This window comes from Streptococcus cristatus, assembly GCF_001588905.1.
Taxonomy (GTDB): domain Bacteria; phylum Bacillota; class Bacilli; order Lactobacillales; family Streptococcaceae; genus Streptococcus; species Streptococcus cristatus_N.
In genome coordinates, this window is sequence record NZ_LAWH01000016.1 from 57,672 (window position 1) to 115,342 (window position 57,671).

Sequence of the window (57,671 nt, forward strand, 5' to 3'; positions counted from 1 at the left end):
GTACTCGGGAGACTTTTCGTAAGACTGCTTGGATTGGAAGCCTTTGAACTTCTTGATTTTTCTAGCCAAACGCTTCTTATAAAAGTCGTTATCGATACCTAAATCATTGTTATTGGTCTGCTTGACAGCATCTGCCGTAGCCAGCTGCTCCAACTCTTCATAAGAAAAGTCATCTGGAAGACGGGAAAGCTGAGGCAAAACCTTCGTGTCATAGTTGCCATTATTACCAGCAGCAAATGTACTGAAAAATGCATCCTCCCGCTGATAAATCCGACTCATAGTATTAATATACTGCTGCTCAAAAGAAGTCAGTTGGCTTCCATCGGCCACTTTCCTGACAATATCCCCCATAGCAATGTTGGGATAGAGCTGCAAAAGTCGCTGGGCTGCATACTGGGAGCCTACTCCACCATCCTGCCAGCTAAGAAAACCAGCTAGCTGGTCGCTATTGAAATACTGCTGAAAAGCCGCCGCATCATAGCCTTTTTTGGTAAACCATTGCGGAGAAACGACATAGACGGCCGTCTTATTTTCCAGCTCAGAGGTCATCTGCTGCATCCCAAAATATTGGTTGAGAGAAGCCGCCCCCCGCTGCCCTAGAAAATAAGGTCGGTAATTGCGGTCATACTTCTCGGCCAAAACAGCTGGGTGCATACTGTCAAAGCGCAGCCATTCACTAGATCCAAAGTAGGGCACAAAACGGGTATCTTGATCTGTCAGGGCCGTCATTTTTTTGCTACGGCTTTTGAACGTTTCTGCTGTAAGGGTCACAGCTGCCCGCTTCTCTGCTTCCACATCATGCTTTTTCTCAAGCGGATAGAAGAAAAAGAGCAGGGCGACCATGATCAAGGCGCAGAAGACAGGCCCCAGAATCAGCCAGAGTCGTTTAAGCATTACGAAGCTCCGTTACGCCTTCAACGATTTTATTGGCTGTATTCCAGTCATCACGGCCAAATTCTGACACTGGCACGCGGATGTCAAAACGGTTTTCCAGCTCAACAATCAGCTCTACTGTCCCCATGCTGTCCAAAACGCCAGCATCAAACAAATCCTCGTCCATCATGTCCGAAACATCTTCCATAAATAATTCGTCAATAATTTCAATTACTTCTGCTTTTACATCCATTTTAGTTTCCTCGTTTACATTTTATTTTTTAAACCAAAGGTCATTCAAAAATCCTGAGAAGATCAAGAATGAGAACATGACAACATGGAAGGTGATCACAACCCCCAGCGCTTGGGTCCACTTGTTGTCAGGCAGGGCTGGCAGTCCCTTACTTTTACGCTCTTTATTGATGGTCTTTTTCTTACGGAGCCAAGCGTCATTGACCACCAAGCCCAGACCGTGGAAGAGACCATAGGCGATATAGTACCAGGTCACACCATGCCAGAAGCCCATGACCAACATATTGATTATATAGGCTACACTGGAAGTCGTATTGCGGTTTTTAAAGACCTTGTTGCGCATGAGTACCATGACCAGGCGCATAAAGACAAAGTCACGGAACCAAAAGGACAGGCTCATGTGCCAGCGATTCCAGAATTCCTTCAAATCGCGTGAAACAAAAGGCTTGTCAAAGTTGATAGGGCTCTTGATGCCCATGAGATTGGAAATGGCCACCGCAAACATCGAATAACCGGCAAAGTCAAAGAAGAGATCCAGACCAAAGACATACATGACGCCTAGCGTTCCCAGATTGAAGAAACCACCAGTATAGAGGGCATAGGTCTTGACGTGCCCTAAAATCATGTGGCCAAAGATATGGGCCAGGACAAACTTATAGAGAAAGCCCAGCATGATATACTTGACCGACTGCTCCAGCATATCCAGAAGCTCATCGCGCTCTGGTATTTGGAGATAATTTTCATTGAAACGCTTGAAACGATCAATAGGGCCACTAGAAAAAGTAGGCATAAAGAGCATAAAGCGGAGGAATTCCCAAAGACTGAAATCAGTCAGCACGCCATCCCTCAGCTCAATAATCATACCAACTGAGCGGAAGGTCAGATAGGAAATTCCCAGGAAGCCAAAGAGTGATTGATGGCCACTGATAGCTGGCTCGACCTTGACCCAGAATAGGGGCAGAACCGCCAATGCTGTATGCAAATAAAATATCCACTTGCTGTCCCGCTTTTTGCGGTAGAATTTATAAGAATAAACCCAGACCGTCTGCCAGACGACATAAAAGAGCAGGGCATAAAGCTGCGCTAGACTAGGCCCCGTCAACATCAAGACAATAAAGACCAAGCTGACCAAGGCTTCATAGACCGGGAAGCGTTTCTTAAAGAAAAGTCCGATAAAGATTGGCAAAACAGCCAAGATAAGATAAAGGAAATACTGTGGGTCTCCGTAAGGCTCCAGATGAGGAAGCTGTTTCAAGAAATCCATCATGACTTGTTGACCTCACTAATCAGCCCCTTGATATCAATCTTGCCGTTTGGTGTTAGGGGCAGAGATTCCCGATAGAGGAACTTAGATGGCATCATATAAGACATCATGATATCCTGTAGATCCTCTTTGATAGCCTTGGTAATATCGATTTCGCGGTCAAATTGCTCTGCAACACCGTCTTTCAAAATAACGTAGGCCAATAAGTTTTGAACCTTGTGGTCCTTATTGTAGCGTGGTACTGCTACTGCCGCCTCGATATACTTGGATTTGTTGAGGTTTTGAGATACGTCCTCTAGCTCGATGCGATAGCCGTTAAACTTAATCTGGAAGTCCATACGACCGCCGTAGAGTAGGAGACCTTCATCAGTCATCGTACCCACATCGCCTGTATGATAGGCTGGTAGCCCTTCAAATTCAAAGAAGGCTTCAGCTGTCTTTTCAGGATTGTTGAGGTAGCCCTTGGATACGGCTGGTCCGCAGACAATGATTTCGCCCTGCTGACCATTTGGCAATTTTTGCCCATTTTCATCGATGACAAAGGTTGGTGAATCCGCCTTGGTATAGCCGATTGGCAGACGCTTGAGGGTAGCTAACATCTCATCTGTGATGGCAACTGCAGACAGAGCCACCGTTGCCTCAGTCGGACCATAGGCATTGATAATACGAGCCTCAGGGAAACGCTCCCGCAATTTCTGAGCTGTCTTGACCGTCAGCTCCTCTCCATCAAAGTAAAAATGCGTAATGCCTGGCATCTTTTGGCTATTAAAATCTTCCGAAAGCATGGCCATATCCGCAAAGGACGGTGTAGAAGTCCAGATTGCTACAGGCAGGCTGAGAATCGCTTCAAATAGCTGCTTAAAGTCCTGAGTCAGACTAGACGGCAGGGCATAGAGAGTGCCTCCCAGTGCCAAAGTCGGTGCCCAATACATAACTGATAAGTCGAAAGAATAGGGCGGTTGTGCCAGCATTTGCGGACGGCTCGGTGTCGCAAATTCCTTGTCTGTAATCATCCAGTTGGTAAAGCTGAGCAGGTTATCATGAGAAATTTGCACACCTTTAGGTTTACCAGTCGTACCAGAAGTAAAGATGATGTAGTAATTATCATCGCCCTTGACAGGATGGCTCATCTCATAGGCAGTCTTTTCTGCGTAAGCCGCTCGAACCTCTTCCAGACTGAGAATGGCTGCATCTGTATCAGCCAGCGGAAAATCCGCAATGGCAATAATCAAGCTTGGTTCGGCTACTTCCAAAATAGCAGTCACGCGCTCCAAGGCTGAATGACTATCAATAGGAATATAAGCATGACCAGCTTTGGTCAAGGCCACAAAAGTAGCCAGCATTTCATACTCCTGACCACCGTAGACCACGACTGGTGACTTGGGAGCCAGCCCCAAGCTATCAACCTTGGCTGCCAATGCATCGGAGTCTGCCTTTAGATCCCCGTAGGTATGAACTTGTCCGAGGACATTGTAGACAGGGAAATCTGGCTGCGTCTGAGCAAAGTGCTCAATTGCTTCAATCATATCTGTAATTGCTGTATTTGACATGTGTATAGTACTCTCTTACATTAAAATTCATTGTAGATAAAGCCACCTTGACCTTGACCAAGATAACTAAAGAAATAAAGCAGGGCTACGAAAATCACAAAGTATAGCAATGTCTGCCCTACAAACTTATAAATCGTCTTATATTTCGTCATTTCATTCACTCTTATCTTTTTTTAGATAGACATAGATTATTTTACCATTTTATAGAGAAAGATTTCAATATAAAAGCTATCAATTGTGTAAAGTTCTTGTAAGGAAATAAAGAGAAAAAGAGTTACTTCCCTTATCTTTCAAGGATGAAATCCTTTTCAAATTTTATAAGTAAAATTTCTATATATTACTTGACTTTTAGTTCAAAAGAGATTATCCTATATGTAGAAAGTTTATATATAATATTTTTATATATAGGAGGTAGTACATGTATTTCCCCACATCTTCTACCCTGATAGAATTTCTGATTTTAGCGATTTTAGATAAAGAAGATTCCTATGGCTACGAGATTAGCCAGACCATCAAGCTCATTGCCGATATCAAGGAGTCCACGCTTTATCCTATCCTGAAAAAATTGGAAAAGAGTCAGTATTTAGAGACTTACTCTCAGGAATATCAAGGTCGAAAACGAAAATATTACTCTCTGACCCTAACAGGTCAGAAACAACTGATCAGCCTCAAAAATGAATGGGAGCTTTATACCAGCATGATTAAGGGCATTATCGAAGGGAGTGTTCGCCATGACAAGAACTGAATATCTAGCCCAGCTAGAAAAATATTTAAAAAAATTACCAGCAAAAGACTATCAAGAAGCTATGGACTACTTCACCGAGTACTTTGACGAGGTCGGTCCAGAGGGAGAGGCAGCAGCTATAGCTGAGCTGGGTAGTCCCAAAGAAGCGGCTCACGAGATTATCATCAATCTTCTGGACAAGAAAATAGAAGAAGACCGCCAAGAAGCTGACTCTGTCAAAAATAGCAAGCAGATCGTCCAGATTGCTATTCTGTCCATCTTGGCGGCTCCACTAGCAATTCCTCTGTTAATTTTGGCTTTGACTTTGATTTTTACTTTCTTCCTCCTCATCAGTGTCTTTGCTTTTGTTATAGCCGTCTTTGCTTTTGCTATGTTTGTCATGGGGGCGAGTCTGATTTGGGACAGCCTGACTCTCGGCATGACCACTTCGATTCCTGCTTTTGCCCTTAGTTTGGGGATGAGCCTCTTAGCCTTGGGGATGGCTGGACTCTTTTATCTCAGCATTGGTCCTATCCTTCGCTTTATCAAACTGAGTTTTGTCAAACTCGCCCAAGCCTTGGCCCGGAAAGGAGGCCATCATGTTTAAAGTAAGAAAAACCGTGTTCAGCATTGCGATTGTTGCCTGTCTGCTGGGTCTAGGCCTCATACTGGCAGGGCTAGCAAGTGGTGGTCTGCAGGATCTGGTGAAGAGCTCAACCGCTAGCACCAAAATGACCAAGCAAGAGGAAACCTATGACAATATCCATTCCTTAAATCTAGACCTGAGCAACCGCTCGGTTGTGATTGAAGAATCGCCCGATGATAAGGTTCACTTGACCTATTATCAAGGAGACGGCAAGACAACTGAAAAAATCAGTACCAAGGCTGAAAACGGTAGTCTATACATTAAGGAATCCAGCTTTTTTATCAACATTAACAGCGGCCTACGCTCTTTACTAGGCTTGATAAATGGAGATTTGGAAAGGACTCAACAAATCACTCTAAGCCTACCTAAGGGAAGGAACTTGGAGCAGGTTAAGGCCAGTTTAGCTAACGGCAGCCTATCAATCAATGACCTGACAATCAAAAAATTAAAAGCCAATCTCAGCAATGGTTCAATCGAACTCAGTCATAGCCAGATTGAGACTGGCAGTATCGAAAATGACAATGGTAGCATCGAGCTAGTCCAAACCAGCCTGACCGATACTCAAATCAGTCTCTCCAACGGCAGTATCACTAGTGATAAACTAACCCTCAAGGGCAATATCAACATGTCCAGCGACAATGGCTCCATCGATCTCCATCTCACCGAAGAGACCTTCAAAGCCATCTCACTGGACCTGCAAACAGACCTAGGTGACATTGAAGTGCCCAAGGACATGCAGACGAGCCACGACCAAGAGGACTTTATCGGAGATCGAGTCATCCACACCAATGAACAGGCTCAAGCCAAGCTGACCGCCAGCACCAGCACCGGTAGTATTGAGATTAGTCATTAAAAATAGAACGGAGCCTGATTGGTTCCGTTTTTTATGGTTATTTTCTCTAACCCTACCTTTACTTCCTATATCCTTTATGTTATGATACTCTATAAAAATTATCACAAGGAGGTTTCTATGAAAAAACTCACACCTGGTATGCACATTCGGGTCGTCAGCCCTTCGGCATCAATCGAACATATCGGAGGATTTGAGGCCAATCTAGCTGCCAAGGAGCGCTTGGAAAAGCTAGGATTTACCGTGTCTTTTTCGGAGCATTATCTGGAAAATGATATGTTAGATTCTGCCTCCATCGAAATCCGGGTGGCAGACATTCATGCTGCCTTTTCAGATGAGTCCGTTGATGCTATTCTGGCCACCATTGGCGGTTTCAATTGCAATGAGCTCCTGCCCTATCTGGACTTTGAATTGATTGCTAGAAATCCTAAGATTTTCTGCGGCTACTCAGACACAACAGCCTTGCTCAACGCTATCTATAGTAAGACCGGCATGAAAACCTACATGGGACCGTCCTACTCCAGCTTTAAAATGGATGCCCTGCAGGACTATCAGACCAAGAGCTGGCTCAAGGCCGTCAGCCAGACTTCTTATGAACTGACTCCTAGTGAAAAATGGGGCAGTAATGCTTGGTATCTTCCAGATGCGCCACTGACCTTCCATGAGACAGAGTGGAAAGTCTACAACCATGGAAAAGCCCAAGCCACTGCTATCGGCGGCAATCTCTCTACCTTCTCACTTCTGCGTGGGACACCCTATACCCCGATAGATGAAAACTACGTCCTCTTTGTTGAAGAGGCCGAGGAAGATGATTATGTGGAGTTTGACCGCAATCTAGCTGCCCTCCTTCAGGCCTATCCCAACCCACAGGCCCTTCTCATTGGCCGCTTTCCAAAAGAATGTCAGATGACAGAAGAACTACTCCTTTATATCTTGGACAAACATCCAATTCTCAAGACGATTCCCGTTCTTTATGACTTGGACTTTGCCCATACTCAGCCGCTCTTTACCATTACCATCGGTGCTCAAGTGACGGTGGATACAGAGACGATGTCTATCAAAATTGACGAATAAACATGAAACGACCTCCAAACAAAAGGTCGTTTTTGATATCTAAAAGTCATGAATCATCTCTAAACAGCGCTCCAAATCCACATCCCGCTCCAGATGCTCAACTGTCCAAGGAATAAGGATGTCTGGTTCAATCCCCTTGTCTGTTATCCCCTGTCCCTTATCAAGTGCTAGAGCGCGTGAAGTTGGAAAGTTCAAACTATAGTCACCATAATCTACCTGACAGCAGTTAGAATAATCTAGTATTCCAAGAGTCGGGCGCCCCAGAACCGTCACCTTAGGAAAACATTTCATCATCTGGACAAAATTGTCTCCCGACGAAGCACAGTAGACATCTGCCAAGACAAAAATCTTCTCAGGATGGCTTCCTCCTTTCACATTAGGAAACATTTCCCTGTCCTCGCCTCCAAATTTGACATAGCCTTTGCCTCGATTGGCCTGCAGGTCTTGCATGATTATCTCCAACAAATCCTTCGTCTCCTGATTAATCCCTTCCTGCTGCACGTAGGCTTCAAAATCTTTCAAACGCAGGTCAACATTCCGCTCTGTGTAGAGAATTTCCATCCCTTCATCAGTCCAGCCCAAGTCAGAATAGACTTGCCCCTCAGAAAGAGCATAGTGGAGCAGGGGAAAATACAGCGAGTCCATCCCGCCAGTATTTTGACGGACATCAATCACCAGACAAGCAGCCCTCTTGATAGTATCTTGTGCTTCCTGATAGAGTTTGTTGATGGCTTTCTCGTTCCTAAAGTCATCCAAACGGAGATAAATAACACCCTTTTCTAACTCTTTCCATTCAAATCGACTCTCTACAGGATTCTGGCTAGGCTCAACTGAAAGGATTTGCTCTACTCCTGCTCGCAAAACAGTCACTTGCCTGGCTTTTGAAATCAACTCGCTCCACTCACGGTAGTTTCGCTCAGGCGTTGAACTGGTGAAATACGCTCGGTGCATCCTATAAAACTCTTCTAGATGCTGTCCATCCAGTTTCACAATTTGATCGCCCGCCTGCAAATTCGTATCTGCATTAGCCTGCTCAACATAAAGTCCTTGGATTGTTGAACGTAGAACAAAACCTTTTGGCTTAGCATATTTCTCCCGAAAAGCTACATGGCCGATAACTCCGAAGCTAGCTAGATAAGTCTGAACCTGATAAAGAAAATCTTTTTCACTCATATCGTCTGAAATACATTCGCGAAAAATAGTCGGATCCGCACCGGCAATATCCTTTTTAGTTGCCGAATCTTGGGTCATAATCGAAACAACATCTTCAAAAATAGCCGTTTTTCTCATCGTATGCTCCTCTTCATTACTGAGACCAGTATATCATTTTTGTACATTTTATGCCGATTTAAACAAAAAAATCTAAGCACAATCTCTGCTTAGATTTTTTCTAATCAATGTCCACCGGGACCGCCACCTTGTCCGCCTGGGGCACCACCGCCACCAGGGCCATCTGCTGTGATTTCGGTTCGGGTTTGCCCATTGACCGTGATGGTCCCGCCCGTATAGGTAGCCTTACCATCAAAGTCAAAGGCAGACACTGTGGACGTGATAGCCAAGTTTCCCCCTGTCATGATGATATCGCCGTTGGAGTCAAGGGCGTCTGTATCGCCTTGGCCGACCTCAACCTTGATGTCACCACCAGTAATCTTGATGAAAATCTCAGCCCCAGTCGCCGTACTAGCTGCATTGATCCCATCATCCGTCGCATAAAGGTCAAGTGTACCGCCGTTAATCGTGACATTTGTTCCCTCTAAAGCTTCGACACTGGATTTAACTGTGATAGTGCCACCATCGATCACCGCTGCATTGCTGACATGAAGGCCATCATCGCCAGCATTAATCGTAATGGTACCAGATTGGATATAGAGATTTCCGAGCGAAGTGTCCTCGTCATTATCTGCGTGGATCGCATCCTCCGTCGCAGTAATATCTAGACTAGCCTCCTTGATGTTGATGGCATCATTGGCTGACAAACCATTCTTGTAACCTTTAATCGTATAAGTCCCGCCTGTGATGCGCAGGTCATCATTAGACTCGACTGCGTTACCATATTTTCCTTCGATGGTCAGACTGCCTGAGCCGTTAAAGGTCAAGTCGTCCTTACTGTAAATGGCCGCATCGTAGTCAGTATTGGTGTGATTGGCTGAGTCAGAAATGCTATTCTTGCTGCCTTCAGCTAGGGTAATGAAGGTTTTATCCGCATTTTCTACCACAATCGCTGCATCCGTCCCTGTCATGGTCACACCATCCAAGACGATCTGAACCTTGTCTTGATCGCCAGCCTTGACGACAATCTGCACATTTTCACTGCTGCCAGAGAGGACATAGGTTCCAGCTGCCGTAATGGTCACTGTGGAGCCAGAAACGCTTGCTCCGTCACCGGATGTCTTGGCTGTAGAGCCACTCAAGCTAATCTTGGTCGCTGTCGACTCATCATAAGAAGCATCCTGATCACGATCCGTGAAATAGCTAGATGTATCTGTCTTTGTCGTACTGGTAGCTGTTTGAGTGGTCGCAGCACTAGCACTCGCACTAGTGCTGGACTGGCTGGTCAAGCTGCAAGCTCCCAAGATGACGCTCATTAGCGCTAGGGGCACCATTAGTTTTATTCTCTGAAATATTTTTTTCTTGCCTGTTTTCATGATTGGCCTCTTTCTAGATATTATAATTCATTTTCTTTCGTGATATAGCGGCTGATGGCAATCTCTAGATTTCCATTGCGCGTGCGCAGGGCGTCGATGAGTTCTTTTTCGGTCATTCGACCATTCAGCTGAATGATGTATTTAATCTTGAACAAGCTCCCCATATCAGAGGTTTTGACATTAGCCAGTTCAACATGATTGGCAGCTTTGTTGAAAATATCATCAAAAATACTTTCATAGTCCAGACTTTCTGGTATGACGATGGTCAGCTGGCGCATGGAATGCTTCATCTGTCCGAAATTGACCACTTCAAGCAGCAGCATGACGAGCGACATGATAAGGGTAAAGACGATCGCAAAGACCAGATAGCCCATTCCAATGGCAATCCCGATTGTCATGACTAGGAAAATGGACACCAGCTCCTTGGCCCCTCCCGGTGCGGAACGGAAACGAATCAAGCTGAAGGCCCCCATGACGGCAACCCCTGCTCCCAAACTTCCATTGACCAAGAAAATCACAATTGCAATCAAGGTCGGTAAGAGCGCCAAACTCATCACAAAGGATTTGCTGTAAACTGTCTTAAACTGGTAAACCTTGGCAATGACTAAGCCCAAAAGCAAGGACACTCCGATTGCCAGCATCATCATGACCGGATCTACAGCCGTATCGGTAAAAATATCATAAAATAAATGACTAAGCATGATTTACAACTCCTTTATAGTCTGTCGTTTTCTTATAAGCAACCCCGTATTTGGAAAAGGAGCTTGGGAAGACCTGATGGCGATCTAAAATCTCACTTAGCCAGAGCGGATAGGCTCCCGGCACCTTGACTTCCATAATCACATGCTGATCCGGCAGAAGACTTTCCCCGTAATGACCATGCAAAAGGCTCAAATCATAATTGCGGTAGGTCAAATCGTGGTCAATGGTAATCCGAACATTGGGATCCTCAATCCCTTTCATGGAATAACGATTGTAGTAGATATACATCATGGGCTGTACGCCACCGTAACGCTGACTCAGCCAGTCGATTTCCTCACGAATCTGACAATCCTCAATCTTACTGTGATCGCCCTCCAAGTAAGCCTCTGCAGCCACTAGATCTGTCGAAATGCGACGTTTGTAGACAATCTTGCGCACTTTTTTCTTGATTTCCAAAAAGACTTGACTGTCTTCTTTCGGATGTTCATCGTAAGTCCGCACGCGCAATTTTTCTTTAAAATAGGGCTTTTCTAAAGACTCACGAATCATTTGATAGGTCGGGGTGTCGTAGTAAAGATTGTTAATGGTCGAATAAGCATGCTCATCCTCCACCAGATGGCCTTCAAACTCGGTCAATAAATCGGCCAAAGTTTCTTTGGAAATAATGTATTTGGTTTCAAATCGTTGAAATTTATCTTTAAATGTTTTTTTAGCCATGGATTCTCCCCCTGTCTTTCTTGTAACTAGAGCCATTTTACGGATGAAAACTTAAAGCAAGGCTAAAGAAAACTTAAAGAAAACAAAACATTCATATTTTCATAGCGAATAAAATAGATTTGTGGAGAAAATCTACACAGCAAAATTCTCTACTGTTTCACGTGAAACAAAAAAACTTGGTTCTGTTCACAAGACCAAGTTATTCCTTTCGAAGAGAAAATAGTCTGCGCTCTTCTCTATCTTAAATAATTTCTTTCTTATCAGGGCGATAAGCTATTGTACCTAAAGCCATGAAAATCAGTAAAGTTGTGGTCAAGAAAGCTAGTTGGCCACCGATTTGACCATTCATCGAGATCGTTTCCCGCAGTCCTGACACCGCATAGCTCATTGGCAAGATTGGATTGATCATTTGGAAGATTTTCGCCGTCAGGGGCAGCGGATAAGTACCAGCGCTAGAAGCCAGTTGCAGGAGCAAGAGGATCAAGGAGATAAAGGCACCGACCTTACTATCCCAAGTGACCAGAGTCGTCACAACCGCCATAAAAGCCATGCTGGCTAAAATAGTCAAAGCCAGCGTCATCCATTCGTAGTTGGCCTCAAGACCAATCAAATGAACCGCTCCATAAACCAAGATACCTGCCAAAACAGAAATCAAGCCATTGACTTCCAGACGAGCCTTGAGCCAAGCTTTGCGAGAAGCTGGCACCTGACCAGAAGGGAGCGTGCCGAAAATAACATTGGTCGAAATAGCCGCCACAAAAAGAGCAACAGAAATCATGTAGGGAGCCATACCAACACCATTTTTACCAACTTGATCTTTATCTGTCTTTTTCAGCTCGACAGGGCCAGCCAAGGCAGCCGCATTGTCCTCTGTCACTGAAAGCTCAGACAATTGACCCTTGGCATCTGTCAAGCCTGTATTTAGAGTCTGGGCACCGACTGACAAGTCTCCCAGCCCACTGTTCAAGGTCAGACCACCAGCCGCTAACTGCTGAGAACCATCTGCCATTTTAGTGGCACCTGTAGATAATGTTTGCATACCTGCGACCAAAGTAGACGATTTATCATTTAATTGAGAGAGGCCTGAGCTGATTTGACCGATTCCTGAAGTCACTTGGTCATTATGGCTCGCTAGGTTAGCTGCTCCTTGAGAAAGCTGATCGACACCTGTAGTATAAGCGGCTACTCCCTGAGCTACTTGAGAAAGGCCACCTGTATAAGCCGTAATGCCTTGAGAAAGGGTCTCTGAACCAGTGCTGGCAGAGGATAAAGCTTCATTTACCTGACCTAGGCCTCCGTAGAGACCACTAATCATAGCTGAAGCACCTGGCAGGACTTGGTTGGCTGCTGCCGACAGCTGACTTGCCTGACCACTGGCCGTTTGCAGACCTTGCAGATTCGTTTGGATAGCTTGGACTTCCTGTACAATAGTTGCCGCTGCACTACTGCTAGAATCAGCACCGCCTGCTAGAGCGGCTTTTAGTTCTTCTTGCTCATCGGTAGAAAGTTTTTGGTAAGCAGCTGTTCCTTCTAAAGCAGCTACGGCTGCCGCCCGATCACTTTGCGCACTACTTGCCAAAGACTGGGCATTGGTCGCAATCGTCGTGAGAGAAGCCGCAATTGTTTCCGTTGGCAAGCTCGTTCCCGATGTGGCATTTTGAATGGCCGTATTGAGCTGATCTAGACCCGCCGTCAACTGAGCAACCTTTTCTTGATTAGCAGTAACACTACTATTAACAGATGATTGCAGTTCTGCCAAACCGCTGTTTAGGCGCTCCACACCAGCGACTAATTCCTGTGAATTACCCGTCAGTTGGTTGGTTCCATTCAGTAATGTTTGTGACTGAGTGGTTAATTGGCTGGCACCAGCTGAAAGCTGCCCAACTCCATCTGTATATTCTGTCATCTTACTAGTAAAAGTCGGCAAGCCGGCATTGATCTGAGCCACTCCGTTTGTGTATGCTACCAGACCAGTCGATAGCGCTGTAGCTCCATCTGAGAAAGTGAGGCTGGACTGAGCTAGACTTTCTAAGTTAGTAGACAGCTTTTGGCTACCGTTTGCCAGTTCCTGACTGCCTTCGGCCAATTTAGCTGTGCCATCTGAGGCTGTTCCAAGTCCACCTTTTAGCTTATCCATACTCGCAAAAAGGCTTGTCACATAGCTGTTTGTAATCTTCTGACTGACCGATTGCTTCATCGAAGTCATGGCAGAATCGCTCATTTTGCTGGCGATAAAACTATGACCACTGGATGTTTGGTAGTGGATCGTAACTTGCTTGGGCTGATTGCTCAAGATACTAGCCGCATTGGCTGATAGATCCTTAGGAAGAGTCACCACCATGTAATAGTCGCCCTTTTCCAATCCCTTCTCTGCCTGATCCTTATCCACAAAATGAAAATCCATCGCTGCATTTTTCTTCATATCTTGAACCATATCTGAACCAATGGACAAGTCTTTTCCATATAAGCTCGCCTTCTGGTCCTGATTGACCACCGCTACTGGCAAATCAGAAAGTTTGCCATACGGATCCCACATAGAGCTCAAAAAAATCACATTATACAAGGCTGGAATCAAGGCAACTCCCAGCATGACCACAATAATCTTCGGTTTTTTGAAGATGGCTTTCCATTCTTTGAACATCTCTTCTCCTTTTTTATACACATTGTCTAAAAATTTGATATAATAGATTATACACAATAAAAAAATTAAGGCAAGCAGAAAATTCTATTTTTGTACACCTTGTCTAATTTTGTATAATTCAATGACAAAGGAAAGATTAAAATGACAGAAAGTAATAAACGTAAGAAAACCAAGGCCATCATTGAGAAGGCTATGGTTGACTTATTGCATCAGGAGTCTTTTGACCATATTACAACAGTCGAATTGGCCCGAGCTGCTGGCATCAGTCGCAGTAGCTTTTATACCCACTACAAGGATAAATATGATATGATTGAGCGCTATCAGCAAGGCCTCTTTCATCAATTAGAATACATCTTTGAACACAATCGAGAAGATGTTGCAGTCGCTATCACAGAGGTCTTTCAGTTCTTGACCCAAGAGCCTCTTCTGGCTGCTCTCTTGACGGAAAACGGCACTAGAGAAATCCAAAATTTCCTACGCCATAAGCTCCAATCCTTACTTTCCCAAATCCTACAGGAACGGTTTCGCAGCAAAGCTTTCAATCAAATCGAAAGGGAATACGGCATCGTCTACCTCGTTAATGCCTTCTTTGGCGTCTACCAGATGTGGATCGCCCGAGGTAGTAAGGAAAGCCCGGAACAAATGGCTAATCTCCTTTTAAAGATGCTATAAAACTCAACAACTAATAAAGGCCGGGACAAGATATCCCAGCCTCTTTTGGTTAATCGAATAAAAAAGAAGCCGAAATCGGCTTCTGAATAAATTTCCAATAGAAATTAAAGCATTTTGTTGTAGAATTCAACGACAAGTGCTTCGTTGATTTCTGGGTTGATTTCGTCGCGTTCTGGCAAGCGAGTCAATGAACCTTCCAATTTTTCAGCGTCGAATGATACGAATGCTGGACGTCCAAGAGTTGCTTCAACAGCTTCAAGGATCGCTGGAACTTTCAATGATTTTTCACGAACTGAGATCACTTGACCTGGAGTTACGCGGTATGATGGGATATCAACGCGTTTTCCGTCAACAAGGATGTGACCGTGGTTTACGAATTGGCGAGCTTGACGACGAGTAGTCGCAAGACCAAGACGGTAAACAACGTTATCCAAACGACGTTCCAAAAGAAGCATGAAGTTGAAACCAAGGATTCCGCCTTTGATTTTTGTAGCTTGTACGAACAAGTTACGGAATTGTTTTTCACCTACACCGTAAGTGAAACGAAGTTTTTGTTTTTCAGCCAATTGCAAACCGTATTCTGACAATTTAGAACGGTTGTTTGGTCCGTGTTGTCCTGGTACGTAGTTACGACGTGCCAATTCTTTACCTGTACCTGTAAGTGAAAGGCCAAGGCGACGAGCTTGTTTCCAAGATGGTCCTGTATAACGTGACATGTGTATGTCCTCCTGATATAAATAATATTTCGGTGGAAATAGTCACTTAGAAAGCCCTGATTCGTGCAGATGCCCTTCGCCTAAACAGCCAAGGTTACTTGTCATAAGACACCTGTTGACGAGCTTCATGCTTTCCTGCTGCTATTTCACACAAAGGCTATTGTACCATGAATACAGTCAAAAGTAAAGGGACTCCTACAAAAAAATCAAGCCCAAAGGCTTGATTAAAGTCATTTTTATAAAACAAGGCAGCTTACAGCCCCAAGAGCTTCAAAATCTCCTGCTTGTATCGCAGCTTTTGTAGTTCCGTATCCTCACTGGCTGACCAAGTCAGTTGGAGATCTGCTACGATTTGCCCAGGCCGATTTTTCAGAATATAGATGCGGTCGCTGAGAGCCAGGGCCTCCTCGATGCTATGAGTAATGAGGAGAGTCGTCAGGCCTAGCCTACGATGAAGATCCAGATACCAAGCGTGCAGCTCCATCTTGGTCAGCTCATCCAAAGCACTAAAGGCCTCGTCCAGAAGAAATAGCTTATGACCGAACATATAGGTCCGCAGCAGAGCCACGCGCTGCCGCATCCCCCCACTCAGCTCATGTGGATACTTGTCTGCCACATCAAAGAGCCCAAACTCCTTCAAAATCTGAGTCGCCTGCTCCATCGCTTCTTTTTTTGATACCTTGCGGATCAGCAGAGGCAAGATGACATTGCCCAGCACTGTCTTGTGCTCAAGTAGCAAGTCCTTCTGCAGCATATAGCTCACCCGGCCCTTGGGATTTTCCTGCCCGTCTAGGATAATCCTGCCCGACTGGATCTCCAAAATCCCCGCAATCAGATTAAAGAGGGTCGTTTTCCCGACTCCACTAGGCCCCAAAATCGCTACGATCTGGCCTGCTTCTACCTCTAGGTTGATATCTTTCAAAATCTGCTGCTCACCATAAGCATAACTTACATTTTCAAGTTTAATTTCTGTCATTATTTTATATAATCGTTGCTAAATCCCTTGTCACTCAAGTCATTGTTCACAATGCCGTTGTTCTTGGCCCATTTATAAAAGGCATTCCAGCGGCTAGCCTCAAACTGACCCCACTTGTCCTTATCTGATGCATATTGCTCGGACAAATATTTTTGGGAAGCCAAGACAAAGTCTCGTTTGTTCTTCAGCTCTGGCGCATGCTTGATTAAAATATCCGCTGCTTCTTCAGGGTGCTCCATGGCATATTGATAGCCCTTCTTGATAGCCTGCAGGACCTTTTTCGCCTCGTCTGGATTCTTCTTCAGATAGTCATTATTGGCAATGATGACTGGAGAATAGTAGTCAAACTCCTTGACATAGTCCTTCATGTAAAAGAAATTCGTGTCCATGCCCTGAGTCTGAGCCATGATACCGTCCCAGCCATGATAAATCCATGCCGCATCAAACAAGCCATTTTCAATCGGCGTAATAGAGTTGGAATCGTTGTTGGGAACCTTTTCCACCTCATCAAACTGACCGCCTTGGCTTTCGACCAAGGTTTTTAGCATGCCTAGCTCCACTGGATCATTCCATGTGCCATATTTCTTGCCAGCTAGGTCCTTAGGCCCTGTAATCCCTGCAGACTTCTTGGAAATAATACCCGAAGTATTGTGTTCTACAATAGCCGCGACAGCTGTGATTTCTGCGCCCTTATCCAGTTTTTTAGCCATGGAGTCCTGGAAGTAAATACCAAAAGGTGCCTTGCCGTTGATAATCAAATCCGAACTACTATCTTCAGGCGGCAACTTGATATCCACATCCACACCTGCTTCCTTGAAATAGCCTTTTTCTTGAGCCACATAGAGGCCGGTATGATTGGTGTTTGGTGACCAGTCTAGGATAAAATCAATCTTTTTATCCTTACTAGCAGACTCTGAGCCTGACTTGCTGCAAGCCGCTAAGCCGAAGATAGACACGGCAGCTAAACCTGCCAACAACATTTTATAAGTTTTTTTCATTATAATCCTCTTTTCTTTTTTGGAAATAGCAGAGCTGAGCTCCTATTTCCACTTAATAACATATTTTTCACTGACAGCCACCAACTTCATCCCAAGAAGGCTGATAACCGAAACTAATATGATAATGGCAAACATAGTATCGTACTGGAAAAGTTTCTTGGACTGAATCATATAAACACCCAAGCCTTCGAAACCGCCCAGCCATTCAGAAACCACGGTCGTGATAAAGGCATAGGAAACACTGACGCGCAAGCCCGCATAGAAATAGGGCAGACTAGCTGGAATCTTAAAATGCCAGAGAATCTGCCAGCGATTGGCCTGCATAAGCTCAAAGAGCGTCAGAGTATCCCGGTCACAATGCCGAAAACCATCCAAAATACTGATGATAATCGGAAAAGTCGTCGTCAGAATAATCAGCACAATCTTGGGCAAAATCCCATAACCCAGCCAGAGAACCAAGATTGGCGCCAAAGCAATGGTCGGAATCGTCTGCACCACGACCATCATGGGATAGATCAGATCATTGAGCCAGCTCATGCTGTCCATGAGTACAGCTAGTATACAGGCCAAGATGACGCCCAAGACTAACCCCAGCAGGGCTACTTTTAAGGTGGCCCAGCTATGACTTGCTAGAAAGCCCGCATCTCTGATAAAGGCCTGACCGATTTCCAGAGGTGTCGGCAGGATAAACTTGGGCAAGAGCTTGAGCCAGCCCATGACCTGCCAAATGACAAGGATTCCCAGCATACCCAAAAGGCTAATCTGCTGCCGCAGGATATTTTTCAAGTTTTTCATCAATACTTAAAATCTTTCCATAGTTTATTTTCACATTAGCAAAAACATTGTCTGCCTGAGTGCCTGCAAGCTCAATCGCCTGCTGCAGAATAGGAAATAAGGTCGCCCATTCCCCTTCTAGAACGGTCTCAAAAGGCGTCACGACCATCTTCACTGGCTGTTTTTGCAAAAACTCAATCACTTCCTCTATGATTGCCAAACGATTCACATCATATGACAAAGGAAGAATTTGTAAAGCAATGCTGGCTTTCATCTCTTCACCTCCTTACTTTCATGCTTCATCTGAGAATAATGTATGCAGATAGGATAAAATTCACAAGAAAATAACTTGGTTTTTAAACAAAAAGACAGCAAGCTCCCTTTATAAACACCTTGCTTTCCATACAAAAACACCTTTCCCAATATGGAAAAGGTGTTGCATGCATCAGTAAACTAAAGATTGGTGAATAATTCACCATTTTAGCAAAACCACAAGGTCTTTACAAATACAATTCCCTACGCTGGCATTATCCAGATCAGGTGCGGTCGAAGCTTACACTTCCTCTCAGACTGTACACAGACTCCCATATATAGGATTATGATAACGCAATCATCAGCAAATGTCAAGATTGGAGCTTGGACTCACTACTTTTCAACGATAAGTGAAGCAAACGATCATCAATTAGCCAAACTTCCCTTTCGCAGCCAACAAAGACTCCATAGCCCTGATATTCTCTGGCTCACTTGTGGATAAGATGGTTTCAAAACCCAGTTCAGCTGCCGTATCTAAGTTAGCTTGAATGTCGTCAATAAAGACTGACTCTGTCGGATCAAGACTATACTTTTTTAGTAGCTTTTGATAAATCTCTGGCTCTGGCTTGACAACCCCAACTTCTGAGGAAAGGATATAGCCTGACAGCAGTGGAAAGATGAGCAGCGAACCAGCTTTTTCAATACGATAAAAAATCTCGCAAGTAGTTGACAGGATGTAAATGCGATAGCCTTGATCAGCCCACAGCCCAATCTGCTCCTGTAAACCACTGTAAACCTCCACAACCTCATACCAATTGTAGAAGATATTCTGAACGGCAGAATGATACGAATCATCCAGCTGAACCATCACTTCGTCACAGGCTTCTTTCAAGCTCAGCTCTCCCTTGTCTGTTTGATGCCAGACCCCCGACTCAAAAATGACCTGTCTAAGAAGCTGTCGCCGCTCTTTCTCAGCTTCAAAAGAGGTCAAGATTTTCTCAGAATTCCATTCAATCAAGACATTTCCTAAGTCAAAAACCAAGTTTTTTATCATTTCCTTCACCAGTCCTTTCCCTTTTATAAAGGCTTTCGTAAATTCCAGCTCATGCCAACCATTCCAACCTACCTTGACTATCTCTAGTATAGCATGTTTAGGTTAAGAAAAATCCCAGAAATGAACTGTTCCTCAAAGTTGAGTTTTACCCAACTCTAGGAAGCAATACAAAGTTCTGGAATCACCTATTATTCTTAGTCAAAATAGCGAATTAAATTTTTCTCTGTCAAAATATCTGAGTAAGTATAGGACTCCACATAGGTGTTGGCAATTTCACCCGGCTGCCCCCCTTCATTTTCATACTCAACGATAAAGAGAGAAGGATAAACTTCAATCAAACGACCTTGTTTACTTTTTTGGCGCTTACGGCCATTTTCCAAGGTCATCTCCACCATCTGCCCCTCGTGAGCCTTGATGTCCTCCTTGATTTTCTTCATTTTTGCCACATCTGTAAATGCATCACTCATACTATACATCCTCTCTTTTAGAAATACTTGAAAATTTATTATATTCTTTTTGGAAAATTAGCTCAACCGTACCACGCGCTCCGCTCCGGTTTTTCTCAATAATGACTTCAACCTTGTTGTTAGGAATGCCTTCCTCTTCCTCACCGGCCCGCTCATAATAGTCATCCCGATAAAGAAAGGCTACGATATCCGCATCCTGCTCGATGGAACCTGACTCCCGAATATCAGACAGCACTGGTCGCTTATCCTGTCGCTGCTCCACGCCACGTGAGAGCTGACTCAGCGCAATAACCGGAACCTTGAGCTCCTTCGCCAAAATCTTAAGCTGGCGGGAAATTTCCGAAACTTCCTGCTGGCGGTTTTCACGACCCGTTCCTGTAATCAGCTGCAGGTAGTCAATCAAAATCAGACCAAGATTACCTGTCTCTTGAGACAGCTTACGAGCCCGCGAACGAATCTCTGTAATCCGAATCCCTGGCGTGTCATCAATATAGATACTAGCATTGGCCAGATTTGCCGTCGCAATGGTATATTTTTGCCATTCTTCATCTGTCAATTGCCCTGTACGAATGGAGTGAGAGTTAATCACCCCTTCTGAAGCCAGCATCCGGTCCACCAGACTCTCTGCCCCCATTTCTAGGGAGAAGATAGCCACTGTCTTATCCAGCTTGGTCCCGATATTCTGGGCGATATTGAGGGCAAAGGCCGTCTTTCCGACCGCAGGACGAGCAGCTAGGATGATTAACTCTTCTTCGTGCAAACCAGTCGTCATCTTATCCAGCTCACGGTAACCCGTCGCAATCCCTGTAATATCAGTCGTTTGCTGAGAACGAGCTTCCAGACTAGCGAAGTTAAGATTTAGAATATCCTGGATTGTTTTAAAACCGCTACGGCTGGCCGTTTCACTGACATCAATCAGGGCCTTTTCCGCACCCGCAATGATTTCCTCAGATGGTCTCTCACCATCATAGGCTTGGTTAATGGATTCCGTCAAACGCGAAATCAGCCGACGCAAGATCGCTTTTTCAGAGACAATTTTGGCATAGTACTCTGCATTGGCAGAAGTCGGTACAGAGTTAACGACCTCCACCAGATAGCTCAAACCGCCAATATTCTGCAAGTCTCCTTGGCTATCCAAAATATTGCGAACGGTGGTCGCATCGATAGCATCCCCACGATCCGCCAAGTCAATCATGGCCTTAAAAATCAGCCGATGGGCATATTTAAAGAAATCCCCAGGCTCAATATATTCACGGACAAAGACCAGTTTGCTCTCATCGATGAAAATGGCCCCTAGTACAGACTGTTCTGCTAAAATATCTTGAGGCTGAGCTCGCAACTCATCAATCTCTGCCATAGGTGAATCCTTCCTTTAATTCTTTTTACCCTTCCGTAACCCGCAGGCGAATCACACTTGTCACATCTTGGTAAATCTTTACAGGAACATCAATCAAACCAATCGAACGAATGGGAGAATCAACCTTGATATTCCGTTTGTCAATTTTTAGACCAAATTGCTTTTGTAGTTCATCAGCAATTTTTTTATTAGTAATCGAACCGAAAGTCCGTCCGTCTGGTCCGACTTTCTCTGTAAAAGCAACAACCGTTGCTTCTTCTTCCAACTTAGCCTTAATAGCTTGAGCTTCTGCCACCATCTCCGCGTGGGCTTTTTCTTGAGATTTTTGCTTTCCTCTCAGCTCACCGATAGCTTGTGCATTGGCTTCCTTAGCCAGATTTTTCTTAATCAGGAAATTTTGAGCATAGCCAGTAGGTACTTCCTTGATTTCCCCTTTTTTCCCTTTCCCTTTTACATCCTCTAAAAAAATAACTTTCATTTTATTTCTCCTTTTCTATTGATTCTTCATTACCCACCACTTGATCCATAATCTCTTGATTTAGACGTTGAGTGACTTCAGCAACTGTTTGATCGCTAACTTGCGCTGCTGCTAGATTAAAGTGGCCGCCACCACCCATTTTCTCCATAATCCGCTGAACATTGATCTTACTGCGACTACGAGCTGAAATGGATACATACCCCTCGGTATTCCTGCTGACCACAAAGGTTGCTTCAATGCCTGACATGGCAAGCATGGTGTCAGCTGCCTTACTAATGACGACTGTATCATAGCTGGCATTTTCAGCACCCGCTGCTACAATCACATTTGGCAAAAGCTTCTTACCTGTCAAAATCAGCTCATTGACTGCTCGATACTCTTCAAAATTCGTCGAAGAAATATCCTGAATGACTACACTATCACTGCCCCGAGCCCGCAAATAACTGGCTACATCAAAGGTTCGACTCGTTACTCTGGAGGTAAAATTCTTGGTGTCTAGCATAATCCCAGCCATGAGCAGGCTGGCTTGAATTTTATTCAGGCGATTCTTCTTGGAATTTTGAAACTGAATCAACTCCGTTACCAATTCACTGGCACTGCTAGCCCCACTTTCGATATAGGCGATGACCGCATTTTCAGGAAAATCCTCATCGCGACGATGATGGTCCACCACAATCGTCTGACTAAATCGGTCAAACAATTCTCTTGAAAGCGTTAAGGCCAACTTCGAGTGATCCACCATTATCAATAGTGAGCGACTGGTCACTCGGTTTACGGCTTCCGAGATCGGCAAAAGATAATCAGCGCCTTCTGATGTCAATTTTTGAATAGAGCGATAGATATCCGAGCCCATCTGTTGGTCATCATACACAACATAGGCTTTCCCAATGATATTGCTAGCAAAAAGCTGCATACCCACCGCGGAACCTAAGGCATCCAAATCAAGATTGCGATGACCAACCACGAAAACCTGATCTACACTCTTGATTTTATCTGAAATAGCTGCCATCATAGCCCTCGTACGCGTACGTGTACGTTTGACAGATGCAGCTGTTCCACCACCGAAGTAAACTGGATTCTTGGTCTCGTCATTCTCTTTGACAACCGCTTGGTCGCCACCTCGGACCTCAGCTAGGTTAAGATTGAGGAGCGCGGTCTTACCAATTTCATCATGCTTGCCATCTCCGTAAGAAAAGCCCATACTAAGCGTCAGAGGAAGTTTTCGATTCTTGGCTTCTGTCCGAAATTGATCAATGATCGAAAATTTACTATCCATCAGTTGTTCCAAAACCGTATAATCCGTGAAAAGATAATAACGATCCATTCCCACCCGACGGTAGAACATATGAAATTGCTCAGAAAACTCTGCTACAAAGTTAGCTACAAAGCTATTGATATGACTAATATCTGAATCTGATACAGCATCTTCCAAATCATCATAATTATCAACTGAGACAACACCGATAACTGGTCGCGTCGTAACGAGCCCAACTGTTGCTTCATACTCACTTGATGCATCAAAAAAGTACAGGACACTAGAAGCTGAATCAAAGTAAACAGAATACTGGTTATCTCCTACTGTTGCGTAGCTACCGGATTTCGAAGCAGCAAGCTGGATAATTTCCTGCAGGAGATCACTATTTAGCTCCCCATCATCCGTTGTAAAAATCAATTCAGCATAAGGATTGAACCAGTCCACATCTCCACTATTTTCATTGATTTTAATCACACCAACTGGCATCTTATCCAACAAAGAAGCTAAACTTCCCTCTGCTTGATGATTGACATAGCGAATCTGCTCAAGCTCGTCCAATTCGGTCACTCTTTGCTGCTGAATAAATAGTCCAACCAAGAGTACCAGCACTATGAAAAGAGATACCAGCATAGGCAAACTATCACCAAAAAGGCGTAAGCAAATAGCTAATATGATAAAGGAAGTAACCCCCACTATCGCAAAGTGGCTCGGGGAAAAACGAATTCTTTTCATTAAAAAACCTCTTATTGCGCCATTTTACCATATTTTCTTAAAAAAAGCGAGTTTTCACTGCCCTTGAATACTTGTAAAGCAAGAAAGACTCAAATCCCGGATCTATTCTCAAATAAACATTCACAATTAATTTACAAGATGTGTAAATCTTGTAAATTTTATTAAATAAAAAGTTGACAGTAGTTGTAAATATTTCTCTATATAAAAGAGATCTTTTGTAAACATTTATTTACAAACGTGTAAATTATGTAAAAAACGTACTATCAATAAGATAGTACGTTAATATGGCTATGATTTTGCTTTGTTTTTAGAAATGCTTCTAGACTTGCCTTCTAAGTAAACCATCAAAATAGAAATATCTGCTGGATTGACACCCGAAATACGGCTTGCCTGACCAATCGTTTCTGGATTGATTTTCTTAAACTTCTGTCGCGCTTCTGTCGCGATCGAGTCAATATCATCCCAGTCAATATTAGCTGGAATGCGCTTTTCTTCCATGCGTTTCATCTTCTCAACCTGATCAAGAGCTTTAGAAATATAACCTTCGTACTTAATCTCTGTCTCAATTAGCTCGATAATCTTTTCATCCAACTCTTCTGCCGCTGGACCAATGAATTGAACCACATCTTGATAAGACACTTCCGGTCGCCGCATAAATTCTTTGGCTGTCACTGCATCTGTCAGAGCTTTAAAGCCAAGCGCTTCTATCTTAGCATTGGTTTCCTTGACAGGTTTCAACTTGATGGATTCCAAGCGCTTCATCTCGTTGTCAAATTGATTCTTTTTAATCTCGAAACGAGCCCAGCGCTCATCATCTACCAGACCAATTTCTCGGCCAATCTCTGTCAAACGCATATCGGCATTGTCATGGCGGAGAATCAAACGGTACTCAGCTCGGCTAGTCAAGAGGCGATAAGGTTCTACAGTCCCCTTGGTCACCAAATCATCAATCATGACTCCAATGTAACCATCACTGCGCTTCAAGATTAACTCCGGCTTCCCTTGGATCTTCAAGGCCGCATTAATCCCAGCGATAATCCCTTGACCAGCGGCTTCTTCATAACCAGAAGTTCCATTGGTCTGACCTGCTGTAAAGAGCCCTGAAATTTTCTTAGTTTCCAAGGTTGCCCGTAACTGGTGGGGCATGATCATATCGTACTCAATGGCATAGCCTGTCCGCATCATCTCAGCATTTTCTAAACCTTTGATAGAGTGAACTAAGTCCTTTTGTACATCTTCTGGCAAACTAGTTGACAGCCCCTGCACATAAACTTCTTCCGTATCACGACCCTCAGGCTCTAAGAAAAGCTGGTGGCGTTCCTTATCCGCAAAACGGACGATCTTATCCTCAATAGACGGACAATAACGTGGCCCTACTCCTTTAACAATACCTGAAAACATAGGAGCACGGTGCAGGTTATTTTGGATAATTTCATGACTTTCTGCATTGGTATAAGTCAACCAGCAAGGTACTTGATCTTTCACATAGTCCTCATCACGAGACGTATAAGAGAAATGATTAGCTTTTTCGTCTCCTGGCTGAATCTCAGTCACATCATAATTGATAGATGATGCCTTAACACGTGGAGGTGTTCCTGTCTTAAAACGGCCAATTTCAAAACCTAGATCCCGCAGGTTATCTGCTAAAGGAATGGCTGCCAAGCTATGGTTTGGACCAGATGAATACTTGAGGTCGCCAATGATAATTTCTCCCCGTAAGGCTGTTCCAGTCGTCACAATAACAGCTTTAGCTGCATATTCCTGTTGCGTCGCTGTTTTAACACCAATTACTTTACCATCTTCTACCAAGATTTCATTAATCATGGTTTGTCGCAAAGTCAAATTTTCTTGATTTTCAACAGTCTTGCGCATTTCTTTAGAATAGAGCTCTTTATCTGCCTGCGCCCGAAGAGCCCGAACTGCAGGTCCCTTACCCGTGTTGAGCATTTTCATCTGGATATAGCTCTTATCGATATTCTTAGCCATTTCCCCGCCCAAAGCATCTACTTCACGGACAACAATGCCTTTTGCAGACCCTCCGATAGAGGGATTACAAGGCATAAAAGCCAGCATCTCAATATTGATGGTTGCCAAAAGAACTTTACAACCCATTCGACTAGCAGCAAGCGATGCCTCAACCCCAGCGTGCCCTGCTCCAATCACGATAACATCATAACTTTCAGTAAAATTGTGTATCATTTCTTTTTCCTTCATTTTTTCACCAAAAAAGGCCAAGTCTCTAGAAGTGCAGGACAAAAAAGCCTGCAACATCCATGAGCTTTGACCATCATAGGTATTGCTTATCTTATTTTAGCAAATTATGTTGAATTGTCAATCTAAAGCAACTAAGATTGGCGAATCGCTTCAAAAGCTTCTTTATCAATCTCGACAGATTCAGAGAATGCGTCTAGAACAATCCCTCTTAATGGAAATCTCCCTCTGCCTTCAACTGCAAACAAACAATCTGTGACAGGCAGTTGCAACCAAGAAAAGCGATCATAGTATTCTTTTGGAATCTCTTGCTCGTTTGAGAAACAGGGATAGAAATAATCATCTCCCTTTTGCAGAATATCGGGTTTTAGGCGAACACCTTCTTGACCTTCACTTTCATCTATCAGATAAGCATTGAAGGGAACCCAAACCTTAGATTGCTTTAATACCTTAAACAATGCCTCTATAGATTCTGTCGTTTTCTCATCCAAATACTGTTTTTTATAGTCAGAAAGAGTTTCAAGCTCTTTCTTCTTATCAATTTTTTTCTTAAAAAATTGAAACATCCTCGTTCCTCTTGTAGTTACTTAAATGTACTGCAAGACTTGACCATTCTTATAAGCTCTGTCAATCAATCCTCCACCTAAACACTCTTCTCCATCATAGAAAACGACTGCTTGGCCTGGAGTAACGGCCCTTTGTGGTTGATCGAAGTTGACAACAGCCTTGTCACCCTTTACAGTAACTGTCACCTTAGAATCTGGCTGCCGGTAACGGAACTTAGCTGTACATTCCATAGTAAATTCTTCCGGCATTTCTTTCGTGAAATGAACCTGACTAGCGTCAAGGCTGGTTGACATTAAATGGTCATGATAGAATCCTTGACCAACATAAAGAATATTTTGGCTAAGATCTTTTCCGACCACAAACCAAGGTTCATTATCACCACCCTGCTGACCACCGATCCCAAGACCACCTCGCTGGCCAATGGTATAGTACATTAGTCCTGCGTGCTGACCCATATCTCGGCCATCCATTGTCATCATGCGACCAGGCTGGGCTGGTAAATATTGACTCAGAAATTCTTTAAAATTCTTCTCACCTATGAAGCAAATGCCAGTCGAGTCTTTTTTCTTAGCAGTGGCCAAGCCAGCTCTTTCAGCAATTTCTCGAACTTCTGGCTTTTCTAGATGTCCCAGAGGGAACATAGTCTTCTGAAGTTGTTCCTGTGATAGCTGACTTAAGAAGTAGGTCTGATCCTTATTGTTGTCCTTGCCACGTAACATATGGACTAGTCCATCTTGGTCTCTCTTCACCTGAGCATAGTGACCCGTAGCAACGTAATCTGCACCCAGTGTCAAGGCATAGTCAAGGAAGGCTTTAAACTTGATTTCCTTGTTACACATGACATCTGGGTTCGGAGTCCTACCAGCTCGGTATTCCGCCAAGAAGTATTCAAAAACACGTTCCCAGTACTCTTTCTCAAAGTTGACAGAGTAGTAAGGAATGCCAATCTGGTCTGCAACAGCTGCTACATCTTTGTAATCTTCTGTGGCTGTGCAGACACCAAATTCATCTGTGTCGTCCCAGTTTTTCATGAAGATGCCAATTACATCGTAACCTTGCTCTTTCAAGAGTAAAGCAGTTACTGATGAATCGACACCTCCGCTCATACCAACGACGACACGAGTCTTAGAGTTATCACTCATTGTGTTCTCCCATCTTTTCGTTATTTCACGATTGAAGGTCGTGCTGTGCTTTCAACGATTGAAGGTCGCTTGAGCAAGGTCTATTATAGCATGATTTAGCAAGGAGAACAACGAATAACCTTTGCCCAATCTGATGAGCTTTATAAGTTGTCAAGTAAATTTACAGTATTGTAAATACCTTGATGTAAAATATCATATTCCAAGCAAAAATGTACTAATAATTATAAAAAAGGAACTAGAATGCAAATTCCAATCCCTATAAACATATTTTTAAATAAAGTTTTAATACCAGCCATTTGCTAACCAGAAATTTTTAGCAGCCGACCATGAGCCATAGCGACCTACTACATAAGCATCCGCTGTCTTCTCTTGATTTTCTGGTGACAAATCTCCATTTAGATAGGTAATAGTCAACTGATAGCGACCATAGTATTGCCCATTTTGCGCTGTATAACTGCCGCTGGATTCTTTTTGAGCAATCCACTCCTTAGCCTCTGCATCCTCAGCACTCAAGTCAGAACTTGGGTTTACAGTAGATTGCTCAGCCTTATCTGATTTTTCAACAGTCACCTGCTCAGATACATCATCGTCCAGCTCTAAAACCTGACCAATACTAATCAGATTGATATTGCTGATCTTGTTTTTTTGCGCAATCTTGTCAACAGTCGTCTGATGAGAAGCAGCAATCGCGGACAAGGTATCACCTGACTTGACAGTATAACTTTCTGCATTGGCTACAATCGGAAGCAAAGCAGCAGCTCCTGCCATCAAACTAAGCAAGCCTGCTTTCATCATTCTATTTTTAAAATACAAATTCATGTTTAGAATTCTCCTTTTCTGTGATATATCTATCCTAAAGTAAAAGTATTACAGAACTTTATTACTTTGATGAATTATATTACAGACTATTGAAGAACTTGTAAAAACAGACCTATATTCTAAAGTTTTTTGATGATGTAAAGGCTATGCTGAACTATCCCTATGTTTTTTGCTCCATTTAAATCGAACTCTATCATAGAAGAAAAATAAAACTATTCCTAAAATGAAAGCTGCAGTTCCTTCCTTTAGTCCCCTTGGAACAAATGATAAAGTAACTCTACCTGCTCCTCTGTTCACATCAAGTTTCATAAAACCATTTTGCGCACGTTTTAACGGAACCTTCTTGCCATCTACACTAGCTGTCCACCCCTTATCATAAGGAATGGTGAAAAAGAGAGAACTATCTTTATCCGCATGATAATCAACCGTTACCCTATTGGATTTTGTCGTCACAGAAACTTCTTGTTCTTTCAATTTACTTATGAGTTGCTGATATTTACTCACATCCACAGAGAAAAACTCTGGTTGGTTAAAAGAGACAGTTCGATTCTCTGGAAAAGAAAATTGAATAGAAACCGTCTGTGCTTCCTTAAAGTAGCCAATATTCAAAAATGGAAAAACATTATGGGTCGGGTAACGATTCGTGATTCCATTTACAGTGATATTGACATCGGTTTGATTATCGTTTGAAAAATCAAGATCTGAAAGGTTGACATAGACTTGACTACCTGCAGGCACCTCAATTGTGTAAGTGAGGCTAGCATAGCTTAATTGAGCGTCAGTTTCGATGCTTGCAGTTACTTTCCCTTCGGTTTCTTCCTGATCACCAGCGATAGAAATTCGCTCATAATATTTATGATCCAAACCCGATAGTTGATTTAAAAAGGCTGTCTGATTGTCGAGCGTTAAATTAGTGAACTTGACATCTTTGTAAACATCATTGGTTAAGAAAGCCAAACCCAAAGCATAATTATTTTCATACAATGTCATTGATCGCTCAGTCTTATCTGCAGAAAAACCAAATTTCTGCGGATCTGTTTCAGACAAGTTATACTTTACAGCAAAAAGGCTATCCATCAAAATGCTATTATTTTGATAGCGGAGATTAAGGTTAGTTCCTGCTGATTTAAAACCTAACTTATCTAACGTCGAGCTAGCTTGCGTGTTCCTGACTGATGAGAATTGAGAAATTCCATTATAATTAAATTTCATACTGTCATTCCCAGTCTGAGGATCAAGCCTCTCTGTTCGAAAGAAATCTTTGTTTTCTTTCTTACTATACTTGACAAGACTGTCAATCTCGTTCATCTTTTTCGAATAGGATGAACGACTTGCAAAAACCCATTCTTTAGCAATTCCATCAACCTGATAATAAGCGTTTAAAGTAAGCTCAAAAACCACAAAAAACAGTAAAGATATTGTAAACATCCTTTGCCTAACGTGATAACGAATAAAAGCAAAACTGATTAAGAGATAGGCAAAGAAAAACTCTAAAGTAAAAATGTAATTTTCGGGACCAAGAAAATCATAGTGTTTTCTATAATGCAAAGTGGCTAGAAAACCAAAAGAAATGAGTAGCAAGCTAAGGAATACTTGTCGCCATTTTACCTCCTCCAAACGATTGAGCGTTTCTGCAGCCATCAAAATGATAAGAAGAGAAAAGAGCCAAGAATAACGATGTAAAAACATATTTGGCGCATGCATTCCTTGCCAAAGCAAATCCAAATACTGCAGTCGAAAACTCACTATAAAAATGCCAATCAAGAAAATGTAGGCCAGTTTCACGCGAAGCTTGATACTTTTTATCGTGAAAAATAAGATACTTAAAATAAGAGGAAATAGACCAACATAAATCATAGGAATGGATCCATACTTAGTCGTATCAAAACTTCCTACAAAATTTTTAGCAAAAATATCTAGATACCAACTTTTCTCAGTAAACAAGTCTTCAACCTTTGTCAAGGTCTCACCATGTGAACTCAGATCTAGATAAGTCGGCAAAATCATAATTAAACTAGTAAGGCCTGCTAATATTGACACGATAGCAAAATCAGGGAGAGACCGAATCCTGGCCTTAAAATCCCAAGAAAGCTGAACGAGGTACCAAAGGACTAAAAACAAGGCCATCATATAACCAAAATAATAATTTTGGATAAAGAGAATTGACAAGCTTGTAAAGTATAAAACTCTCCCTTGTCCATTCATCAACTTGTGTAAACCAAAGATGATAAGAGGAACTACTATAAATACATCTAACCAAGTTTTTATTTCTAGTTGACTAACTGAAAAACTCATCAAGGCAAAGGAAGTTGACAGAGTCAAGATTAGTGTTTCTGGAATTTTTTTAAAGATCCCTTTAATGCTAATACAAGTTGTCAAGCCAATCAAGCCAAATTTAATAAGAGTAAACAAGTAAACCGCATCTGGCATTGATTTTAAATCGAAAAAGTAGACGAAGGGGGAAAGGAAACTCCCTAGATAATAGCTAGATAGGGCATAGAAATTTTGTCCTAATCCACTTGAAAATGTGTAAAAAAGACTATCCGTTCCATGAAGGATATTTCTCAATGTCGTATCAAATACGACATACTGATGGAAGCCGTCTCCAAGTAAAGGCGAAGTATTGCTACCCCAGTAAATACCTTGACTCAGATAAACAAAACACATAAAGAGAAAAGGTAAGGTGAAGGAAGCTAAATAAAGCCAATTTTTCTTAAAAAAATATCTGATTTTTTCCATGTTTCTTATAGAGAAAGAGGCCGAAACGTTGTTTCATGCCTCTGTAAACTTCTGTCAACTTACATTGACAACTTATTAATCTTTCCAAAGTTCTTTGACTTTTGCCTGAACTTCTTGATTTTCCAAAAATTCATCATAAGTTTCGTCAATGCGGTCAATCACACCATTTTTTGAGAGAACGATGATATGGTTGGCCAAGGTTTGAATAAACTCATGGTCATGGCTGGCAAAAATGATCGACTCTTTAAAGTTCTTCAAACCATCATTAAGACTAGAAATAGATTCCAAATCCAAGTGATTGGTTGGGTCGTCCAAAACCAAAACATTTGACTTGAGAAGCATCAGTTTAGACAACATAACTCGAACTTTTTCTCCACCTGACAAGACGTTGACAGGCTTGTTAACCTCATCGCCAGAGAAAAGCATACGACCTAAGAAACCTCGAAGAAAGGTATTATCGTCTTCTTCTTTACTAGCAAATTGACGAAGCCAGTCAAGAATAGACTCACCACCAGCAAAGTCACGAGAATTATCTTTTGGCAAATAAGAACGACTGGTTGTAACACCCCACTTGATGGTCCCCTCATAGTCAATATCTCCCATCAAGGCACGAATCAAGGCAGTTGTCTGAATATCATTTTGTCCAATCAAAGCTGTCTTATCGCCAGGACGCAGGATAAAGCTGATATTGTCAAGAATAGTCTCGCCGTCAATCTTGACAGAAAGATTTTCTACTGTCAAGAGATCATTCCCGATTTCACGCTCAGCTTTAAAGCTGATAAATGGATATTTCCGGCTTGACGGAACAATTTCTTCCAATTCAATCTTATCCAACATCTTTTTACGAGAGGTTGCCTGTTTGGACTTGGAAGCATTGGCAGAGAAGCGGGCAACAAACTCTTGCAATTGTTTGATTTTTTCTTCTGCCTTAGCATTTCGGTCAGCGAGCAACTTAGCTGCCAATTCACTTGATTCTTTCCAGAAATCATAGTTTCCGACATAAAGTTTGATCTTACCAAAATCAAGGTCAGCCATATGCGTACAAACTTTATTTAAGAAGTGACGGTCGTGGGATACGACAATAACTGTATTCTCAAAATCAATCAAGAAATCTTCCAACCAAGTGATAGACTGGATATCCAAACCATTGGTCGGCTCGTCCAGAAGTAAGACATCTGGCTTGCCAAAAAGAGCCTTGGCAAGAAGGACCTTAACCTTGTCGCCATTCGACAATTCACTCATATTTTGATAATGTAAGTCTTCTGGAATATTGAGGTTTTGTAGCAATTGAGATGCTTCACTTTCAGCTTCCCAGCCACCCAACTCAGCAAATTCTCCTTCCAGCTCAGCTGCTCGAACCCCATCCTCGTCAGAGAAGTCAGGCTTCATATAGATGGCATCTTTTTCCTTCATGATGCTATAAAGGTGCTCGTTCCCCATGATAACGACATCAATGACCCGCTCATCCTCATAGTCAAAGTGATTTTGACGCAAAACAGAGAGTCGCTCATCTGGCCCTAAAGAAATATGGCCTGTCGTTGGCTCAATATCCCCAGCTAAAATCTTCAAGAAGGTAGACTTACCCGCACCATTCGCTCCAATCAAACCATAGGTGTTTCCTTCTGTAAATTTAATATTTACTTCATCAAATAATTTTCGATCACTGAAACGCAGTGACACATCAGATACTGTAAGCAATGATTTTCTCCTATATATGTAGTCTCCTCCATTTTACTAGAAAATTCTTCTTTTTTCAAATTATTATGGAATAAAAAACTATTTAAAGAGATGAAAATGCCGTCAAATTTGTAAACATGTTGTAAATATATTGTCAACTAATTTCTTTTAAACTATGATTCTTCTTTTTTCTTCTAGATTCTTCCGCATTTTCTTTGAAAATGATATAATGAGAACAACACTAATTGAGGAGCAAGCAATGACAAAACCCATTATTTTAACCGGAGACCGTCCGACTGGAAAATTACATATTGGTCATTATGTAGGAAGCTTACGTAACCGTGTCCTTTTACAAAATCAAGACAAGTATGAGATGTTTGTTTTTCTGGCGGACCAACAAGCTCTGACAGACCATGCGAAAGATCCACAAACGATTGTAGAATCCATTGGTAATGTGGCTTTAGATTATCTAGCAGCTGGACTGGATCCCAAAAAAGCAACTATTTTCATCCAGAGTCAAATTCCAGAGTTGGCAGAACTGTCAATGTACTATATGAATTTGGTGTCTTTAGCTCGTTTAGAGCGCAATCCGACTGTCAAGACAGAAATTGCTCAAAAAGGTTTTGGAGAAAGTATCCCAACTGGCTTTTTGGTTTATCCTATCTCTCAAGCAGCTGACATTACAGCCTTTAAGGCCAATTATGTACCTGTCGGAAATGACCAAAAGCCTATGATTGAGCAGACACGTGAAATTGTTCGTTCCTTCAATCATGCCTATGACTGTGAGGTTTTGGTGGAGCCAGAAGGCATCTATCCAGAAAATGAAGCGGCTGGTCGTCTGCCAGGGCTTGATGGCAATGCTAAAATGTCAAAATCATTAAACAATGGGATTTATCTAGCGGATGATATGGATACTCTCAAGAAAAAGGTCATGAGCATGTATACCGATCCCGACCACATCAAAGTTGAAGATCCAGGAAAAATCGAAGGTAATATGGTTTTCCATTATCTGGATGTTTTTGGTCGGCCAGAAGATGCTGCTGAAATTGCGGCTATGAAAGAACACTACCAACGCGGTGGTCTGGGGGATGTCAAAACTAAACGCTATCTCTTAGAGATTTTAGAGCGGGAATTAGGACCAATCAGAGAGCGTCGCCTCGAGTTTGCAAAAGACATGGGCCAAGTCTATGACATGCTGAAAGAAGGCAGTGAACGTGCTCGACAAGTTGCTGGACAAACCCTGTCAGAAGTCAAAAATGCAATGGGAATTAATTACTTTAAATAACGAACAATAATAGCAGATTACATCAAAAACCATCGTCTTTTACCTGAAAAAGAGATGGTTTTTAATTTTTGCATAATAATCATTGACAAATGCCTATAGAATGGTATGATATTAACAATAAAAAGACGAGCCCTGCTCAATATATAAGAAAAGAGGAAACTGTGGATGTCTAACTGGGACACTAAATTTTTGAAAAAAGGTTTTACCTTTGATGATGTATTGCTCATTCCAGCTGAAAGTCATGTGTTGCCAAACGATGCTGATTTAAGTACAAAACTTGCTGAGAATTTAAAATTAAATATCCCAATTATTACTGCGGCTATGGATACAGTTACCGAAAGTCAAATGGCGATTGCTATTGCCCGTGCCGGCGGTCTAGGTGTCATCCACAAAAATATGTCTATTGCACAGCAGGCTGATGAAGTTCGTAAGGTAAAACGTTCTGAAAATGGTGTCATTATCGATCCATTCTTCCTGACTCCTAATCATACAATTGCTGAAGCAGATGAATTGATGGGGCGCTACCGCATTAGTGGGGTTCCAGTGGTTGAAACGATGGAAAATCGTAAATTAGTCGGTATCTTGACTAACCGTGATTTACGCTTTATTTCAGATTACAATCAACCAATTTCCAACCACATGACCAGTGAAAATCTTGTTACAGCTCCAGTCGGAACTGATCTGGCAACTGCTGAAAGAATTCTGCAAGAACACCGGATTGAAAAACTACCTTTAGTGGATGAAAACGGTCGACTTTCTGGTCTCATCACCATTAAAGATATTGAAAAAGTGATTGAGTTCCCAAATGCAGCCAAAGATGAATTTGGTCGTCTTCTGGTTGCAGGTGCGGTAGGTGTCACTTCAGATACATTTGAACGTGCCGAAGCCCTTTTTGAAGCAGGTGCTGACGCAATTGTTATTGATACTGCACACGGTCACTCTGCTGGGGTTCTACGTAAAATTGCTGAGATTCGTGCTCACTTCCCAGACCGTACTTTGATTGCTGGTAATATTGCAACTGCAGAAGGTGCGCGTGCCCTTTTTGATGCTGGTGTTGACGTAGTAAAAGTTGGAATCGGACCAGGTTCTATCTGTACAACTCGTGTCATTGCTGGTGTTGGTGTCCCACAAGTAACAGCAATCTACGATGCAGCTGCAGTTGCACGTGAATATGGAAAAACCATCATTGCTGATGGTGGAATTAAATATTCTGGAGATATTGTTAAGGCTTTAGCTGCAGGTGGAAATGCAGTCATGCTTGGTTCCATGTTTGCTGGAACAGACGAAGCGCCAGGTGAGACTGAAATTTTCCAAGGACGTAAATTTAAAACTTACCGTGGAATGGGCTCTATCGCAGCTATGAAGAAAGGCTCCAGCGATCGCTACTTCCAAGGCTCTGTCAATGAAGCTAATAAGCTAGTTCCAGAAGGAATTGAAGGGCGTGTAGCTTATAAAGGAGCCGCTGCAGATATCGTCTTCCAAATGTTGGGCGGTATCCGTTCTGGTATGGGATATGTCGGTGCAGCTAATCTGCAAGAACTTCATGAAAATGCTCAATTTATTGAGATGAGTGGTGCTGGTTTGAAAGAAAGTCACCCTCACGATGTACAAATCACCAATGAAGCTCCAAACTACTCTGTCCAATAAAATTATAAAGAAAAACAACCTTGTCAACTCCTTGACAAGGTTGTTTTTTAAGTTTGCAATGTTGTAAATTCAATTTACAGTTGTTTTGCTAATTTGTAAAGCCTACATTTTCTTCTTTCTTAATTACGCCCTGACTTATCTGAAAAATATTAATATCTTCTGGTAGATTGTGTAAGTGATCTAAGCTGGTTGTCGTGATGAAAGTCTGGATGTTTTGAGAGATAGTTTCTAGCAATTTTAATTGACGCATGTTGTCAAGTTCGCTCATTACATCGTCAAGCAATAATATCGGCGTATCTTTTGTAAGACTTTCTATTAGTTTAATTTCAGCTAACTTGAGAGATAGAACAACACTACGGTGTTGGCCTTGGCTACCAAATCCGGCATCCATATCATTGATAAAAAAGTTAATATCATCTCGATGAGGTCCAACACCAGTATTTTTTTTGAAAAGGTCTCGTCTACGACTTTCTGATAAGGCTGACCGAAAAGAAGTTTCCAAATCTTCGAGACGTGAAAACGGAACAGATGACAAATACTTGATTGTCAAATTCTCTTTCCCTTGAGAAATATCGCTATGACTTTCCTGAGCAAAACCTTCTAGCTTTTCAATAAAGTCTAAGCGATGTTGCATGACACGACAACCAAAATCAATCAGTTGCTCATCTAGAACAGAGAGAAAGGTTTCATCTACCTTGTCATTGGCCTTAAGATAGGCATTTCTTTGCTTAAATACATGATTATAGTTAGACAAGTCAGAAAGATAGATGGGCTTGATTTGCCCAAGCTCAATATCAATAAATTTTCTGCGTAAAGCAGGGGCGCCTTTAATGAGCTGTAAATCTTCTGGAGCAAATAAGACAACGTTGACAACCCCTATATAATCTGATAGTTTCCCTTGTTTTAAATGATTTATTTTGGTGATTCTCCCCTTTGGTGTCAACTCTATGTCAAGTGGGATTTTACCCGTTGTTTTTTCAATGATTCCTGAAATTTGAAGATTTTTCTCTTGAAAATGAATCAAATCCTTATCGGTTCGGGTCCGGTGACTGCGAGTAAGGGCTAAAAAATAGATGGCTTCTAGAATATTGGTTTTCCCCTGTGCATTTTGCCCCAGAAAGATATTAAGGCCAGGATCAAAATCAACCTCTGCAGCTTGGTAATTACGAAAATGTTTAATTTTCAGCGTTTTTAACCACATGGCTTAAGTTCCTGGAAAGCGAACAGGTGCTTTTTTGCTTCTCTGCTCGGGCTTTCTTTTCTTCTGTTCTTTTTTTGCTGGTTGAGATTTTTTCAAGTCCTTATTCATGGCTTTAACCAAGTCTGCCACTCTTTTTTTCTCTGCTTGCTCCTCTTGATGTTCAAGGATTTCCTCCTGACTTGGGGCAAAGAGGATGATCTCCAGTTGCTGATCTGGGAGAGAGACTACATCCCCAATTCTAAGTTTTTTTCCTCGTCTATTTTCTAGTTCACCGTTAAAAAAAACCTGATGATCTGCTAAAAATGACTTGATTGCTCCGCCACTTTGAATGATACCGACTTCTTTTAAGAGAGCCTGTAGAGTAATAAATTCGTCAAATAATTTGTATTCCATATTTCACCTCAATCCTTGTCATTATATCATAATTTAAGCAGAAACTGTTCTGTGGTAGTCTCATTCAAGGACAAGTTTTACTAGAAAAATAGAAAACGCTTTAATCTCTAAAAATGCCGATCCTTACAAAGCATTAAATAGCATTTCGTGTTATAATAGAAGTCTATATTATTCGGTATGAGGAGCGCAATGGAAATCATAAAAGGATTACATCTTCACTTCATTCAGTCAGAAAAATTTAAAACCAATAAAATTAAAGTGCGATTTTCAGCTCCTATGTCTGAAAAAACAATAGCTGGGCGGGTTCTTACGGCCAGTATGCTGGAAACTTCAAATGCCCTTTATCCAACATCGCAAGCCTTTCGAGAAAAATTAGCGAATTTATATGGGGCTAATTATTCGACAAGTCTTTCACGACGGGGATTAGTGCATTATCTGGATATCAATCTTTCTTTCGTGCGGGATCAATTCTTGAGCCGAAAAAATATGTTGGCAGATGAAATACTAGATTTTTTGAAGGCTAGTCTCTTTTTTCCTCTGTCAAATGGACAGGCTTTTGATACCAAAACTTTTGAGATTGAAAAGAGAAATGTTTTAACAGACTTGGAAGCTGAAATTGAGAATCATTTCTACCATGCTCACAGAGAGTTAAATAATTTATTTTACGATTTACCAGAAATGCGGATTCCACGCGTGGCAACAATCGAGCTAGTAGAAAAAGAAACGGCTGAAACTAGTTTCGCTGCTTTTCAGCAAATGCTAAATCAGGATCAAATTGATTTTTTCTTCATAGGTGATTTTAATGAGATTGCTGTTCGTGAGAAACTCCAAGAGTTCCAGTTTTCTGAGCGAGAGCAGCCTTTACAGCTTAGCTATCAGCAAAACTATTCAAATATAACCAGAGAAAAGCTGGAGCAGCGAGATGTACATCAGTCCATTGTTGAACTGGCCTACCATTTTTCTAGTCAATATGGGGATCGCAGCCATCTGCCTCTAATTGTTTTGAATGGCTTATTGGGAGGATTTGCTCATTCCAAACTCTTTGTCAATGTTCGGGAAAAAGAGAGCCTAGCCTACACTATTTCTAGTAGTTTTGATATTTTTTCTGGTTTGATGCGAATCTATGCTGGAATTGACCGAGCAAATCGGACAAAGACCATCGCTTTAATCAACCGACAAATTCTAGATTTGAAGCGGGGACATTTCACAGATGAAGAACTTGAACAAACCAAGAATATGCTGAAAAATTCAATACTTCTGGCTCAGGATCGACAAAACACCTTGATTGAGCGTGCTTACATGTCCTCTGTTCTAGGGAAAAAATTTCTGTCACTAGAGGCTTGGCTGAAAGCATTAGAAAATGTCAGCAAAGCTGATCTTATAGAGGCAGCCCAGCAATTGAAATTACAGGCGATTTACTTTATGGAAGGGAAATAATGCAGAATCCAGGTTTAGAAAAAATCAATTATATAGCCGTGGGAGAAAGCATCTATCGGGCGGTGCTAGCAAATGGATTGCAGGTTTACCTACTCCCTAAAAATGATTTTAATGAAACCTACGGCATCATCTCAACACATTTTGGCTCTGTTGATACTAGGGTTGTTTCACGTGAAACAAAGCAAGTTTCTCATTATCCAGCAGGGATTGCGCATTTTTTGGAGCACAAACTATTCGAGCGTGAAAACGGTGAGGATTTACTGCTGGAATTTACTAAATTTGGCGCAGAAAGTAATGCCTTTACAAGCTTTACACGGACTAGCTATCTGTTTTCTACAACAAACTGTGTAGCAGAAAATCTGAAGCTGTTGCAGGAACTCGTTTCCAAAGCTAATTTTTCAGAAGCATCTGTTCAACGTGAGCAAGGAATTATCCAGCAAGAAATCGAAATGTACCGAGACGATCCAGATTATCGGCTCTTCTTTGGTGCTTTGAGCAATCTCTATCCTCAAACTCCACTAGCAGAAGATATCGCCGGAACGACAGAGTCAATCATGGATATTACTATGGAAGATCTGACAGAGAACTTTGACCTTTTCTACCGTCCGTCCAATATGACTTTATTTGTCATTGGTAATTTTGATTTGGAGTCTACTTTTGAAGATATTGTCCAAACACAAGAGACTTTATCTCCTAAATTATTAACTGAAACGATTGAAAAAGAGCCTCTCATCTTACAGCCAGTAGTTCCAACTGCTACTAGTCGAATGGAAGTTGCCAGCCCTAAGTTGGCGATTGGTATTCGTGGCAAAGATGCAATACAGGATACGGAGCTTTATCGCTATAAAATTGCCCTGAAATTGCTTTTTGCCATGATGTTTGGTTGGACTTCCAAGCGTTTCCAGACCCTGTATGAAAACGGAAAAATTGACAATTCGCTCACTCTTGAAGTAGAAGTGGAAAAGGATTTCCACTTTGTCATCCTAACTATGGACACGCAGGAACCCGTAGGAATTTCTCATCAATTCCGCTCAGCCATCCGGAAGTTTGCTCAGGATCCAGATGTCACAGAAACACACCTGGATACGATTAAAAGTGAAATGTTTGGAGATCTGCTGCATGGGCTAAATTCTCTTGAATACATGGCAACTCAATATGAACCGCATTTAAAAGGGGAGAATCTTTTTGATTTACCTAAGATTTTACAGGATATCACTTTAAATGACGTCTTAAAAGTTGGACATCGCTTTATCGACCAGTGTGATATGACAGATTTTACTATTTTCCCAAAATAGTTCCAAGTTTATTTCAAAATTTTGTTAGAATAATGTCTAAGAGAAAAGGACTATCCGTATGAGAAAAAAAACGATAGGAGAGGTACTCAGACTTGCTCGAGTAAATCAGAAACTTACTTTAGCAGATGTAGCCAAAAAAACAGATATAAAAACTGACTATCTAAAGGCTCTTGAAAACAATCAATACGAAAAATTTCCAAATGCCTTTTACGTCCGTAGCCTGCTGCGAAAATACGCTTGGGCTCTGGATTTAGACGAGACAATTCTTTTAGAGGCATATGACACAGATAATACTGTCGTTTATGACGAAATTGAATTAGCTGAAAACGAGGAATTTCGAAGCAGAAAATATAAAAATCGTTCTTTTTCGCTTCCTCTCTTTTATTTCCTAGTAGTTGCCCTGTCCATCATTATTTTTGTCACCTATTACGTTTGGCAATATGCAAATACAACTACTCCGCAGTTTACCAGCTCCGATAGTTACAGCCTTGTCTCGAGCTCAAGTCTCGAAGATCGTTCAACTCCACCTGAGACTTCCACAACCGACTCTAGCTCAACAAAAGAAAAGCTGGAAGTCACTGGAGAAGGAAACTATTTAATTGCAAAATATCGTGGTGAGTCGCAAAATACTCAGTTAACAATCTCAGCAAACAATACCTCAAGCTGGATTAGTGTGACAAATACAGACTTGGCAGCAGGTACAACCCTTACTCCAGCCCAATCAAGCCAAACAGTGACACTCTCTCCCAATACGACTTATACAATTACCTTAGGAGTTGTAAAAGGCGTCACTGTCACTGTCGGCAGTCAGAAAATAGACCTATCTACCTTGACCAGCGACAGTGCTATAATCACCCTTACAATTGAATCATAAAGGAAGAATGATGAAAAAAGAAAATATCCCCAACGCTTTAACCCTTGCCAGAATTGCCTTAATTCCAATCTTTATTTTGATTTTGACTTTTGGGCATTCGCCAGCCATGCATATCCTAGCTGGAATCATTTTCGCCCTTGCCAGCATCACAGACTACCTGGATGGCTATCTGGCGCGCAAGTGGCAGGTCGTGACCAATTTTGGGAAATTTGTCGATCCCATGGCCGATAAACTGCTGGTTATGTCCGCTTTTATCATGCTGATTGAAATGAAAATGGCTCCTGCTTGGGTAGTAGCTATCATCATTTGCCGAGAGCTGGCTGTCACTGGTTTGAGGCTCCTCTTGGTAGAAACTGGCGGAACAGTTCTAGCGGCTGCTATGCCAGGCAAAATCAAGACTTTCACGCAGATGTTTGCCATCCTCTTTCTTCTGCTCCATTGGACTTTAATCGGTCAGATTCTCCTTTACATAGCCCTGATTTTCACTATTTATTCTGGCTATGATTATTTCAAGGGCAGTGCCTATCTCTTTAAAGATACATTTAAATAATATGGAAAATATCATTGAAGTAAAAAATCTTAGTTATCGCTATGACCATAAGTCTGAAGATTATATTTTAAAAGATGTCTCGTTTCACGTGAAACAAGGAGAATGGCTATCTATTGTCGGCCACAATGGCAGCGGAAAATCGACTACGGTTCGTTTGATTGACGGTCTTTTAGAAGCCGAGAGTGGCGATATCATCATTTCTGGAGATAAATTGACGGCTGATAATGTCTGGGAAAAACGTCGCCAAATCGGCATGGTCTTTCAGAATCCTGATAATCAGTTTGTTGGGGCCACTGTTGAGGATGACGTTGCATTTGGTCTGGAAAATCAAGGCATGGATTATCCGATGATGGTGAAACGCGTCCATGAAGCTCTAGAACTAGTCGGCATGCAGAATTTTAAAGAGAGAGAACCTGCTCGACTTTCCGGCGGACAGAAGCAAAGAGTCGCTATTGCTGGCGTAGTCGCGCTCCAGCCAGATATTATCATCTTGGATGAAGCAACCAGTATGTTAGACCCAGAAGGACGACTGGAATTGATTCGGACTGTCAAGAAAATTAAAGATAAGAATCAGTTAACAGTCATCTCCATTACCCACGATTTGGACGAGATTTCGCTGAGTGACCGTGTCCTCGTTATGAAAAATGGTCAAGTTGAGTCAACCGCTACACCAAGAGAACTCTTTTCCAGACCTGATTTGGAAGACTTGGGCTTGGATCAACCCTTTGTCAACCAGGTCAAAGCTGCCATGATTCAAACTGGGCTAACTCTGCCAGAAACCTATTTAACTGAAAAAGAATTGCAGGAACAATTATGGGAATTACTCTAAATAAAGTCAGTTATACCTATCAGGCTGGAACTCCATTTGAGGGTCCAGCGCTTTTTGAAGTTGATTTGGAAATCAAAGATGGCAGCTATACGGCTTTGATTGGACACACTGGCAGCGGAAAATCAACCATTTTACAGCTTTTGAATGGCTTGCTGACTCCTAGCGAAGGCAGTGTGCAAGTCAATCATGTCACCATCACTTCAAATTCTGTCAACAAGGACATTAAACAAGTTCGTAAACAGGTTGGTTTGGTGTTTCAATTTGCTGAAAGTCAGGTTTTTGATGAGACTGTTTTGAAAGACGTGGCCTTTGGTCCGCAAAATTTTGGTGTTTCTAAAGAAGAAGCCGAGGCTTTAGCACGTGAAAAATTAAGCCTTGTCGGCATTTCTGAAGAATTGTTTGGCCGCAGTCCTTTTGAACTTTCTGGCGGGCAGATGAGAAGGGTCGCCATTGCCGGAATCCTAGCAATGGAACCTGACATCTTGGTGTTGGATGAACCAACGGCCGGACTTGATCCAGCAGGACGAAAGGAATTGATGAGCCTCTTTAAAAAACTGCATCAAGCTGGAATGACCATTGTTCTTGTAACCCATTTAATGGATGATGTTGCTGATTTTGCTGATACAGTCTATGTTTTGGAGAAGGGGCGTGTCGTCAAAAGCGGCCAGCCTGCTCAAGTTTTTCAAGATGTCGATTTTATGGAAAAGATTCAGCTAGGAGTGCCTAAAATCACGAAATTTGCCCAAGAATTAGCTAAAAAAGGAATGACATTTTCTCATTATCCAATTACGATTGAGGAATTTAAGGAGATGATACATGGATAAATTGATTTTAGGACGGTATATCCCAGGAAATTCAGTCATCCATCGATTGGATCCGCGTAGTAAATTGGTGGCCATGTTCTTCTTTATTTTATTGATTTTCTGGGCCAATAATCTCATCACTAATTTACTGCTATTTGTTTTCGTTTTCACTCTGATTTTTCTCTCAAAAGTTCCTTTGACATTCTTTCTAAAGGGCATTCAATCAATGGTGTTCATTATTGCCTTTACCACCCTCTTCCAGCTATTTCTGACGGGGGGAGACAAGGTACTTTTCCAATTTGGTTTCATTAAAATTACGGAATTTGGTCTTTCTCAAGCGGGGATTATCTTTAGCCGTTTTGTTTTGATTATCTTCTTTTCAACCCTTCTGACCTTAACCACAACACCACTCAGCCTTTCAGATGCAGTAGAGGCTCTACTGAAACCACTCAAAGTCTTTAAAGTTCCTACGCATGAAATTGGTCTCATGCTCTCTATGAGCCTGCGTTTCGTACCGACTTTAATGGATGACACTACGAGAATTATGAATGCTCAGAGGGCTCGAGGAGTTGATTTTGGCGAAGGAACGATTGTTCAAAAGGTTAAATCAATCATTCCAATCTTAATTCCCTTATTTGCTTCTAGTTTCAAGCGGGCAGACGCCTTAGCTATCGCAATGGAGGCGCGTGGCTATAGTGGAGGCGAAGGAAGAAGCCGCTATCGACAACTTTCTTGGAAAATGATTGATAATCTTGCTCTTCTCTCTATTTTCCTGATTGGCATTTTACTCTTTTTCTTGAAAAAATAGAGAATAGTATAAGTTTTATCTCAATATTTTTTCCTGCTATCTAATGAAATAAACTAAAAATCCTTTTAAAATAATATTTTTATGTGTAAATCTCAATATTTTTGTAATATTCGTGCTTAAAATGTAATCTTTTAGTAATATTTAATGTGTATGATAGTATTATAACTAAAGGAGAAAACTTTTAAAATGAGTATGAAAGTGAAAAAATTGACTCTAGCAGGAACGATTGCTACAGCAACACTATTTGCATCAACTATTGTTGCTAGTGCTGAATCTTATACAGTAAAAGCTGGAGATACCTTATCAGAAATCGCTGAAAGTAAAAAAACAACTGTTGAACGTTTGGTAGAATTAAATAAAATTTCAAATCCAGATTTTATCATGACTGGACAAGTTTTGGAATTGGGTGATTTGAAAGATGTTGCAAAACAAACAACATCAGCACCTGCTGTCTCACCAGCGACACCAGCAGTCCCAGCTCCAGTAACTCCAGCTACCCCAGTAGCTACGGAAACTCCAGTAACGACAGAAACTCCTGCAGTTACTGCAACTTCAGACTACTCTGCCTATTCATCAGACGTCGTACTCGCAAATGGTAATACTCCAGGTGCTGTAGGTTCTTACGCAGCTGCTCGTATGGCTGAAATGACAGGAGTGTCTGCATCTACATGGGAAAATATTATTGCTCGCGAATCTAACGGACAAGTTGATGCTTACAACCCATCAGGAGCAAGTGGTCTTTTCCAAACAATGCCAGGTTGGGGATCTACTGCAACTGTTGAAGATCAAATTCAAGCAGCTTACCGTGCTTACAGTGCACAAGGACTATCTGCTTGGGCTTACTAAAATAATAAAAAAATGACTAAACATATTTAGTCATTTTTTCTTACTCAAAGATACTATTTATTCTCCAAAAATTTCTTTTGAAAGTCTGCGGCCGGTAGGAGTTGTAGCTAGCCCTCCTTCAGCCGTTTCCCTGAAGGCAGTAGGCAGGCTAGAGCCTACTTGGTACATGGCATCAATGACTTCGTCAACAGGTATTTTGGACTCGATTCCGGCCAGAGCCATATCCGCTGCGATAAAGGCGTAGCTAGCTCCCATAGCATTTCTTTTGACACAAGGAACTTCTACCAGACCAGCTACTGGGTCACAAATCAAGCCCAACATATTTTTAATGACAAAACAGATAGCTTGACTCGCCTGAAAAGCAGAGCCACCAGCAGACAAAACCAGGGCAGCTGCGCTCATAGCAGAAGCGGAGCCCACCTCAGCTTGACAGCCTCCTTCTGCACCGGAAATAGAAGCGTTATTGGCAATAACCAAGCCAAAAGCACCAGCAGCCAGCAAAAAGTCTAATTGCTGTTCCTCTGTCAAATCTAATTTTTCAATCGCTGATGTAAGGACTGCTGGCAGACAGCCAGCGCTACCTGCTGTTGGTGTAGCACAAACCAAGCCCATTTTAGCGTTGTGTTCATTGACAGCAATGGCATTTTTTGCAGCAGTCAGCACAGTATAATCCGACAAGGCCTTCCCTGACTGGATATAGTGGTGCAGCTTGGCTGCGTCTCCACCGGTCAATCCGCTGCGAGACTTACTATCATCAAGCCCAAGAAGAACCGAAGCTTTCATGACCTCAAGATTTCGGCTCATCAGACGTAAAACTTCGTCTCTTTTCCGACCTGTCAATTCATATTCGGTCGCAATCATTAATTCAGCAACATTGCCATTAAAATCCAAATCAGCCTGCTCAACTAATTCTTTTATTGAATAAAACATCTCTTCTCCTATTTAAAGAAATTGACATTATGGAGATGGGGGATTTTCCGAATCTCTTCGATAGCCTCTTCGCAACTACGACTATCCACCTCAATGATCATAATCGCTTTCTCGCCCGCTTTTTCTCTAGTCACCGTCATTTGAGCAATATTGATATTGTAGCGTGATAGAGCCTCCGTTACATGGGCAATCATACCTGGAACATCTTGGTGGACGATGATAATGGTTGGCGTATTCATGCTGAGAGAGACTGAGAAGCCATTTAACTCGGTCACCTGAATATTTCCACCACCGATAGACACACCCGTTACACTGATGCTTTTATGGGCGTTTTTAACCGTGATTTTTGTCGTATTTGGATGAGGAGCATTGCTATCTTTCTGAATAGTCCAGACAATCTTGATACCGCGTTTATGGGCAATTTCAAGGCTGTTAGGAATTTCAGGATCATCCGTATCCATTCCTAAAATACCTGCTACCAGCGCCAAATCTGTTCCATGCCCGCGATAAGTCTTTGCAAAGGAATTAAAAAGCTGGAATTCAACCTCGGTTGGTGTATCATCAAAAATAGAGGATACGATCTTACCGATACGCACAGCCCCTGCAGTATGACTGCTGGAAGGACCAATCATGACAGGCCCGATAATGTCAAAAACAGATTGAAATTTTAATGATTTCATAAGAAACCTCTTGAACATATTTTCTAAAATTATTATATCAAACTTATCAAATTTCTGCCTGATATCATACAAAAAAAGAGGACAATTGTCCTCTTTTTATTATTAGTAATTCGCATACCTGAAACTCTTTTACTCCGCCAGTAGGACTCGAACCTACGACATCATGATTAACAGTCATGCGCTACTACCAACTGAGCTATGGCGGATAGTATAGTCCGTACGGGATTCGAACCCGTGTTACCGCCGTGAAAAGGCGGTGTCTTAACCCCTTGACCAACGGACCATCTATGTTCTTTTCAGAACATATTCTATTATATCAGGTTTTGAATCTTTGTCAACAGTTTTTTATTTATTTTTTAAAATTTCTTTTAAATGTTTTGTTCTTAGCCTAGAAACAGGGCAACGGCGGCCTTCATAAATATAATTTCTTTTGTTTTCTTATCATAATCGCAGATATTATCAATATTGACTAAGAAAGATTTATGGGAAGCAAAGAAACGTTGGGTTTTCTCATCCTGTTCTTGAACACTGGCAATCGTTCCATAAAATTCTTTTATAAAGTTTTTTCCGACCATCCGTAACTTATGGGAGGAGCTTGAGGTTTCGATATACAAAATATCATTAAATGGCACGCGCACATCATTGCCTCGATAGCTGTATTCAAAATAATCAACCATGTTAGTGTTTGTAATTAAGGTATTTTTCGTATAAATGATACACTCTTTTATACGTTTTTTAAACGAATCATCGTTAATATCTTTATCAATAAAGTCAAGAGCAGATACCTTATATTTGAAGGTCATGGTCGCAAACTCTGATTTTGAAGTCACAAAGACAATAATAGCATATGGATTATGATGACGAATAAAACGAGCGACCTCCAATCCTTTGGTCTCTTCCCCTTTAATATCTATATCCAGAAAATAAATCTGATTGACATCTTCATTTTCGACGTAGTCCTTAAATTCCTGAATTTTTCCTGTGATTTTGACCTGGATATCAAGCCCCATTTCTTCAGCAATCTCTGCTAAAGTTTTTTCCATGCGGACTTGGTGGGCTAAGGTATCTTCTAATGCTAAGATTCTCATAAACTATTCCTTCTTTTAATTGTTAATACTTGGGTGAAATCATACTTACTTATTTCTGTATCTAGCATGATATATTCATAATTCTCTAAAATTTCTTTTAGATTATTTAAACCTAGGCCTCTTCGACAACCTTTCGTTGAGAACTCTGGTTCATAAATTTCTTCTAAATCTAATTTTCTTTGCTTGCGGGAATTTTTTACAACAAAAATGATTTCTGTATCGAGTTGAACTAAAGTCACATGAATCATTTTTTCATAGCTTTCGATTGCGCCTTCAACAGCATTGTTTAGCAAAATACTGGCCATCCTTACCACGTCTAATAGCTTAATCGGTAATGTCTCAACAGGCTCTTTAACCTCAAATGTCAAATCAATCTGGTGTTCACGCGCCTTGAACAAAGTCTCTGTCATAACGCTTCGAAGAGCTGAGTCACCAACATTGTTCAAATCAAAATAAGTGTATTTATCCGAGCGTAATTTTAAATTTGCATCAACTAAAACTTCTTGATATATTTTTTCAATTTCCTTGATATCTTGGGTATTGATGGCCGTCTGAAAGCTGGTCAGCATGCCAGCATAATCATGACGAAAACCACGAATTTCATTATAGAGAGAAACAATTTCATCTGTATACTGCTGCAGCTGCAACTGTTCCAATTCTCTTTGTCGAATCTCCTCTTCTTTTTCATACTTTTCCCGAATTGCCTTCAAATAGAAAAGAGTCGTCATAAAGATCAAGAAACAAATAGTAGCTAGCATACTACTAAAACTATTAAAATGATCGTCTTCACTTAACCAATGAGAAACATTTAAAATGAAAATATCTATAACATAAAAAATATTAATTCTCTTAATTGTCTTTTTAAAGACCTCCTCTTTAAAATCACATGCGTAAAATGGTAAGTAGTCGATAAACTTAAGCATAAATAGAACAGAGATACTGTTTATCATGATATAAAAGACAGCCCAATTATCTTTTACAAATGAATCCCCTGTAATTGAGGAAATAATGACGGAAAAAAAGGTAGTAGAAGCCTGGACTGTTAAATAAAGGAGAAGAGATAGAAATATAGAGAAAAGAGTTGATAACTTCTCTTTTTTATAAAAATACCTGTAGAAAAAAAGAGGATAAATCAGTAGTAAAATAAAATACAGAACATGCCTTGACAAAGAAAATATAGATTCTAAATTTAATATGAGTAATGGTAATAAAATTAAGACTATAGCACACAGAAAAGTAAAGTAAAAACTAGATTTTACTTTATTGATCTTTTCATATATAACAATAGTGAAATATACTTCAATGGCGGCTTGCAATATCCAAAAAAATAATTCAAACATAATTCCATTTCCTCAGTTATCAATGTTATTTTTTCTTAAATTTAATTTTTAAGAAGATATTTCTTAAATCTCCTCCAAGAACTTCTTTAAGTTCTTTTTCATTCAAGACTGGGAATTGAGCGATTGTTTTAAAGTTTTTCTGAGTATTTTTCATATTAGATTCTCCTAAACATTTTTTCGTAAGTGTTACCTTACAAGATCTATTATAAATAAAATTTCAAATAATCTGTCATCTTTCCCTGAAATGTCATTTTTTATTCCTGAAATGTCGTTTTCTCAAAAAATATAATAAAAAAACACGAAATTTTTCGTGTCTGAATAGTGTATATTATGATCCCAGCAGGATTCGAACCTGCGACCGTTCGCTTAGAAGGCGAATGCTCTATCCAGCTGAGCTATGAGACCGATACCTTTTCATTCTATCAGAAAAATCTAGTATCGTCAAGATTTACTTATGGTAGGGACTCCCTTGTTGAATCATGAAAGCCCGGTAAATCTGCTCTACCAAAACAAGGCGCATCAATTGATGAGGCAGGGTCAATTTTCCAAAACTCATCAGTAGATTAGCTCTTTTTTTGACAGCAGGAGACAGACCCAAGCTGCCACCAATCACAAATGTAATATCAGAAAAGCCACGAACTGTGATGTCGTTCAAGATCGAACTAAACTCTTCTGAAGCAAATTGTTTCCCCTCAATAGCCAAAGCAACCACGAATTCTCGTTCAGAGACTTTTGCTAAAATACGACTTCCTTCTTTTTCGAGGTTTTGCTGATTTTCTAGCTCACTGGCCTTATCTGGTGTTTTTTCGTCTGCTAATTCTACAATTTCTAACTTACAAAATCGACTCAGACGTTTAGTATATTCAGCAATCCCATCCTTGAGATACTTTTCTTTTAATTTTCCAACAGTTACAAGCTTTATTTTCATATTTCCATTCTATCATATCCACATGGATTTCACACTTTATTCACATCAGTTTTTTATGGAAAACTTGTTGAATCTATGTATTTTCTAACCTCTATCAACATTTTTTATAAGTTTTCCACAAGTTGTGGAAAACTTGTGGATTTTAAGTTATAATTAAGAATATATTTCTATAATTTCATCAATTGTAATCAAGGAGGAAAATATGAAAAACGCTTCAAATTTCTTTAAAAAATCTTTGTTGCTTTTTATTGTTTTAGTTGTAGGATTTATCGGCGGAAGCCTAGGAAATTTAGCCACTGCATTTGTTAATAATAAAATGGCTAATCTTGGTTCTTCAAATTCAAAGACTACTGTATCAACGTCTTATAAAAATACAACCGACACCACAAAGGCTGTAAAAAAAGTGCAAAACGCAGTTGTATCGGTGATTACTTATACTGGTTCTAATCAGGAAGGAGTTATCAATAATGAATCAACCAGTGACCCTCAAGTAGCTAGTGAGGGATCAGGTGTTATTTATAAGAAGGAAGGAAAATATGCCTACCTTGTTACCAATACTCACGTGCTAAATGGAGCAAAAAATCCCGATATTCTACTAGCAGATGGTAGTAAGGTTCCTGGTGAAGTGGTGGGATCAGATGTTTATTCTGATATTTCTGTAGTAAGAATTAGCTCTGAAAAGGTGAAAGATGTAGCTGAATTTGGAGATTCAAATTCCCTGACAGTAGGAGAAACTGCTATTGCTATCGGAAGCCCTCTCGGAACAGAATACGCCAACTCTGTTACACAAGGAATCATCTCTAGTTTGGGTAGAAATGTAACTCTACAATCTGAAGACGGCCAAAATATTTCGACGACTGCCTTGCAAACAGATGCTGCTATCAACCCTGGTAACTCTGGCGGCCCACTCATCAATATCCAAGGGCAAGTTATTGGTATTACGTCCAGCAAAATCTCTCACAATGGTCAAACTGCTGTAGAAGGTATGGGCTTTGCAATTCCATCAAACGATGTTGTCAATATCATCAAGCAATTAGAGAAAAATGGAACAGTGACTCGTCCTGCTCTGGGTATCCAAATGCTCGATTTATCTAATATCGCCACTTCTGACTTAGCAAAATTACGTCTGCCTTCATCTGTAAAATCAGGTATCCTTGTCCGCTCTGTACAAGAAGGAATGCCTGCTGAAAATAAACTTCAGAAATATGATGTCATCACAAAAGTTGATGATAAGGATGTCGAGTCAACCAGTGATTTACAATCTGCTCTCTACAGACACTCTCTAGGAGATGAGTTAAAAGTGACTTACTTCAGAGATGGTAAAGAAGCTACTACAACCATTAAATTGACCAAATCAACCCAGGACTTAAGTAACAACTAAGCCTTTACATAATTGTCAACACACCTTTACACGATCGTAAAGGTGTGTTATGCTATATACAAATGGAAAATTATCAATACATACCACTAAAAGACATTCGAACCAATCCTTATCAGCCTAGAAAAAGCTTTTCTCAAGAGAAAATAAATGAATTGGCAGCTTCCATTAAAGAGAATGGAATTATTCAGCCCATTATTTTGAGAAAATCTTCCTTATTTGGTTACGAAATTTTAGCAGGTGAAAGACGATTCAGAGCTGCTAAGATTGCTGGCTTAGAAAACATTCCTGCCCTCATTAAAGACCTATCTGACGATGACATGATGAAGCACGCCATCATCGAGAATTTGCAAAGAGAAGACCTCAATCCGATCGAAGAAGCGGAATCCTATCAGCATCTGATTGAGAAAGGATTGACCCATGAAGAAATTGCAAAAATAATGGGAAAATCTCGGCCTTACATCAGTAATCTTGTCCGCTTGTTACAGCTACCAGCTTTTATGCTGGACGCTGTCAAAGAGGAAATGATTTCGCAAGGGCACGCTCGTCTCCTCATTCCACTCAAAAAGGAAGAGCAAGTTTTTTGGCTGGACAAAATCATTCAAGATAATTTATCCGTTCGTGCTCTTGAACTTTCATTACAAAAAACCAAGAAGTCAAAGACTAAGAAGAACAAAGAAATTTTTGCCCATTCAGAAGAAGAAAAACTAAAAAAACTCCTTGGACTCAATGTCTCCATTCAATTAAAAAATCCTTCAAAAGGAAAGATCGTTATTCCTTTTGAGAACGAGGAAGAGTATCAAAGAATTATAAACAGCCTGAAATAGGGCTGTTATTTTCTTTTTTCAAACTAACAGACTTTTCCACCTTTAAAAGTAGCTTAAAATGTTGAAAAATAGGGATTTTACTAACAATTCACAATCTGTGGATAAGTCTTATGAACATTGTTAATTTTTCTCCACAACTTGTGGAAAACTTCGTCATTTTATGTTAAAATGAGAATCGATATAGAGAATAATTTTTTGAAAAGGAGGAGGCAATGACCAAAGAGCAAGAATTTTGGCGAAGAATTTTAGAACTTTCCGCTGCTCAGCTAAAACAGACAACCTATGATTTTTTTGTTGCAGAAGCAAAATTGATAGCCATTGAAAATAACCAGGCCACTATCTTTTTGGATAGCCCCGTCAAACAGCTATTTTGGGAACAAAACTTAGTCGGCGTTATTCTCACAGCTGGCTTTGAAATTTTCAACGATCAAATCACGGCCAAATACGTCTTTGAAGAAGCAGGACATGACAGTATTTCTAAATATCAGCTGGAGGAACAGGCTGAAAAAACTCCATTTCGACCAAGTTTGCCGCCAATTGATACTGGATTAAAAGCTAAATATACATTTGATAATTTTGTACAAGGGGACGGGAATATCTGGGCTAAAGCAGCAGCCTTGGCTGTGTCTGAAAATCTAGCAACTACCTATAATCCCCTATTTATCTATGGCGGACCAGGTCTAGGAAAAACCCACTTACTGAATGCTATCGGCAACCAAATTTTAGAAAATATTCCTGATGCGCGTGTAAAATATATTCCAGCGGAAACCTTTATCAATGACTTTCTGGAGCATCTGAGGCTCGGTGACATGGACAATTTCAAAAAAATCTATCGAAGTTTGGATTTGCTCTTGATTGATGATATCCAGTCTCTTGGCGGAAAAAAAGTCTCTACCCAGGAAGAATTTTTCAATACTTTTAACGCCCTGCACGGCGATAACAAGCAGATTGTGCTGACCAGCGACCGCAGTCCAGATCATCTTGATAATTTGGAAGAACGCTTGGTCACGCGCTTCAAATGGGGGCTCACTCAAAATATTACACCACCTGATTTTGAAACGCGGATTGCCATCCTCCGGAACAAAATCGAACATCTGGACTATATTTTCCCTAATGATACTTTGGAGTACCTCGCCGGACAATTTGACTCGAATGTCCGTGACCTAGAAGGGGCTCTCAATGATATTACGCTCATTGCAAGAGTCCGCAATCTCAAGGAAATTACGATTGATATTGCTGCTGAAGCTATTCGAGCTCGCAAGCAGGATTCTAGTCAGGTAACAGTCATTCCAATTGAAAAAATCCAGTCTGAGGTCGGCAATTTCTATGGCGTCAGTGTCAAGGAAATGAAGGGAAGTCGTCGCGTCCAAAATATCGTTTTAGCTAGACAGGTAGCCATGTATCTAGCCCGCGAACTAACAGACAATAGCCTACCAAAAATCGGGCGAGAATTTGGCGGCAAAGACCATACAACAGTCATTCACGCGCATGGAAAAATCAAAAACCGACTCGAAACTGACGATAGCTTGCGACTTGAAATCGAAAATATCAAAAACAAGATAAAATAAGGGTGTGGAAAAGATTGAACGAATCTAAAGTTTTTTCCACAGGTTGTGAACAAGTCTTAAAACTTGATTTAAGATACTTTGCTCCATTTTTCCACAACTTCCACAAGAACTACTATTACTATTAACTTAATAATCATAAATAATAAAAGGAGTCCCTATGATTCACTTCTCTATTAATAAAAATTTATTCCTACAAGCTTTGAATACAACTAAGAGAGCTATCAGTACCAAAAACGCTATTCCAATTTTATCAACGGTTAAAATTGATGTAACGAAAGAAGGCATTACCTTGATTGGTTCCAATGGTCAAATTTCCATTGAAAACTTCATTTCAGTTCAAAATGAAAATGCTGGACTCTTGATTACTTCGCCAGGTTCGATCCTTCTCGAAGCAAATTTCTTTATCAATGTCATTTCTAGCTTGCCAGATATCGTGCTTGATTTTAAAGAAATTGATCAAAAACAAATCGTCCTCACCAGCGGCAAGTCAGAAATTACGCTAAAAGGAAAAGATGCAGATCAATACCCACGTATCCAGGAAGTCTCTACCAGCAATCCTTTGGTTTTAGAAACAAAAGTCCTTAAAAATATCATCAATGAGACAGCTTTTGCTGCTAGCACGCAAGAAAGCCGTCCTATTTTGACGGGTGTTCATTTTGTTTTGACAGATAATCAATCCCTCAAAACAGTTGCGACAGACTCTCACCGGATGAGCCAAAAGAAAATTACTTTGGACAAGAAGGGTGATGACTTTGATGTGGTGATCCCTAGCCGTTCTCTGCGTGAATTTACAGCTGTTTTCACAGATGAAATTGAAACAGTAGAGGTTTTCTTTGCCAATAATCAACTTCTCTTTAGAAGTGAAAATATCAGCTTCTATACACGCCTGTTGGAAGGAAACTATCCTGACACAGACCGCCTGATTCCAACAGAATTTTCAAGCGTTGTGACCTTTAATACCAATAATTTACGTCATGCCATGGAACGGTCTCGTCTTCTGTCCAATGCGACCCAGAACGGAACAGTGAAACTGGAAATTGTGAAGGGCATTGTCAGCGCTCACGTCCATTCACCAGAAGTTGGGCGCGTAAATGAAGAAATTGATACAGAAAGTGTGTCAGGAGAAGATTTGACCATTAGTTTCAATCCTACCTACCTGATCGAAGCGCTAAAGGCAGTCGATAGTGAGAAGGTGACCATTAGCTTTATTTCAGCTGTTCGGCCTTTCACTTTAGTACCAAGCGAAGATGCTGAAAACTTTATCCAGTTGATCACGCCAGTCCGTACTAATTAGAAGATAAGATTTAAGACAAGGTTGAATCGATCCGCCTTGTCTTATTTTGATCATTTACAAGCCAGCTGACTCTAAACTTGTGGTATAATACAGCTAGGATGGAGAAAAGCGTCAATCTGTATTTTTAAGATAATAAAAAAAGATTGTCAAAAGGAGAGAAGATGTACGAACTTGGAACTTTTGTAGAAATGAAAAAGCCCCATGCCTGTACCATTAAGTCAACGGGCAAGAAGGCCAATCGTTGGGAAGTCGTCCGCATGGGAGCAGATATTAAGATTCGCTGCAGCAACTGCGAACACGTTGTTATGATGAGCAGATATGATTTTGAAAGAAAAATGAAGAAGGTCATCGAATAGTCCATATTTTTGACTAATCCAATTTTGAATGACCTACTTCATCAACAAAGAACGGATAAGACCAAGAAAGTCTTATCCGTTTTCTGCTTTTATTTAAGTTCTTCAAATTTGCCGTCTTTTACTTCTTTATAGCCAGAAGCTTCAAGAGATTTTACCGTTTCTTTATAACTGATATAATTAGCTTTTTGATCTCCATCTGTTTGGATAAGCTGCTTGCTTTTCAGTTCTGAAATATCTGCCTTGCTAAAATCCATCGTCATCTTTTGCGTCAAATGATCGTCTTTATATTCGATTTTATTAGTAAGTCCTTTAATATTTTCCAGCGTTTGCATGTAGCCTCCAATTTGTTCTTTGGCGGTATCTTTTGTCAATCCGATAGGCTCATAATAGAAAACATTGCTGGTTTCATTGTTCAGCAAATCATCGCCCTTATACTCAAGAGTGATCCGGCTGTCTTGCTTGGTCTTTTGATCAATCAACTGAAAATAGGCTTTTTTAGGACTGCTACTGCAGGCAGCTAAAAAAAGTAAAGTAAACATCGTCAAGAAAGAAAGAACAAAGGTTTTAATTGTCATTTTTTTCATGGCTAACTCCTTTTATCAAAATATTAACTATATTATATCATTTTTTGCAGAAATATTTTCTATTTCTATTCCAGAAAGCAGGAAATTTTTCATTCAAATCCGCTGTTTAGGATAAGGATTTATGGTATAATGGTTTGGATTGAAAAGATGAATGGAGAAGATACGAATGGCTTTAACAGCAGGGATTGTTGGACTGCCTAATGTGGGCAAGTCAACTTTATTTAATGCAATTACAAAAGCAGGGGCAGAAGCTGCTAACTACCCTTTTGCGACCATTGATCCAAATGTCGGTCGGGTAGAGGTGCCAGATGCTCGTTTGGACAAACTAACAGAATTGATTAAACCTCAAAAGAAGGTTCCCACTACATTTGAATTTACAGATATTGCTGGTATTGTAAAGGGAGCTTCAAAAGGAGAAGGTCTGGGAAATAAATTCTTGGCCAATATCCGTGAAGTGGATGCTATCGTCCATGTAGTCCGTGCCTTTGATGATGAAAATGTCATGCGGGAACAGGGCCGTGAGTCTGACTTTGTCGACCCTATGGCTGATATTGAGACCATCAATCTGGAGCTCATTTTGGCCGATCTGGAAAGCATTAATAAACGCTATGCGCGTGTTGAGAAGATGGCTCGTACTCAGAAGGACAAGGACTCAGTTGCAGAATTTAATGTTTTGCAGAAAATCAAGCCTGTTCTGGAAGATGGTCTGTCGGCTCGGACAGTTGAGTTTACAGAAGAAGAGCAAAAAATCGTCAAAGGTCTCTTTCTTTTAACGACTAAGCCAGTACTTTATGTGGCCAATGTTGGTGAAGATGAAGTTGCAGATCCAGACAATATTGACTATGTGAAGCAGATTCGTGAATTTGCAGCTACAGAAAATGCTGAAGTTGTTGTCATCTCAGCGCGTGCCGAGGAGGAAATTTCTGAACTGGACGATGAAGACAAGGCAGAATTTCTGGAAGCTATTGGCTTGACAGAGTCAGGTGTAGACAAATTGACACGAGCAGCCTATCATCTTTTGGGACTTGGAACCTATTTTACAGCTGGTGAAAAGGAAGTTCGGGCTTGGACTTTCAAGCGTGGTATGAAAGCCCCTCAAGCAGCTGGCATCATTCACTCAGACTTTGAGAAAGGTTTCATCCGTGCAGTGACGATGTCTTATGATGATTTGGTGAAATATGGATCTGAAAAGGCTGTAAAAGAAGCTGGACGTTTGCGTGAAGAAGGAAAAGAATATATCGTTCAAGATGGCGATATTATGGAATTCCGCTTTAATGTGTAAATTAAGTGTAAATTTAAAATACATAGGTTGGAAAGAAATTTCCAGCCCTTTTGGCTTTTATAAAGGAGTAAAATGACAAAATTAATTGTTGGATTGGGAAATCCAGGTGATAAATATTTTGAGACCAAACATAATGTAGGTTTTATGTTAGTTGACAAAATGTGTAAAGAATTAAATCTAAAGTTTATAGCAGATAAGATTTTTCAAGCAGACATTGCTTCAACTTTCTTGAATGGGGAAAAAGTCTATTTTGTAAAACCAACTACTTTTATGAATGAAAGTGGGAAAGCAGTCCATGCCCTGCTCACTTACTACGGCTTGGATATAGATGACTTACTCGTTATTTATGATGATCTGGATATGGAAGTTGGGAAAATTCGTCTTCGTACTAAAGGTTCAGCTGGCGGGCACAATGGTATTAAGTCCATCATTAAACATATTGGAACACAGGAATTCAAGCGAGTGAAAATCGGCATTGGAAGACCTAAAAATAATATGTCAGTTATTCATCATGTTTTAGGAAAATTTGATGAGGACGATTATATCAGTATTTTAAACACATTAGAAAAAGTTGACAGTGCTGTAAATCATTATTTACAAACTGATAATTTTGAGCAGACCATG

56 protein-coding genes, 3 tRNA genes and 1 pseudogene (2 of these 60 cut by a window edge) are annotated in these 57,671 nt (G+C 41.0%); 22 read left to right on the forward strand and 38 right to left on the reverse strand.

Annotation, left to right across the window (positions count from 1 at the left end; translation table 11 throughout):
- The 5 genes in view from dltD to A0765_RS03055 are tightly spaced (at most 21 nt apart) and all read right to left on the reverse strand, a layout consistent with a single transcriptional unit that may run on beyond the window.
- A protein-coding gene (gene dltD / locus A0765_RS03035) for a D-alanyl-lipoteichoic acid biosynthesis protein DltD (RefSeq protein WP_062004545.1) crosses the window boundary here: on the reverse strand, positions 1-894 show its 5' portion. Its footprint begins 378 nt before the window's first position; 894 of the gene's 1,272 nt are visible here — the first part of the coding sequence; its start codon is at positions 892-894; its stop codon lies beyond the left edge, outside the window.
- Positions 887-1,126: a D-alanine--poly(phosphoribitol) ligase subunit DltC gene (gene dltC, locus A0765_RS03040; protein ID WP_005591431.1), complete on the reverse strand. Its 240-nt coding sequence runs from the start codon at positions 1,124-1,126 to the stop codon at positions 887-889. The genes dltD and dltC overlap by 8 nt, the downstream gene beginning before the upstream one ends.
- A gap of 21 nt (positions 1,127-1,147) precedes the next feature.
- Entirely contained in the window at positions 1,148-2,392 is a 1,245-nt protein-coding gene (gene dltB, locus A0765_RS03045; RefSeq protein WP_062004546.1) for a D-alanyl-lipoteichoic acid biosynthesis protein DltB, read from the reverse strand.
- Positions 2,389-3,939, reverse strand: coding sequence for a D-alanine--poly(phosphoribitol) ligase subunit DltA (dltA, locus tag A0765_RS03050; protein WP_062004547.1), 1,551 nt, complete (start codon positions 3,937-3,939; stop codon positions 2,389-2,391). The genes dltB and dltA overlap by 4 nt, the downstream gene beginning before the upstream one ends.
- Positions 3,940-3,959: 20 nt before the next feature.
- Positions 3,960-4,091: a teichoic acid D-Ala incorporation-associated protein DltX gene (locus A0765_RS03055; RefSeq protein WP_005591428.1), complete on the reverse strand. Its 132-nt coding sequence runs from the start codon at positions 4,089-4,091 to the stop codon at positions 3,960-3,962.
- A 266-nt stretch (positions 4,092-4,357) separates the two neighbouring features.
- On the opposite strand from A0765_RS03055, the gene A0765_RS03060 reads away from it, so the two are divergent.
- From A0765_RS03060 to A0765_RS03075, 4 genes are all read left to right on the forward strand, one after another.
- Positions 4,358-4,684, forward strand: coding sequence for a PadR family transcriptional regulator (locus A0765_RS03060; protein WP_062004548.1), 327 nt, complete (start codon positions 4,358-4,360; stop codon positions 4,682-4,684).
- Complete coding sequence (locus A0765_RS03065) at positions 4,671-5,270, forward strand: DUF1700 domain-containing protein (protein ID WP_062004549.1); 600 nt, start codon at positions 4,671-4,673, stop codon at positions 5,268-5,270. Before A0765_RS03060 ends, A0765_RS03065 begins: the two co-directional genes overlap by 14 nt.
- Entirely contained in the window at positions 5,263-6,162 is a 900-nt protein-coding gene (locus tag A0765_RS03070) for a DUF4097 family beta strand repeat-containing protein (RefSeq protein ID WP_062004550.1), read from the forward strand. Before A0765_RS03065 ends, A0765_RS03070 begins: the two co-directional genes overlap by 8 nt.
- Positions 6,163-6,279: 117 nt before the next feature.
- Positions 6,280-7,233: a S66 family peptidase gene (locus A0765_RS03075; RefSeq protein WP_062004551.1), complete on the forward strand. Its 954-nt coding sequence runs from the start codon at positions 6,280-6,282 to the stop codon at positions 7,231-7,233.
- Between the two features lie 39 nt (positions 7,234-7,272).
- Here the strand turns inward: A0765_RS03075 and A0765_RS03080 are convergent, their stop codons facing one another.
- From A0765_RS03080 to A0765_RS03100, 5 genes are all read right to left on the reverse strand, one after another.
- Positions 7,273-8,523 (reverse strand): S41 family peptidase, encoded by a 1,251-nt coding sequence (locus A0765_RS03080; protein ID WP_062004552.1) that lies wholly within the window; start codon positions 8,521-8,523, stop codon positions 7,273-7,275.
- Between the two features lie 104 nt (positions 8,524-8,627).
- A complete protein-coding gene (locus A0765_RS03085; RefSeq protein ID WP_062004553.1) occupies positions 8,628-9,878 on the reverse strand; it encodes a carbohydrate-binding domain-containing protein in 1,251 nt (416 codons plus the stop codon).
- A 20-nt stretch (positions 9,879-9,898) separates the two neighbouring features.
- Positions 9,899-10,579: a DUF4956 domain-containing protein gene (locus A0765_RS03090; protein WP_062004554.1), complete on the reverse strand. Its 681-nt coding sequence runs from the start codon at positions 10,577-10,579 to the stop codon at positions 9,899-9,901.
- The gene (locus A0765_RS03095) at positions 10,572-11,297 is read right to left on the reverse strand and encodes a polyphosphate polymerase domain-containing protein (protein ID WP_062004555.1); all 726 of its coding nucleotides are present in this window, start codon (positions 11,295-11,297) and stop codon (positions 10,572-10,574) included. The genes A0765_RS03090 and A0765_RS03095 overlap by 8 nt, the downstream gene beginning before the upstream one ends.
- Positions 11,298-11,538: 241 nt before the next feature.
- The gene (locus tag A0765_RS03100; RefSeq protein ID WP_062004556.1) at positions 11,539-13,938 is read right to left on the reverse strand and encodes a YhgE/Pip domain-containing protein; all 2,400 of its coding nucleotides are present in this window, start codon (positions 13,936-13,938) and stop codon (positions 11,539-11,541) included.
- 141 nt (positions 13,939-14,079) lie between these two features.
- Between A0765_RS03100 and A0765_RS03105 the strand changes: the two genes are divergently transcribed.
- The gene (locus A0765_RS03105; RefSeq protein WP_062004557.1) at positions 14,080-14,610 is read left to right on the forward strand and encodes a TetR/AcrR family transcriptional regulator; all 531 of its coding nucleotides are present in this window, start codon (positions 14,080-14,082) and stop codon (positions 14,608-14,610) included.
- A gap of 104 nt (positions 14,611-14,714) precedes the next feature.
- Here the strand turns inward: A0765_RS03105 and rpsD are convergent, their stop codons facing one another.
- The 16 genes from rpsD to A0765_RS03190 all read right to left on the reverse strand — a co-directional run bounded on the left by rpsD (position 14,715) and on the right by A0765_RS03190 (position 32,845).
- Positions 14,715-15,326, reverse strand: coding sequence for a 30S ribosomal protein S4 (gene rpsD, locus A0765_RS03110; protein ID WP_000092756.1), 612 nt, complete (start codon positions 15,324-15,326; stop codon positions 14,715-14,717).
- A 253-nt stretch (positions 15,327-15,579) separates the two neighbouring features.
- Positions 15,580-16,302: an ABC transporter ATP-binding protein gene (locus A0765_RS03115; RefSeq protein ID WP_062004558.1), complete on the reverse strand. Its 723-nt coding sequence runs from the start codon at positions 16,300-16,302 to the stop codon at positions 15,580-15,582.
- Positions 16,302-17,300: an ABC transporter substrate-binding protein gene (locus A0765_RS03120; RefSeq protein WP_062004559.1), complete on the reverse strand. Its 999-nt coding sequence runs from the start codon at positions 17,298-17,300 to the stop codon at positions 16,302-16,304. Before A0765_RS03120 ends, A0765_RS03115 begins: the two co-directional genes overlap by 1 nt.
- Positions 17,301-17,342: 42 nt before the next feature.
- Complete coding sequence (locus A0765_RS03125; RefSeq protein ID WP_062004560.1) at positions 17,343-18,095, reverse strand: ABC transporter permease; 753 nt, start codon at positions 18,093-18,095, stop codon at positions 17,343-17,345.
- Positions 18,058-18,348 (reverse strand): thiamine-binding protein, encoded by a 291-nt coding sequence (locus A0765_RS03130; RefSeq protein WP_062004561.1) that lies wholly within the window; start codon positions 18,346-18,348, stop codon positions 18,058-18,060. The genes A0765_RS03125 and A0765_RS03130 overlap by 38 nt, the downstream gene beginning before the upstream one ends.
- A gap of 408 nt (positions 18,349-18,756) precedes the next feature.
- Entirely contained in the window at positions 18,757-19,380 is a 624-nt protein-coding gene (locus tag A0765_RS03135) for an HAD family hydrolase (protein ID WP_062004562.1), read from the reverse strand.
- Positions 19,381-19,574: 194 nt separating this feature from the next.
- The gene (locus A0765_RS03140) at positions 19,575-19,847 is read right to left on the reverse strand and encodes a Veg family protein (RefSeq protein WP_005592064.1); all 273 of its coding nucleotides are present in this window, start codon (positions 19,845-19,847) and stop codon (positions 19,575-19,577) included.
- 1 nt (position 19,848) lies between these two features.
- Positions 19,849-21,204 carry a replicative DNA helicase gene (gene dnaB / locus A0765_RS03145; protein ID WP_015606064.1) on the reverse strand — a complete coding sequence of 452 codons (1,356 nt, stop codon included), beginning with the start codon at positions 21,202-21,204 and terminating at the stop codon, positions 19,849-19,851.
- Between the two features lie 25 nt (positions 21,205-21,229).
- Positions 21,230-21,682, reverse strand: coding sequence for a 50S ribosomal protein L9 (gene rplI / locus A0765_RS03150; RefSeq protein WP_005591407.1), 453 nt, complete (start codon positions 21,680-21,682; stop codon positions 21,230-21,232).
- 1 nt (position 21,683) lies between these two features.
- Positions 21,684-23,669, reverse strand: a complete 1,986-nt coding sequence (locus A0765_RS03155; protein WP_179856138.1) for a DHH family phosphoesterase — start codon at positions 23,667-23,669, stop codon at positions 21,684-21,686.
- Positions 23,670-23,957: 288 nt separating this feature from the next.
- Complete coding sequence (mnmG, locus tag A0765_RS03165; RefSeq protein ID WP_062004621.1) at positions 23,958-25,868, reverse strand: tRNA uridine-5-carboxymethylaminomethyl(34) synthesis enzyme MnmG; 1,911 nt, start codon at positions 25,866-25,868, stop codon at positions 23,958-23,960.
- 146 nt (positions 25,869-26,014) lie between these two features.
- The gene (locus A0765_RS03170) at positions 26,015-26,446 is read right to left on the reverse strand and encodes an SseB family protein (protein WP_062004564.1); all 432 of its coding nucleotides are present in this window, start codon (positions 26,444-26,446) and stop codon (positions 26,015-26,017) included.
- Positions 26,447-26,467: 21 nt separating this feature from the next.
- Positions 26,468-27,613 carry a tRNA 2-thiouridine(34) synthase MnmA gene (gene mnmA / locus A0765_RS03175; RefSeq protein WP_257000795.1) on the reverse strand — a complete coding sequence of 382 codons (1,146 nt, stop codon included), beginning with the start codon at positions 27,611-27,613 and terminating at the stop codon, positions 26,468-26,470.
- A 258-nt stretch (positions 27,614-27,871) separates the two neighbouring features.
- The gene (apf, locus tag A0765_RS03180; RefSeq protein ID WP_062004566.1) at positions 27,872-28,408 is read right to left on the reverse strand and encodes an aggregation-promoting factor; all 537 of its coding nucleotides are present in this window, start codon (positions 28,406-28,408) and stop codon (positions 27,872-27,874) included.
- Positions 28,409-28,552: 144 nt separating this feature from the next.
- A complete protein-coding gene (locus A0765_RS03185; RefSeq protein WP_062004567.1) occupies positions 28,553-31,147 on the reverse strand; it encodes a YfhO family protein in 2,595 nt (864 codons plus the stop codon).
- Positions 31,148-31,222: 75 nt separating this feature from the next.
- The gene (locus A0765_RS03190) at positions 31,223-32,845 is read right to left on the reverse strand and encodes an ATP-binding cassette domain-containing protein (RefSeq protein ID WP_045499935.1); all 1,623 of its coding nucleotides are present in this window, start codon (positions 32,843-32,845) and stop codon (positions 31,223-31,225) included.
- 238 nt (positions 32,846-33,083) lie between these two features.
- On the opposite strand from A0765_RS03190, the gene trpS reads away from it, so the two are divergent.
- Positions 33,084-34,109: a tryptophan--tRNA ligase gene (gene trpS, locus A0765_RS03195; RefSeq protein ID WP_062004568.1), complete on the forward strand. Its 1,026-nt coding sequence runs from the start codon at positions 33,084-33,086 to the stop codon at positions 34,107-34,109.
- 165 nt (positions 34,110-34,274) lie between these two features.
- Entirely contained in the window at positions 34,275-35,756 is a 1,482-nt protein-coding gene (gene guaB, locus A0765_RS03200) for an IMP dehydrogenase (RefSeq protein ID WP_005591397.1), read from the forward strand.
- Between the two features lie 88 nt (positions 35,757-35,844).
- Here guaB and recF read toward each other — a convergent pair whose 3' ends face one another.
- Together recF and yaaA are read right to left on the reverse strand one after the other, a co-directional pair.
- Positions 35,845-36,957, reverse strand: a complete 1,113-nt coding sequence (gene recF, locus A0765_RS03205) for a DNA replication/repair protein RecF (protein ID WP_062004570.1) — start codon at positions 36,955-36,957, stop codon at positions 35,845-35,847.
- A gap of 3 nt (positions 36,958-36,960) precedes the next feature.
- Entirely contained in the window at positions 36,961-37,350 is a 390-nt protein-coding gene (gene yaaA / locus A0765_RS03210; RefSeq protein WP_062004571.1) for a S4 domain-containing protein YaaA, read from the reverse strand.
- 189 nt (positions 37,351-37,539) lie between these two features.
- On the opposite strand from yaaA, the gene yfmF reads away from it, so the two are divergent.
- From yfmF to A0765_RS10595, 8 genes are all read left to right on the forward strand, one after another.
- Positions 37,540-38,787: an EF-P 5-aminopentanol modification-associated protein YfmF gene (gene yfmF, locus A0765_RS03215; protein WP_062004573.1), complete on the forward strand. Its 1,248-nt coding sequence runs from the start codon at positions 37,540-37,542 to the stop codon at positions 38,785-38,787.
- A complete protein-coding gene (gene yfmH, locus A0765_RS03220) occupies positions 38,787-40,082 on the forward strand; it encodes an EF-P 5-aminopentanol modification-associated protein YfmH (protein ID WP_062004575.1) in 1,296 nt (431 codons plus the stop codon). Before yfmF ends, yfmH begins: the two co-directional genes overlap by 1 nt.
- 58 nt (positions 40,083-40,140) lie before the next feature.
- Complete coding sequence (gene rodZ / locus A0765_RS03225; RefSeq protein WP_062004577.1) at positions 40,141-40,956, forward strand: cytoskeleton protein RodZ; 816 nt, start codon at positions 40,141-40,143, stop codon at positions 40,954-40,956.
- 10 nt (positions 40,957-40,966) lie between these two features.
- Entirely contained in the window at positions 40,967-41,506 is a 540-nt protein-coding gene (gene pgsA, locus A0765_RS03230; RefSeq protein WP_062004579.1) for a CDP-diacylglycerol--glycerol-3-phosphate 3-phosphatidyltransferase, read from the forward strand.
- A gap of 1 nt (position 41,507) precedes the next feature.
- The gene (locus A0765_RS03235) at positions 41,508-42,335 is read left to right on the forward strand and encodes an energy-coupling factor ABC transporter ATP-binding protein (protein ID WP_062004581.1); all 828 of its coding nucleotides are present in this window, start codon (positions 41,508-41,510) and stop codon (positions 42,333-42,335) included.
- Positions 42,320-43,159, forward strand: coding sequence for an energy-coupling factor transporter ATPase (locus A0765_RS03240; RefSeq protein WP_062004583.1), 840 nt, complete (start codon positions 42,320-42,322; stop codon positions 43,157-43,159). The genes A0765_RS03235 and A0765_RS03240 overlap by 16 nt, the downstream gene beginning before the upstream one ends.
- Positions 43,152-43,946, forward strand: coding sequence for an energy-coupling factor transporter transmembrane component T family protein (locus tag A0765_RS03245; RefSeq protein ID WP_062004585.1), 795 nt, complete (start codon positions 43,152-43,154; stop codon positions 43,944-43,946). Before A0765_RS03240 ends, A0765_RS03245 begins: the two co-directional genes overlap by 8 nt.
- Positions 43,947-44,132: 186 nt before the next feature.
- Positions 44,133-44,792: a LysM peptidoglycan-binding domain-containing protein gene (locus A0765_RS10595; RefSeq protein WP_062004586.1), complete on the forward strand. Its 660-nt coding sequence runs from the start codon at positions 44,133-44,135 to the stop codon at positions 44,790-44,792.
- A gap of 57 nt (positions 44,793-44,849) precedes the next feature.
- On the opposite strand, the gene sdaAA is transcribed toward A0765_RS10595, so the two are convergent.
- The 9 genes and pseudogenes from sdaAA to rlmH form a co-directional block, all read right to left on the reverse strand.
- Positions 44,850-45,722 (reverse strand): L-serine ammonia-lyase, iron-sulfur-dependent, subunit alpha, encoded by an 873-nt coding sequence (gene sdaAA, locus A0765_RS03255; protein ID WP_062004588.1) that lies wholly within the window; start codon positions 45,720-45,722, stop codon positions 44,850-44,852.
- Between the two features lie 8 nt (positions 45,723-45,730).
- Positions 45,731-46,402 carry an L-serine ammonia-lyase, iron-sulfur-dependent subunit beta gene (gene sdaAB / locus A0765_RS03260; RefSeq protein WP_045499905.1) on the reverse strand — a complete coding sequence of 224 codons (672 nt, stop codon included), beginning with the start codon at positions 46,400-46,402 and terminating at the stop codon, positions 45,731-45,733.
- Between the two features lie 132 nt (positions 46,403-46,534).
- Positions 46,535-46,608: transfer RNA gene (locus A0765_RS03265), tRNA-Asn, on the reverse strand.
- A 5-nt stretch (positions 46,609-46,613) separates the two neighbouring features.
- Positions 46,614-46,685 (reverse strand) — tRNA-Glu (locus tag A0765_RS03270).
- A 62-nt stretch (positions 46,686-46,747) separates the two neighbouring features.
- Positions 46,748-47,490: pseudogene (comE, locus tag A0765_RS03275) on the reverse strand (competence system response regulator transcription factor ComE).
- Entirely contained in the window at positions 47,487-48,833 is a 1,347-nt protein-coding gene (locus tag A0765_RS03280; protein WP_371259500.1) for a GHKL domain-containing protein, read from the reverse strand. Before A0765_RS03280 ends, comE begins: the two are co-directional and overlap by 4 nt.
- A gap of 22 nt (positions 48,834-48,855) precedes the next feature.
- A complete protein-coding gene (locus A0765_RS03285; RefSeq protein WP_005591382.1) occupies positions 48,856-48,984 on the reverse strand; it encodes a bacteriocin in 129 nt (42 codons plus the stop codon).
- Positions 48,985-49,161: 177 nt separating this feature from the next.
- Positions 49,162-49,235 (reverse strand) — tRNA-Arg (locus A0765_RS03290).
- A 43-nt stretch (positions 49,236-49,278) separates the two neighbouring features.
- Complete coding sequence (rlmH, locus tag A0765_RS03295) at positions 49,279-49,758, reverse strand: 23S rRNA (pseudouridine(1915)-N(3))-methyltransferase RlmH (RefSeq protein WP_062004591.1); 480 nt, start codon at positions 49,756-49,758, stop codon at positions 49,279-49,281.
- A gap of 202 nt (positions 49,759-49,960) precedes the next feature.
- On the opposite strand from rlmH, the gene htrA reads away from it, so the two are divergent.
- The 5 genes from htrA (at position 49,961) to A0765_RS03320 (ending at position 55,181) form a co-directional block, all read left to right on the forward strand.
- The gene (htrA, locus tag A0765_RS03300) at positions 49,961-51,139 is read left to right on the forward strand and encodes a serine protease HtrA (protein ID WP_062004593.1); all 1,179 of its coding nucleotides are present in this window, start codon (positions 49,961-49,963) and stop codon (positions 51,137-51,139) included.
- A gap of 62 nt (positions 51,140-51,201) precedes the next feature.
- Entirely contained in the window at positions 51,202-51,963 is a 762-nt protein-coding gene (locus tag A0765_RS03305; RefSeq protein ID WP_062004595.1) for a ParB/RepB/Spo0J family partition protein, read from the forward strand.
- A 212-nt stretch (positions 51,964-52,175) separates the two neighbouring features.
- Positions 52,176-53,531 (forward strand): chromosomal replication initiator protein DnaA, encoded by a 1,356-nt coding sequence (dnaA, locus tag A0765_RS03310; protein WP_062004597.1) that lies wholly within the window; start codon positions 52,176-52,178, stop codon positions 53,529-53,531.
- A gap of 157 nt (positions 53,532-53,688) precedes the next feature.
- On the forward strand, positions 53,689-54,825 hold the full coding sequence (dnaN, locus tag A0765_RS03315) for a DNA polymerase III subunit beta (RefSeq protein ID WP_062004599.1): 1,137 nt from the start codon (positions 53,689-53,691) through the stop codon (positions 54,823-54,825).
- A 161-nt stretch (positions 54,826-54,986) separates the two neighbouring features.
- Positions 54,987-55,181, forward strand: a complete 195-nt coding sequence (locus A0765_RS03320; protein WP_005591376.1) for a DUF951 domain-containing protein — start codon at positions 54,987-54,989, stop codon at positions 55,179-55,181.
- Positions 55,182-55,270: 89 nt separating this feature from the next.
- On the opposite strand, the gene A0765_RS03325 is transcribed toward A0765_RS03320, so the two are convergent.
- Positions 55,271-55,765 (reverse strand): DUF1307 domain-containing protein, encoded by a 495-nt coding sequence (locus A0765_RS03325; protein ID WP_048765803.1) that lies wholly within the window; start codon positions 55,763-55,765, stop codon positions 55,271-55,273.
- 166 nt (positions 55,766-55,931) lie between these two features.
- Between A0765_RS03325 and ychF the strand changes: the two genes are divergently transcribed.
- Both ychF and pth read left to right on the forward strand, forming a co-directional pair.
- Positions 55,932-57,047 (forward strand): redox-regulated ATPase YchF, encoded by a 1,116-nt coding sequence (gene ychF / locus A0765_RS03330; RefSeq protein ID WP_062004601.1) that lies wholly within the window; start codon positions 55,932-55,934, stop codon positions 57,045-57,047.
- A gap of 72 nt (positions 57,048-57,119) precedes the next feature.
- Positions 57,120-57,671, forward strand: partial view of an aminoacyl-tRNA hydrolase gene (gene pth / locus A0765_RS03335; RefSeq protein WP_062004603.1) — the 5' portion only. The gene runs 18 nt beyond the window's last position; the window shows 552 of its 570 coding nt (coding positions 1-552); its start codon is at positions 57,120-57,122; its stop codon lies beyond the right edge, outside the window.

Bases quoted from the DNA above. Each gene is read 5' to 3' on its own strand.
- A0765_RS03245 (WP_062004585.1), top strand. From the start codon at position 43,152: ATGGATAAATTGATTTTAGGACGGTATATCCCAGGAAATTCAGTCATC.
- A0765_RS03130 (WP_062004561.1), bottom strand. From the start codon at position 18,348: ATGAAAGCCAGCATTGCTTTACAAATTCTTCCTTTGTCATATGATGTG.
- rpsD (WP_000092756.1), bottom strand. From the start codon at position 15,326: ATGTCACGTTATACAGGACCATCTTGGAAACAAGCTCGTCGCCTTGGC.
- yfmH (WP_062004575.1), top strand. From the start codon at position 38,787: ATGCAGAATCCAGGTTTAGAAAAAATCAATTATATAGCCGTGGGAGAA.
- A0765_RS03060 (WP_062004548.1), top strand. From the start codon at position 4,358: ATGTATTTCCCCACATCTTCTACCCTGATAGAATTTCTGATTTTAGCG.
- A0765_RS03095 (WP_062004555.1), bottom strand. From the start codon at position 11,297: ATGGCTAAAAAAACATTTAAAGATAAATTTCAACGATTTGAAACCAAA.
- A0765_RS03100 (WP_062004556.1), bottom strand. From the start codon at position 13,938: ATGTTCAAAGAATGGAAAGCCATCTTCAAAAAACCGAAGATTATTGTG.
- yfmF (WP_062004573.1), top strand. From the start codon at position 37,540: ATGGAAATCATAAAAGGATTACATCTTCACTTCATTCAGTCAGAAAAA.
- guaB (WP_005591397.1), top strand. From the start codon at position 34,275: ATGTCTAACTGGGACACTAAATTTTTGAAAAAAGGTTTTACCTTTGAT.
- dltA (WP_062004547.1), bottom strand. From the start codon at position 3,939: ATGTCAAATACAGCAATTACAGATATGATTGAAGCAATTGAGCACTTT.
- apf (WP_062004566.1), bottom strand. From the start codon at position 28,408: ATGAATTTGTATTTTAAAAATAGAATGATGAAAGCAGGCTTGCTTAGT.
- htrA (WP_062004593.1), top strand. From the start codon at position 49,961: ATGAAAAACGCTTCAAATTTCTTTAAAAAATCTTTGTTGCTTTTTATT.
- pgsA (WP_062004579.1), top strand. From the start codon at position 40,967: ATGAAAAAAGAAAATATCCCCAACGCTTTAACCCTTGCCAGAATTGCC.
- ychF (WP_062004601.1), top strand. From the start codon at position 55,932: ATGGCTTTAACAGCAGGGATTGTTGGACTGCCTAATGTGGGCAAGTCA.
- A0765_RS03075 (WP_062004551.1), top strand. From the start codon at position 6,280: ATGAAAAAACTCACACCTGGTATGCACATTCGGGTCGTCAGCCCTTCG.
- sdaAA (WP_062004588.1), bottom strand. From the start codon at position 45,722: ATGTTTTATTCAATAAAAGAATTAGTTGAGCAGGCTGATTTGGATTTT.
- A0765_RS03170 (WP_062004564.1), bottom strand. From the start codon at position 26,446: ATGTTTCAATTTTTTAAGAAAAAAATTGATAAGAAGAAAGAGCTTGAA.
- A0765_RS03065 (WP_062004549.1), top strand. From the start codon at position 4,671: ATGACAAGAACTGAATATCTAGCCCAGCTAGAAAAATATTTAAAAAAA.
- rlmH (WP_062004591.1), bottom strand. From the start codon at position 49,758: ATGAAAATAAAGCTTGTAACTGTTGGAAAATTAAAAGAAAAGTATCTC.
- A0765_RS03155 (WP_179856138.1), bottom strand. From the start codon at position 23,669: ATGAAAAGAATTCGTTTTTCCCCGAGCCACTTTGCGATAGTGGGGGTT.
- trpS (WP_062004568.1), top strand. From the start codon at position 33,084: ATGACAAAACCCATTATTTTAACCGGAGACCGTCCGACTGGAAAATTA.
- mnmG (WP_062004621.1), bottom strand. From the start codon at position 25,868: ATGATACACAATTTTACTGAAAGTTATGATGTTATCGTGATTGGAGCA.
- A0765_RS03070 (WP_062004550.1), top strand. From the start codon at position 5,263: ATGTTTAAAGTAAGAAAAACCGTGTTCAGCATTGCGATTGTTGCCTGT.
- A0765_RS03185 (WP_062004567.1), bottom strand. From the start codon at position 31,147: ATGGAAAAAATCAGATATTTTTTTAAGAAAAATTGGCTTTATTTAGCT.
- A0765_RS03235 (WP_062004581.1), top strand. From the start codon at position 41,508: ATGGAAAATATCATTGAAGTAAAAAATCTTAGTTATCGCTATGACCAT.
- A0765_RS03125 (WP_062004560.1), bottom strand. From the start codon at position 18,095: ATGAAAAACTTGAAAAATATCCTGCGGCAGCAGATTAGCCTTTTGGGT.
- A0765_RS03105 (WP_062004557.1), top strand. From the start codon at position 14,080: ATGACAGAAAGTAATAAACGTAAGAAAACCAAGGCCATCATTGAGAAG.
- A0765_RS03135 (WP_062004562.1), bottom strand. From the start codon at position 19,380: ATGATAAAAAACTTGGTTTTTGACTTAGGAAATGTCTTGATTGAATGG.
- A0765_RS03115 (WP_062004558.1), bottom strand. From the start codon at position 16,302: ATGACAGAAATTAAACTTGAAAATGTAAGTTATGCTTATGGTGAGCAG.
- rodZ (WP_062004577.1), top strand. From the start codon at position 40,141: ATGAGAAAAAAAACGATAGGAGAGGTACTCAGACTTGCTCGAGTAAAT.
- A0765_RS03285 (WP_005591382.1), bottom strand. From the start codon at position 48,984: ATGAAAAATACTCAGAAAAACTTTAAAACAATCGCTCAATTCCCAGTC.
- A0765_RS03055 (WP_005591428.1), bottom strand. From the start codon at position 4,091: ATGACGAAATATAAGACGATTTATAAGTTTGTAGGGCAGACATTGCTA.
- A0765_RS03305 (WP_062004595.1), top strand. From the start codon at position 51,202: ATGGAAAATTATCAATACATACCACTAAAAGACATTCGAACCAATCCT.
- yaaA (WP_062004571.1), bottom strand. From the start codon at position 37,350: ATGGAATACAAATTATTTGACGAATTTATTACTCTACAGGCTCTCTTA.
- dltB (WP_062004546.1), bottom strand. From the start codon at position 2,392: ATGATGGATTTCTTGAAACAGCTTCCTCATCTGGAGCCTTACGGAGAC.
- sdaAB (WP_045499905.1), bottom strand. From the start codon at position 46,402: ATGAAATCATTAAAATTTCAATCTGTTTTTGACATTATCGGGCCTGTC.
- A0765_RS03240 (WP_062004583.1), top strand. From the start codon at position 42,320: ATGGGAATTACTCTAAATAAAGTCAGTTATACCTATCAGGCTGGAACT.
- A0765_RS03320 (WP_005591376.1), top strand. From the start codon at position 54,987: ATGTACGAACTTGGAACTTTTGTAGAAATGAAAAAGCCCCATGCCTGT.
- dnaN (WP_062004599.1), top strand. From the start codon at position 53,689: ATGATTCACTTCTCTATTAATAAAAATTTATTCCTACAAGCTTTGAAT.
- A0765_RS03080 (WP_062004552.1), bottom strand. From the start codon at position 8,523: ATGAGAAAAACGGCTATTTTTGAAGATGTTGTTTCGATTATGACCCAA.
- dnaB (WP_015606064.1), bottom strand. From the start codon at position 21,204: ATGGCAGAGATTGATGAGTTGCGAGCTCAGCCTCAAGATATTTTAGCA.
- A0765_RS03325 (WP_048765803.1), bottom strand. From the start codon at position 55,765: ATGAAAAAAATGACAATTAAAACCTTTGTTCTTTCTTTCTTGACGATG.
- rplI (WP_005591407.1), bottom strand. From the start codon at position 21,682: ATGAAAGTTATTTTTTTAGAGGATGTAAAAGGGAAAGGGAAAAAAGGG.
- A0765_RS03090 (WP_062004554.1), bottom strand. From the start codon at position 10,579: ATGCTTAGTCATTTATTTTATGATATTTTTACCGATACGGCTGTAGAT.
- A0765_RS03120 (WP_062004559.1), bottom strand. From the start codon at position 17,300: ATGAAAAAAACTTATAAAATGTTGTTGGCAGGTTTAGCTGCCGTGTCT.
- dnaA (WP_062004597.1), top strand. From the start codon at position 52,176: ATGACCAAAGAGCAAGAATTTTGGCGAAGAATTTTAGAACTTTCCGCT.
- A0765_RS03085 (WP_062004553.1), bottom strand. From the start codon at position 9,878: ATGAAAACAGGCAAGAAAAAAATATTTCAGAGAATAAAACTAATGGTG.
- recF (WP_062004570.1), bottom strand. From the start codon at position 36,957: ATGTGGTTAAAAACGCTGAAAATTAAACATTTTCGTAATTACCAAGCT.
- A0765_RS03140 (WP_005592064.1), bottom strand. From the start codon at position 19,847: ATGAGTGATGCATTTACAGATGTGGCAAAAATGAAGAAAATCAAGGAG.
- dltC (WP_005591431.1), bottom strand. From the start codon at position 1,126: ATGGATGTAAAAGCAGAAGTAATTGAAATTATTGACGAATTATTTATG.
- A0765_RS10595 (WP_062004586.1), top strand. From the start codon at position 44,133: ATGAGTATGAAAGTGAAAAAATTGACTCTAGCAGGAACGATTGCTACA.